This is a genomic window from Herbaspirillum sp. GW822-FHT03A08, assembly GCF_058801885.1.
Window position 1 is genome coordinate 453,799 of the sequence record NZ_JBXANR010000005.1, and the last position, 57,671, is coordinate 511,469.

The following is a 57,671-nucleotide window of genomic DNA, read 5'->3' on the forward strand; positions in this document are numbered from 1 at the left end:
AGCACGACCGACTGGTTATAGTGGCTGCGGTGTTGTCCCGCCTGCTCCAAGAACCACGCCTGGATCGGCGTCGTTGGCACATCATCGCCATCGTCCGATTCTTGCAGTGCGCTGCCGCATATCGTCTGCCCACGCGCTTCCAGCGCACGCATCAGATCACGCACCGTCTGGAAGCGGAAAATGTCACGCACCGTCAGGTTCAGCTGCAACTGCCGGGCACGCGACACAAGCTGCAGGCTGCGGATGGAGTCGATGCCCAGTTCGAAGAAATTGTCGCAAGGTCCGACCGTGGGCCGGTCCAGCACTTCGGCAAACAGCGCCGCCAACGGCGCCTCAGTTGCAGTCGCGGCGGCGACTGCAGGCGCGTCATGCTGAGCCGGCGCTTCACGCGCGATATCCATCGCCAGCAATGCCCGCCGGTCGGTCTTGCCCGATGCCGTGCGCGGCAACTGCGGCAAGGTGACGCACAGCGCCGGCACCATGTAGACCGGCAGGCGTTCCGCCAGCCACGCACGCAGCATCCCGGGCTCCAGTTCCGCGTCGCAGCCGGCGACGGCCAGCAATTGACTCGATCCTACGCTGTCCTCCCGCATCAGCACCATTGCCTCGCGCACCTGCGGGTGCTGCATCAGCGCCGATTCGATTTCCGCCAGTTCAATCCGATAGCCCCGCACCTTGGCCTGCTGGTCTTTGCGTCCGATAAATTCCAGCGTGCCGTCGATGCGGCGACGTCCCAGATCGCCGCTGCGGTAGCTGCGCAACACAGGCGCTGCCGGATGCGGCTGGAAAACGGCGGCAGTTTGCCCCGGCTGCCCGATGTAACCCTGCGCCACGCCGGCGCCGCTGATCATGATTTCACCGATGACGCCGGGCGGCACGGCCCGGCCGCGGCCATCGACGACTTCCAGTGCGGCGTTGGTGATCGCCCGGCCGAGCGGCAAGACTTCGGCGGCCGGCGGCAACGGCTGTTCGGCAGGATTGAAAAAGGAAGAGGTAATGGTCGCCTCAGTCGGGCCGTAACCACTGCGAAATGCAACCGGATGCGCACATAGCGCCTGCCATTCGCGCCAGCGGCGGGCAAACACCCGGTCGCTGCCGGTCACCACCAGACGCAGGCAAGCCGGCGGTGCACGGCGCGTCTGACCGAGCGCGCGGACCCACTCATGCCAGAACGCCGCCGGCAAGTTCAGCACGCTCAAGCCTGCTTGCTCCACGTGTTCCTGGAACGCGTCGATGCTGTCGGTAACGTTCTCTGCACGAATCACCACGCAAGCGCCGGATGCCAGCGTGGGGAAAATTTCTTCGGCGGCGACATCAAAATCGGCGGCGGCGAATTGCATGACACGGTCGCTGTTGCGCAAGCCAAAATCCTGCGCCACTGCGCGCGCATGATTGGCGAGATTGGCGTGCGTCACGGCCACGCCCTTTGGCGTACCCGATGAGCCGGAGGTAAAGCAGACATAGGCCAGCGCCTGCGGTTGCGGTTGCGCAAACTCGGCGCCGACGCTGCCGCTGCCGTTCCCTACCGTGAATGAAGAATCCGACACGGATGCCCGCAAATCCGACAACAAAACCGGCACCGGCCAGCCGCTCTCATCGGCCTTGGTTGTCACTACCAGCGTAATACCGGCAGCGGCGATCATCTGTGCGCGCCGCGCTGCCGGCTGCTGCGGACTCAGTACCGCATAACCCGCGCCGGCACGCCACGCGGCCAGCATCGCCACCACCAGCGACGCCGAGGAAGAAAATCCGAGGCCGACCACGGCGCCTGGCTGCACGCCTGCGTCGGCCAGACCTTGCGCCAGCAATTCCGCCCTGAATCCCAATTCCCGATACGTCAGGCGAATTGCGCCCTCTTCCACGGCAATCCGGTCAGCGTGGCGCAGCGTACTGTCGGCGATCATCTGCGGCAGCAATGGCGCCGCTGCATGCACCGGCAACACCGGTGCGGATGGAGGCGCAAGTTGAACGCAGGATAATGGCGTGGACGCCTCGATGCTTGCTTGCTGCAGCACGTAGGCGTATTGATTGCAAAATTCGGCAATGCTGGCCTGGTCGAACAAATCGGCGTCGTACTCCATCACGCAGAGATACTCGTCGCCGTCGAGATGCACGAAAAAGTTGAGATCCAGTTCGGGAGCGCCTGCTGCCGGCGGGACCGCTTCCACCTGCAATCCGGCGAGGACCAGTTGCGCACCGGCATCGCTTTGCTGCATGAACATGGTCTGAAACAGCGGCGCCTTGTTCAGCGCGCGTTCCGGACGCACTGCCTGGACGATGCGCTCGAACGGCGCCTGCTGGTGTTCGAATGCCTCCAGGCAGATAGTCCTTATGCGGCCGATCAGCTCGGCAAGATCAGGGTCGCCATGCAAGCTGATCCGCAGCGGCATGGTGTCCACGAAGAATCCCACCAGTCCATGGGTTTCGCTGCGGTCGCGATTGCCGACCGGGCATCCGATCACCACTTCGTCTTGCCCCGACCAGCGCGACAAGACCTGCGCATACACCGCCAGCAGCACCATGAACGGTGTCGCGCCGGCGCGCAAACCCAAGGCCTGCACCTTTTGCACGCAGCCGTGCGCCAGGCGCAACTGATGCGTGGCGCCGGCATTACCGCGTTCGGCAGGACGCGGCCGGTCCAGCGGCAATGCCAGCTCAGTGACGACGCCGGCCAGCTGTTCGCGCCAATAGCGCAGATGGGGCTTCAGCCGTTCTTCGCTGAACATGGCGCGCTGCCACACGGCATAGTCGGAATACTGAATCGCCAGTTCGCCCGGCCGGACCGATGATGCGCCGGTTTCCAGTGCGTACAGCATGCCCAGTTCCTGGATCAGCACGCCCATGGACCAGTGATCGGAAACGATGTGATGCATCGCCAGCGCCAGCACATGGCTATGCGGCTCCAGTTGCAACAGGCTGATGCGCAAGGGCGGCGCGGCAGTCAGGTCGAAAGGCAAGGCCGCTTCGCGCGCCAGCAGTGCCTGCTCAGCCGAGGCGTGGCTGGTTCCGGCAGCCGGTGTTTCGACCGCCAGCGCAAACGGCGTAACCGGGAGAATATGCAGTTCCGGCTCCACGCCTTCATCGCGGATCACGCTGCGCAGCAATTCATGGCGCGCCGTGAGCGCACTCACTGCGCGCTCCAGCGCGGCACAGTCGAGCGTCCCCTTCAGCCGCCATCCGGCCATGATGACAAAGGCGCTGCCACCGCCTTCAAGACGATCCAGAAACCACAAACGGCGCTGATTGAACGACAGCGGCGCCGTCGCCCGCTGCACCGGGCTGCGTGCCAACTCGGGGACAGACACTGTCAGGGGCGACTCGGATAACGCCTGCAAATGCGCAATCAGCTCGGCCTTGCGCGCACCGAGCTCTGCACGCAGCGCCGGCGACAAGGCGCCGGCCGGGCCGCGTACGCGCAGATCGCTGCCGGAGCAAGTCAGCGTGACGCCGAGCTCCGCCAATTGCGCCATCAAATGTTCAACACCGTTCAAATCGTAAACTCCTCGATGCCGTCGTCTCCGGAACGGCATTGATCAATATGGCCGGCCAGCGCGGCCAGCGTGGCATGTTCGAACACGGCGGTGATGTTCAGATCGACGCCGAAGCTCTCGCGCACGAACGCCAGCAAGCGCATGCCGATCAGCGAATGCCCGCCCAGTTCAAAGAAATTTGCTTCGCGCGTGATGTCCGCAACACCCAGGATGCTGCGCCAGGTGGCAGCCAGTTTTGCTTCCGTATCTGTCATACCGCTCATGCCGCTCATGCTGCTGGTCTCCGCCAACGCCGGCATGCCGGCGCCGGCCGGGGATAGCGGCACCGGCGTGGACAGTTTGTCCAGCAACAAATCGGTACGCGCCATCAGGCCAGGCAAGTCGCGTATCGATACCGCAACGCGCGCGTGCGGCGACGCCAGCACCCTGCGCAAGACCTCGATGCCTTCCTGCGACCGCATCGCTTCCTTGCTGTCGGGCGCGGTCTGGCCATGACGCCGGTAAGCGGCGACGGTCATGCCGGCCTCGCTCCAGTCGTCCCAGTTGAGCACGGTGGTAAACCCGCTTCCGCGCGCATTGCGCTCATGCGCGAACAGATCCAGGAATTCGTTGGCGGCGGCATACGCGGCCTGGCCGAACTTGGCCTGCGGCAGCAAGCTGCCCAGCGTCGAGCACAGCACCATGAAATCCAGCGCATCGCCTTCCAGCAAGCGATCCAGCAATACCGTGCCCTGCACTTTCGCGGCCATCACCTGCTGCATCGATGCGACGCTGCGGTTCTGGATGATGCCGCCGAGATCGGCCACGCCGGCGCAATGGAACACGCCATGGATAACGCCGAAACGCGCATGCGCCGATGCAATCGCCGGCGTCAGCGAAGCGGCGTCGGCAACATCGCAGGCGCTTGCGAGTACCTCGATTCCCTCTCTTTCGAGTTCGGCGACGAGCGCGCGGTCGACATGGCGTCCCAGCAAAACGAGGCGTGCGCGGTAACGCGCGGCGAGATCGCGCGCAATGCTCGCCCCCATGCCGCCGAAGGCGCCGGTGATCAGGTAGCAGCCCTGCCGGCGCAGGCGATCATCGCCCGCTTCGGGCGCGGCAATCCTTATTGGCTGCAACTGCGGCACCCAGCGATGGCGGCGGCGCAGCGCAACCTGCGGCTCTGCTTTTGTGTGCCGGAGTTCGCTCAGCAGCATGGCTGAAGAGCCCTCTGCCTCGATATCGATGAGACGGCAGGTCAGACTGCGATATTCCACCGGCAGGATTCTGGCCAGACCCAGCAGTGTGCCGAGCGACGCCGCCAGCGGCTCGTCGCCGCTGACATCTGCGGCACCGCATGTGACGATGTCGAGTTGCAGCGTGCGCGCCTGCGAGCCCGCGCCGATGGCCTGCGCCAACAGCATCACGCTGGCAAAGCCGCGTTCCAGCATCGTTTCGAACGGCTGCATGACACTGGTCCAGAGATGCACAATACGGGTCGGCGTGACGCTGTCCAACAGCCGGCGATAGTCGTTTTCGCTGGCGGGATCGATGGCGTAGTTCTGCGATGAGAGCGCCTCGAATGCAGTTCCCGCTCTGACTTCAACAAGCTGTTGGCCGATTGCGCGCAAGCCAGCCGCCAAAGCGCGGCCAGCATGGGTTTCAGCACCCAATAGCAGCCAGACGTCTTGCGCGGCTGAGGGCGCCGCTGATGTTGTAATCGCCGATAGCTGCGGTGCGCGTTCCCATCCCGGCAGATAGAACCAGTCTGCGATATCGGCGCGGCGCTCCTGGGAATTCACTGTCGCGGCGATAGCCGGTTGCGGCGCAGGCCAGTGGCGCGTGCGTTCAAACACATAGCCGGGCAGCGCGACGCGCAATGGCGTGCTGGCATCCCCACTCTCCTGCCGGCTTGCCTTGCCTTTGCGCCAGTCGATCAATGCGCCGCGCGTCCACAGTTGCGCCACGATATCGTCCAACGCAGATGCCTGCTGCGGCGCTTGTCGGTTCATGCCCAGCGCAATCAGTTGCGCTGCAGACCAGCCCCCTGTGCGCGCCAGTTTTTGCAAGGCGCTGCCGGGCCCGACTTCGAGCAGCAGGTCGACGCCGTCGCGCTGCAAGCTGTCGAGACCGTCGCCGAAACGCACAGCCTGACGCAAATGGCGCGTCCAATAGGCAGGGTCGACGGCATCCGCGTCGCTGATCCAGGTGCCGGTGACGTTCGAAATGAAGCGGCGTTGCGGCAGCTTCAGGATGATACGGTCGAACTGAGCAACAAAAGCCGGCAGTACCGGATCCATGGCCGCCGAGTGGAAGGCGTGCGAGGTATCGAGGCGCACGGCCGGCACACTGATTTCCTTCAGCCGCGCTTGCAATGCATCAATGGCATCCGTCGCGCCGGACAACACGCACTGTCCGGGACCGTTGACTGCAGCAAGGCTGATCGCGTCGCCGCAACCACGCATCAGCGTGCGCGCCTGTGTTTCGTCTGCCTGCACTGCCAGCATCGCGCCGCCTGGCAAGGCCTGCATCAGTCGGCCGCGCATGGCAACCAGCGCCAGGGCGTCATCCAGTTCGAACACGCCGGCCAGACATGCCGCGACGTATTCGCCGAGGCTGTGTCCCAGCATGGCGACGGCTTCAACGCCGCGCGCCTCCAGGCTGCGCGCCAGCGCGTACATCACCGAAAACAGCACCGGCTGCGCCAGCGCGGTCTGCGTGAGTGCCGCGACAGCAACCGGATCGTCGGCCGCAACGCCGTACAGCACGATGCGGATATCTTGCTCCGCATGCGGCAACAGCGCGACGGCGCAGCGGTCGAACCAGAACCGATAGCCGGCGTCGCTCTCATACAGCGACTGCGCCATGCGCGGATATTGGCTGCCCTGTCCCGGGAACAGGAAGGCAAGCCGCGCCGCTGCCTTGATCGTGGCCGCCGGCTCGTTGCCGGACTGTTCTGCGGCCAGACGCAGCGCGGCCATCGCTTCTTCGTTGCCGGATGCGACCAGGGCGTAACGGCAGCCGAAGGCGGCGCGCCCCTGTTGCAAGGTGAAGGCGATGTCGCGCAAGGCCAACTGCGGCTGGCTTTGCAAGACATTGGCGAGCGCCAGCATGCTGCTGCGCAGGCTTGCCGGCGTGCGCGCCGAGAGCGGCAATATCTGAGTCAATACTTGCGGCGATATCGTCGTGGCGGTGTTCTGCAGACGCGCAGGCGCCTGCTCCAGCACCACGTGCACGTTGGTGCCGCCGATGCCGAAGGCGCTGACGCCGGCACGGCGCGGATGGTCGCCTTGCTGCGCGGGCCACGCCTGCACAGCGCCGACCACGCTGATCGACGCCGCGGTGAAATCAACATGCGGATTGGGCGCCGAAAAATGCAGACTCGGCGGCAGCACACCGTGCTGCAAGGCCAGAATCGTCTTGATCAGACCGGCGATGCCGGCTGCCGCGTCGGCGTGGCCGATGTTGCTCTTGACCGAACCCAGCGCCAGCGGCCGTTGCCGTCCGCCGAAGACACGCGTCAAAGCGGCGACTTCTACCGGATCACCCAGCTCGGTGCCGGTGCCGTGGGCCTCGATATAGTCGATGTCGCCCGGCTCCAGTCCGGCCTGCTTCAATGCCGAGGCAATCACCGCCGCCTGGCCGTCCACGCCGGGAGCGGCGTAACCGACCTTGCGCCCGCCATCGTTGTTGACGGCGCTGCCGCGGATCACCGCCAGCACATTGTCGCCATCGGCTTGCGCCTGCGCCAGCGGCTTGAGCAGCACCATGCCGACACCACCGCTGGGAACGGTGCCGCGCGCATCGGCCGAAAACGGTTTGCAATGCCCGTCGGGCGACAGGATCATGCCCGGCTCATGAAGATAGCCGCTGCCTTGCGGAAAGCGTATCGCCACGCCGCCCGCCAGCGCCATGCCCGCAGCGCCGCTGCGCAACGAACGGCAGGCAATGTCGAGCGCCGTCAGCGATGACGAGCACGCGGTCTGCACTGCCAGCGCCGGCCCCTTGAGGTCCAGATGGTAGGCAATCCGCGTAGCGCCGAAATCCTTGTCGTTGCCGGACATCGCGTGATAACTGTCCGCGTTTTCAGGCATCGGGCCGGCGGCAAACAACTGTCCCTGCAAATAGGTATTCACGCCGACACCCACGAAGACGCCGACGTCGACATCGTCTCGCGATTCCACCGCTGCATAGCCGCCGTGTTCAAGCGCATGCCAGGCGCATTCCAGCGCGACGCGATGTTGCGGATCCAGCGTCACGGCGTCGCGCGGGCCGAGTCCGAAAAAGTCGGCGTCGAAACAATCCGCCTGCCCGACTACGCCGCCGGCTGCAACGAAGTTCGCTTGTTGCAGCACCTCGGCAGTGCGTCCCGCCGCCGCCAGCGATGCCGGATCGTGGCGACTGATGCCTTCACGGCCTTCGACCAGCAGTTGCCAGAAGGCCTCAATGTCCGGCGCACCCGGGAAACGGCATGCCATGCCGATGACGGCGATGTCCGACTGGGCAGGCAACGGCGCGCGCGCCGGAGAGCCTGTCTCCCGGATCTCCTCATGGCCGGACAAATGCTGCGCGAGACTGCGGATGGTCGGAAAACGGAACAGGTCGCTGATCGACGCCACCCTGCCGAATTCGGCCGTCAGCAAATCGTACAAACGAACCAGCAGCAGCGAATGGCCGCCGACATCGAAAAAATTGGCGTCCGGCGCGATGTCCTTCAGGTTCAGCACCTGCCGCCACAGCCCGGCGACACGCGCCTGAAAGTCGCGATCCTCACGCCCCTCACGACTCTCGGCATTACCGGATACGAAGCGCTCTGGCTCAAAGGCCGGCAACGGCAACGCGTTCACATCGATCTTGCCGTTGCCGGTGAGCGGCATGCTATCCAGAATCGAGATGAAATCAGGCACCATGAAGGACGGCAAGCTGCGCCGCAGTTCGCTGCGCAGCATCGCGGCAGTCGTGCCGGCGCCCACAACATAGGCCACCAGGCGGCGCTCTCCGGCGCTGTCTGGACGTAGCATCGCCAATGCCTGAGTCACTCCGGCCTGCTGCGACAAGGCAGCTTCGATTTCTGCCGGTGCGATACGGAAACCGCGCAGTTTGAACTCGCGGTCGCGACGGCCGAGGAAATCCAGCGATCCGTCTTCGCGCCAGCGCGCGCGGTCGCCACTGCGATACAGGCGCGCCAGCGGATCGGCAGAATAGGGATCCGGCTGAAAACGTTCTTGCGTCAGCGCCGGATTATTGAGGTAGCCGATGCTCACCCCCGGTCCGCCGATGCACAATTCACCGGCGACGCCGATCGGCGCCGGTGCGCCCTGCTCATCCAGCACATAGATGCGCGCGTCGCCCAGCGGACGGCCGATCTGCAAAGGCGCGTCAGCGCCCGCATAGCGGCCTGCCGTCACGGTCACCGTGGTTTCGGTCGGACCGTAGGCGATGAACAGATCGCGGCCTTGCTGCCATTGCGACGCCACCGCAGCAGGACACAACTCGCCGCCGACGATCAGCGTGCGCAGGCGGGGCAACTGAGCCACCGGCATCGCTGCCAGCAGCGCCGCCGGTATTTGCAGATGCGTGATATTCATCGCGTCCAGCGTCTGCAGCAGAGGCGAGCCGGGCAGCAGGCGTTCGCGCGGCGCCAGGCACAGGCAGGCCCCGGCGGCAAGCGCAAACACGATATCGGAAACCGCCACATCGAAGCCGAAGGCGGCCAATTGCAGAATGCGGCTTTCCTGCTTTAGGGAAAATTCAGTCACGGCGCTTTGTGCAAGACGGCACAAAGCGTGATGCGCCAGCGCAACGCCTTTCGGACGGCCGGTGGAGCCGGAGGTGAAAATGATGCACGCGGTTGCGGCGAAGTCCTTGTCGAACGCGTCGTGAGAATGCTTCGATTCGTCCTGTTCAGCGGTACTAGACAAATCCTCCCATACGGGCAAGCGCATCCATTGCGCCTCGTTCCAGTCCGACGGACGATCGCCGACCACCAGCGCGACGCCGGCATCTTGTAGCATCTGCCCGATCCGTGCAGAGGGGTAGCCGGGATCAATGGGCACGAACACACAACCGGCTTTTGAAATACCCAGCAGCGCAGCGATCAGGCCGATGGAACGCTCGCCGATCAGTGCGATGCGATCTCCGGGATTGAGGCCTGCGGTACGCAGACGCCTTGCGAAGCCGCCGGATAGCCGATCCAGTTCCCGATAACTAAGCTCGCCCTCGGGCGTCGCCAGCGCCGGTGCGGCGCCGTTGCGCTGCACACCTGCGTGCAGCAAGTCGTGCAAACGCAGCGGCACGCTTGCCGGCGGCAATACAGTGTGCGCCCGGCCGAACTGCGCCAGCAAGGCGCGCGCCGGGGCATCAAGCAGCGAGTGCGACAGCGGCGGCACCTCGGGTTGCGCCAGCAAGGCGTCCAGCAGATGCACGAAGCCCGCGCCGATGCGCTCAGCCAGCTCGGGGACAATGACGTCGGCGGCATATTCCAGCTCGCCCCCGATGCCTTGCGCATCCTGATGCAAGGCCATGCTGAGATCCGTGCGCGCCAGCGGCGCCGACAAGGGTTCCGCTACCGCGTCGATGGCGTCCAGCTGCAATTGCCACTGGCGCAAATCGGCCAGCACGAACATCGCCTGCAGCAAAGGCGGCCGCTGGGGAATGCGCTCCACGCCGGCGGCTTCGACGATCCGGCTGAAAGAGATGTCCTGGTGTTGCAGTCCTTCGGCGACGCGCTGCTGCACGCGGCGGACGAACTCGGCCAGATTGGCGGCGCTGCAATCCAGGCGCATCGGCAACGTATTGGCGAGGAAGCCGACAATGCCGTCAAGCCCGCTGCGGCTGCGACCGGCGACAGGAATGCCGACCACGACTTCCTGCTCGCCGCCGAAACGCGCCAGTGTCAGTCCCCACACCCCGAGCAACAGCGCGAAGACACTCAGTCCGGCGTCATCGGCTGCCTGTTGCAGGCGTTCGCTGCGCTCCCTTCCCAGCGTGACCGGCACACGGCCAAGGCGGAAGTCGCGTTGTTCCGGCATCCGGCTCAACGCCAGGCCGAGCACGGCAGGCGCGCCGGCAAGCCGGTCGCACCAGTATTTGCGCTGGGCTTCAAAAGCGCCCTGCTCGTCGCAATGGCGCTGCCATTCGGAGAAATCGATTTGCTGCAAAGGAGCGGCAACAGCATCCGGCGCGTCGCTGTAGGCCTGCCCCAGTTCTTCGACGATCACGCGTCCGGAACCGCCGTCGAAGGCGGTGTGATGCGCCACGATCGCCAGCAGGTGTTCAGCGGGGCCGAGCCGGATCAGAGCGGCGCGCAGCGGCAGGTCTTCCGCCAGCGAAAAAAACCGTTCTGAAAATTCCTGCAGCAGCGGTGTAATCTGCTGCCGGCTGCCGTCTGCAGCGATCCTTTCCAGAGCGAAGTCAGGCGAGGCGTGGACCTCTTGCACCTCCTGCCACAGCACGCCGTCGGCAAGGACGAGCCGCGTGCGCAGCGCTTCGTGGCGTCGCATCACGCGCGTGAACGCGGCTTCCAGACGTTCGACGTCCAACTGGCCGCGCAGCCGGTAGAGCACCGTCTGGTTGTAGGCGCCGCGCTGTTGTCCGGATTGCTCGATGAGCCACAGACGCTCCTGATTGAACGAAGCGCGCGCACGCCGGTGCGGGCCGCCGGCCAACACTTCCGGCAGTCCTGCGCCACGCTGCGCGCGGCACACTTCCAATGCCATGGCGCGCAAGCTTGGCGCGTCAAAAACTGCCGTCACCGGCAGGCGCACGTCCAGGCTTTTTTCCAGCGCAGCGACCAGCCGTATAGCGCTCAGCGAATGGCCGCCCGACTGGAAGAAATTGGCTTGCGGATGTTGCGGGCGGGTGCCGATGACCTGCCGCCAGATATCCGCCAGCAAGTTTTCTTCCAGCGTCATCGCGCTTTCCGTCTCTGACGCCTGTGCCGCTGCTTCTCCGTGGGGCGCGGGCAAGGCCAGGAAATCGATTTTGCCGTTGGAGTTGAGCGGCAAGTCCGGCAGGAAGACATAACGGGACGGCTGCAAGGCCATCGGCAAGATGTCCTGGAGGCGTCGCCGCAAGGCCGGCTCCACCGATTCTTTCGCGACAACATATGCCATCAGTATCAGTTCGCTGCTGCCGTCAGTACTGACTTCGCGCGCCACGACCACGGCATCCGCCACACCGGGGCACCTGCGCAGCGCGACGCGGATTTCCTCGGGATCGATGCGCACGCCGCGAATCTTCACCTGACGATCCAGTCGCCCCAGGTAATCGATGCCGCCATCGGGACGCCAGCGCCCGAGGTCTCCCGAACGGAACGCGCGGCCGCCGGCAACGCCTGCGGGCAAGGTAACGAAGCGCGGCTCGCCGCCATTGAGACTGAGATACCCTCGCGCCAGGCCGATGCCGCCGATCATGATTTCTCCTGCCGCTCCCACCGGCAGCACGTTACCGGCCGGATCGAGAATCGCCAGCAGATTGCCGGGGATCGGTCTGCCTATCTGCACCTGCGGCCCTTCGGCGGTGTCGACGTCGTAGCAGGTCGAATCTGCCGACGCCTCCGAGGATCCGTAAAGATTGAGCAGGTGGCAATCCGGCAACAGGCTCAGGAAGCGGCGCGCCAGGTCGCCCGGAAACGCCTCGCTGCTGCAGATGCAGTGACGCAGTCCGCCCAGCACGTGGCCGACGTCGGCGACATGGTCGAGCAGCGATTTCAGCAATGATGGCACCAGCGTCAGGCGCGTAACCCGGTACTGCTGCATCGCCGATGCCAGCGCCCTGGGATCGCGCACCTGGGCTACCGACAAGATCACGGACGGTATGCCGCCTAGCAGCGGACCGAAAAGCTCCCAGACGAAATCGACGAAGGTCGGCGTAGTTTTCTGGCAATAGCGGTCGAGCGGTTCGAACGGATAGCGCTCCAGCATCCAGGCGATACGGTTCACCGCCCCCTGGTGCAAGCCCATCACCGCTTTCGGGCGACCGGTCGAACCGGAGGTGTAGAGGATGTACAAGAGGCTGTCGGGGCGATTGACATCGAGCGGCGCGGCTGCCGGCGGGAATGCCTGTGACGGATCGACCAGCGTGGGCTGCTGTGCTGCGGGAGCGCCGGCAGCAAGCCAGTCCGGCGCGCCTGTCGTCATCAACACCGTCGCACCGCTGCTGTCGAGCATGTAGCGCAGGCGCTCGGCGGGGAAATTCGGATCCATCGGGACGAAGGCGCCGCCCGCGCGCAGGGTCGCCAGAATGGCTACGGCCAGATCCACCGAGCGAGGCAGGCAGATGGCGACGGGCGTTTCGGCAGCCACGCCCAGTTGCTCCAGATGCGCGGCCAGCGCGGCGGAACGACGGTCGAGTTCGGCATAGGTGGTTTCGCCGCCGCCTTCCGCATCGATCAGCGCCACGGCGTCCGGCGTCCGTGCTGCCTGTTCGGCAAACCAGGCGCTCAGTGTGCGCGGCGCGGCTGCCGGTAATGATGGCAATGTCGGCAACGGCGGATTGAGGCGCACCAGCATCTCGCGCGCCGCTTCGCCGCGTTGAAGCGGCAGTTGCGACAACGGTAGCTGCGGATCGGCCAGCGCGGCTTCCAGCACGACTTCAATCGATGCCGCCATCGCGGCGGCGAGCTGCGGATCGATGAAGTTGCGGCGATATTCCAGTCCGCCTTCGATGTGTTGTGCGCCGGCCTCCAGTTCCAGCAGCAAGTCCGCCCGGGCGGCCGGAAGCGGCACGGATGCGGCCTGTGCGCACACCTCACCTGCCTGCGCCTGCAGCGGCGGCATCGTCTGGAACACCAGCATGGCCTGGAACAGCGGGGCAAGTCCTGTGCGGCGCTCCGGATTGATGAGCTTGACGACTTCATCGAACGGCAGTCCCTGATGACGCAAGTCCTCCAGCATGTGATCGCGCACCTGCTCGGTCAGGCTGCCGAAACTTTGGCTGCGCTCCGAACGATTGCGCGACACCATGTTCTCGCTCAGGAAACCGACAACGTCCTGTTCCTGCTGCCGCGGACGATTGACGACCGGAACGCCGATAGCGATGTCGTCCATGCCGGAATAACGCGTCAGCACGGCATGGAACGCTGCCAGGACCACCACGAAGGGCGTGGTTCCGGCGGCATCGGCAAAGCGTTTGATCGTGGCCGTCAGCGGCGCCGGCAAGACCACCGGGATACGTTCGCACAATGTCGCGCCGGCTTGTCCGCGCTGTCCTGAAAACGGCAATTCGAGTGCTACCGGCAACTGCGCCAGCCGCGTCTTCCAATAGCCGTGCAATTTTTCGCGCGCGGCGACTTGCTGCGGCTCGCGCAGCCACGTCGCATAGTCGCCGAACGGCACCGGCTCGGGTAGCGTCACCGTTTCATCGACCTGGCCGAGTTCGCGCGCATACAGCACGACCAGATCGCGCAGCAGCAGATGTCCCGACCACATATCGATGATGCTGTGATGAAAGGTCAATAGCAAGGCGCACGCCTCACTACCACCTCCGCTCCCGCTATCGTCGTCGTGCAAAAGTTGCGCCCGCAGCAACAGGTCGGCAGCGAGGTCGAAAGGCTCTGCAACAGCCTCGCGCAAGAAAGACGGCCATGACGTTGCGGGCACGGCATGCTGCGTCAGGGAGAGGCTGTCGACTTGCTTGAAGGTCTGCCCGATGGCGCCGTCATCCTGCTCGAAAAAGCCGACGCGCAAGCCCTCGTGACGTTGCAGCAGCGCCAGCAGAGCACGTTCCAGCGCGGCGACGTTGATCGGAGCATTGAAACGGATATCCATGCCCAGGTTGAATTCGCCGGTCACGCCGTCGATGCGTTCAACCGTCCACAGCCGTTGCTGGGCAGGTGTCGCCAGCACGCGCGCCGACGCCGCGCGGCGAGGGATTGCCGCCTCTTCTGAAGGCAGTTCGAAGCCGTCCTCGGCCAACAGATCGGCCAGCAGCGCTGCATCGAGTGCCGCATCCAATCCAGTCTCCATCGCCGGCATCTCAGGTATCGTCATACAGTCCTCGCAGCAACGCGTGCCGCTTTTTGTTCGGGTGTCATTTGTTCTATTTCCAGCCAGCGGCGAGAGATGGCTTCGGTGATGCCCGGCTTGCTTTCGCCGCGCCGCACGTGGGCGCAGAATCCTGCCACGGTGGGGTTTTGCAGCAGGTCGGGCATCCCCGCATCGAGACGGAGCCGTTCACGCGTGACCGCTGCGATTTGCGCTGCGCGCAGTGAATTGCCGCCCAGTGCGAAAAAGTCGTCGTGCACGCCGCATGTGGACAGCTCAAGAATCTGCTTCCACAGCTGCGCCATGTAGCGTTCGAATTCGCTGCTTGGCCGGCCCGGCTGCAAGAATCCACCGGCTATCCGAGCCAGCTGTTCACGATCAACGCCGCCCGATTCGGTGCGAGGTATTGCGTCTACCGCCAGCACAGCGACCGGCAGGCTGCGGCCCAAGTGGTCGCGCAACATCACGGGACCTTGCGAAGCGGCGCCGGTTTCAAAGACCAGCGCTTCATCCACCGCAATGGCCGCATCTTGCAATCCTGCGTGGCGCGGATGCTGCAGGTCGAGACCGATCGCCAGCACCGGCACGGAAGCCGATAGCGCAATGTCGAAGCTGGCGACGGCATATTCCGGCTCCAGCGAAAAGTACCCTGCCGCTTCCACCGTCGATACCGGCGCAGCGTCTTTGCTCATGCCGGTATGGCGCCAGGAGGAAAATCCCAGGTAACGGCAGCGCATATTGCCGGACGCAGTCAGTTGTTCCGCCATCGCCGCCTGCCAGGCGTTCGCGGCAGCATAGGCCGCGTCCTGCCGGCCCGCGACCATGCCGGCTACGGAGCCGACCAGAACCAGCCAGGCGCCGGGATGCGCTTCGGCCAGCGCCTGCAAGGCGAGACTGCCGGCAACTTTCGCATGCATCGTCTGCGCCAGCGTTGCTGCCGTTTCGCGGCTCAATTCGGTCTGCCGGCCCTCGCCCGCCAGATGCAGGACGCCGTCCAGTCCGCACTGCCAACGCCCACGCGCCTGCGCCACGGCCACATGCAAAGCTGCCATATCAGCCACGTCGGCGCTGACGTACAGCACGCGGCCGCTGCGCTCCAGTTCCTGCAGCGCCGTCGCGCGCGCGGCGTCCAGCTTTGCCGGTTCGGTACGGCCGACAATCAATAATTTTGCGTCGTGACGGTCGAGCAGATGCCGCGCCAGCAGCAGCCCCACACCGCCGAGTCCGCCGCTGATCAGATACAGGCCGCCGGAACGCAATGCTGGGCGATCCGCCTTGACCAACTCGACGTTACGCCAGCGTCGCAGGTGGCGCGCGCCGTTGATATAAGCCAGTTCGGTTTCTCGCGTGCGCTTGCGCAGGTCGTCGAGAATCATGCCGGCATCGCTGCTGAGGTCTTTGCCTGAAAACCGGATATGCATGCAATGCACGCCGTCGATCTCCGCCGCCGACGTCCGCAAAAAAGCGGCGGCTGCAGCGTACTCGGCGGCATCAGCAACATCAGCGCCGCCGCATACGATCAGCCTTCCAGGCCGGTTGCCGCGCGCGGTCGCTGCCAGCGCCTGGCATAACGACAGCAGCCGGGGCAAGCGCGCCCAGCCGGGCAATACAAGAATGGCTTCGGGCAATCCCTGCTGCGCCATCGCGTGGAAAAGACGATTCAGGGAAGCCAGCGGATCGGTTTGTTCTTCCAGCACGAACGGCTGCCAGTCGATATCGCCGGCCGCTTGCGCGAGCGCTGCCCGGGTCGCGGTATCGCCGGCGGAGGCGTCTCCCAGTACGGCGATGCGTTGTCCCTGGACAGACTCTCCTGCCGGGGCAGCTATCGGGCAAGCTTTCCAGAACGGTTCGGAGAACCAGCGGGGAATGGTGCCGGGAGCCTCCAGCAGGCAGGCGGCTTGCTTGATCTCGGTATCGAAAACCCCAGCTTCCAGCCGGCGCTTGAGCTCGAGCCGCTGGACCTTGCCGGAATTGGTGCGCGGCAGGCGATCGGCCGGCACATGGATGAAATACGCCGGCATCAGCGTCAGCTGCTTCCCCAGCCGCATGCGCATGTCTTGCATGACGCGCCTGAGAACGTCATCGCGCACAGCGGCAATATCGGAAACTCCGGAAACTTGGAAAAACAAGGCCAACTGATCCGTTCGTGCAGCCGGCGCGCGCACACCGACAGCCGCGATGCTGATGCGCTCCACGCCCTCTGTCTGCGCCGCGACTTCCTCAATTTCGCTGCTGTAGAAATTGGCGCCGTTGACGATGATCATTTCCTTGATGCGCCCGACCACGAAGAGCTCGTCATTGCGGATGATGCCCATGTCGCCGGAGCGGAACCAGTCGCCGTGCATTACTTCGGCCGTCAGGTCGTCGCGGCCGAAATATCCCATGAACAGGGAGTCGCCGGACAGCTCGACGGCGCCGATGACGCCTTCCGGGACCACTTCGCCATGCTGATCGACGATGCGATATGCGGCGCCGCAGATCGGCAGACCGAGAGAAACCACCTCGCCGTTGCCCGGCGCCCACTGCGACATGGAAAATCCGCTGACGGTTTCCGTCATGCCGAACGACGGCCAGATCGCGCCAGCGGGTAATTTGTTCTCTGCGAAACGCGCAGAAAAAGCCGTCAGCACACTATCGGAAACAGCCTCGCCGCCGTTGAGGATCATGCGCAGGTTCGACAGATCCCAATCGCATCCCGTGCCGGGCGCAGAAGCCGCTTGCTGCAACAGCTCGAACGCAAAGTTGGGCGTCCAGACCATGCAGACGCGATGCCGGTGCGCCAGATCCAGCCAGCGTACGGGCGCTTCCAGCACCGTGGCGGTGTCGACCTGTATCTGGTTCATGCCGAGCACCAGCGGCAAGATCGACAAGAAGCCCAGGCCGCCGACATGATCGAGCGGCATCCAGTTCATGGTCGTCGCGCCGGGTGTCAGCGCGGCGCCGCGTTCGGCTGCGCCGCCGATCATCGCCAGTACATTCGCCTGGCTCAGCATGACACCCTTGGGAAGACCGGTGCTGCCCGAGGTCATGAACACCATGGACAAGGCCTGCAGATCGCTTGCCGGCGCAGGGATTGCGCTTTCGGCGCAGCAAAGTTCAGACGTATCGAGCAAGGTCATTCCGCTCAGCGCATCCGCGCCCAGCGGCGCCAGCGCTTGCAAGCTGGCCGGATCGGCGGCAATGACAGGTCGCCCCAGCACTTCCCAGGAATCGCGCAGGCGTTTGAGCGACGCGCCGCCCGCTGCCGCAGCAGCAAGCTTGAACGGCGCCGGCACCATGGCGCCGAGTATGCAGGCCCAGAACAGCGGCAGCAGGCTACGGCTGTTTGTTGCGTCGACAAGAACTACATCGCGGCTGCGAACGCCGTGCGTGCGCAAGCCGCCCAGTATCCGCCGCGCCTGATCGAACAGTTCGGTATAACTGACCCGGGTTTCACTCATATCGGCGGCGACATGGACGATGCCGAGTTCAGGATGCTGCGCGGCGCGCTCCAATGCTTCGGCCAGATTGGCGGGCATGTGCAGCTGTGCAGGAAGCGGTCTGAGACGGGACACCGCCGGCTTGCCGGCCGCACCGCTCGCCGGCGTCCGGGAAAGCAGTGTTTCCTGCAAAGCGGGAGCCAGCAAAGGATGATCCGGAAGGAGATCCGCCAGATGGATGCGCTGCCGCAACGGCACAATCGGCCGATAGACGGCAGTCGGCGGCAACGAGGCCTCGACCCAGGCCGGCAATGCGGCCAAGGCATGGTCATCCACGCAGCCGTCGGGCCGCAGCGGCAAAGCATGCACGCGCACCAGCGCTACCGGCCCCGGATACCCCGAGTCCGCGATGGCGGCATCCAAAGCCCTGCGTTGACCGCCAACGGCATAGGCGACCAGGCCGACACCCGCCTCCGCTTCCTCCTTCGCCGCCGCAACGGCGAGATGGACGGCCGAGACCGTCGGCACTGCCAGCAGCCGCGTTCTGAGCGCGGCAATGATAGTGTTCTCCGACACAATACGTTCCAGCATCCCGCTCCCCCTGAGCATTTCCGACCTAACATCGGCAAGCTTGTTTATTTCAGCAAACTATCCGCTTAACAAGCAGAGCCCCGTCCTGCAAGGGTGATTTAATCTTGCCTTTATTTTTACGACGCAATGAACTGTCGTCCCGCACTCATCATAAGGCGTGCCGCCATCGTTGATGTGCGTAAGTTTATCCTCGCAAAATGAGGATATTTTTCTGCACGCAATATTGCCACTGAATTGCCACAAGAGTTGACTTCCTGTCTCATTTTTTTTAAAAATATCCCGACAAATCAGAGGTTTCCCGCATGGCGCACCGCAATAAAATGCATATCCATTCGGTAGGCCGTATCGCAGCAGTGGGAACAACTCGAAACATTCCCGCAGGGCAATTTCATTAATTTCGGCCCGCATGCCTGCATCGTTGCGTCCCCCCTCTCAGGAGCGGCTGGAAATACCAGGCTTAATGTGTGCGGGAGATATGGCAAACGTCCTGGGGAAGGGCCTACGTGACCTCCCGGTGCGATGCGAAACGAACTGAAAAACGATGCCCGCTTTGACGGCTTCCGCCAGTGTTTAAGGAATGATCTCGCGTCCGATTACGGCAGCATCGGATGTAAATTTTTCGTGGGCTCGCGTGGTTGCGCCCGCGGTGATCGACTTTCGAAGTGGTGCACGTAGAGCTTAGGACCACTTGGGATCTGCAGGACAGTAGAAGATTGAAAACTTAATGACTCTTGAATAGTTGAACTATGAGATTTTGACATTGGAGATTCGTCAAATAACATATACAGATAGTTGACCACCATTGAACCCACATCCAATAACGATCCCCCTGAAAAACATCTGCACTGCTTACCCCCAGCCTGAGCTTGGGGGTTTTCCTCCGTCGCCCGGTCGGCTTATTGCTCCGTCTGCAGCCCCGCATAAACCATCCGGGTAAATTGATCTCCGTTAAAAACGAAATTTCCCCATTTGGCATCGAAAGCAGCTGTCGGCCTGGCGGCAAGAATTTCGTCGAGTGACTTCCCCTGTTGTTTCAGCTGGGCGACGTTGTTGCGCACGGTGACCAGCATGTCGCGGAATTCGATCAGCTGGCTGCGTGTACCGACTGCACCGTGGCCGGGAATCACAATGGTGTGGTCTGTCGTCCGCGCGACGGCCAGGTTCGCCCACTTGATCGCTCCGTCGATACTGCCGCCGTCCTCGTTATCGATATACGGATAGATACCGTTCCAGAATGTGTCTCCCAAGGCCAGCACATCCGCCGCCGTGAAATAGACCCACAAGTCGCCATCGGTATGGCCGCCGCCGAAATTCTCAACATTCACCCCGGTTTCTGCGAAGGTGAAGGTTTTCTCCCTATCGATCAGCAGCGTCGGACGCGCCGCTGCCGGCACCGGATCGAAAGTCCAGTTCCAGGCGTCCACATGCGTGGTTTCCGTCAAATGCTTGAAGGTGTTTTGATGAGCGATGATGGTGGCGCCAGCCGTGTGCATCCATGCGTTGCCGTCCGTGTGGTCCCAATGCCAATGGGTGTTGACGACATATTTCAGAGGCGCGGCGCTGATCTGATTAAGAACGGTCTGTAGTTTGTCCTGGGATTTGCTGATGCCTGCATCGACCAGGAACTTCCCTTCCCTCCCCGAATAGACGGTGATGTTGCCACCCGACCCCATCAGCACGGTGATATTCCCACGCAAGGATTGCACCACGAGATCTGAATCGGCGCGCTTCAGATAGCGGGAGCCGGCGCCGGTGTGGAAGTAGTCGTCTTGCGCAGCTTGAGCGGGTTGGCCGGCCGCAACGGCACAAGCCATGGTGGATGCCAGCAACGCTCCTGAGGCAACCGAAATCAGCGCCCGCAGGTTTGATGAAAAGTGCTTGTTTTGTGGATGAATAGTCATTTTACTTTCTCGGTGAAGTGCATGGAATGGTCGCAGCGCCAGGGCGAGTGCAAGATGATGCTGCAGAGATTCGCCCGCTGAAAATGAGGATCGTTGAATGCCAGAAAATCGTCATTGAAGGTGCCGAATGTACTGCCCGGCCGATGCTTCAGTCCTTGATAAAAGGTCTCTATGACCTGCGGCCCGAAGTCGTGGCCGCGGGGACAGGCAGCCGTCACCGCCTCGCGCTCATCGCTTGTGAAGTCTTCATAGTTGCGGCCTGCCATATCCATGCCGGCGCCGGCTTGCACCAGGCTGATTTCGGGATGCATATGTTCCGGGATGCCAGGCGTCGTGTGGAGTGCGATCGCAAGCCAGACTTTCTCGATATCGTTTTCGGCGATGCCATGACTGCGGAGAAAGTCCCGCGCCGCGTTTGCACCGTCCACTTCGAAGCGGAGCTGGCTGTCGTGGTACTGCGGGGTGATGCCGATGTCATGGAACATTGCGGCGGCATAGAACAGTTCCTGATCGAACCTCAGTCCCTTGCGCTGTCCGATCAGGGCGCCCCAAAAATAAACGCGGCGGGAATGCTGGAACAGCAGGTCGCTTTCCGTATCGCGGATGAGCTGAGTTATTTCTCTGGCGATGCGGCTGTCCGGGATCTTCACGCCCAGGATTTCAGGGTTGTTCATCATGTCCTTGTTCACTCATGCTGGTTTGCCCATCCGTGCACCGGACTGGGACGACAGGCAGAAACTGCCTCCATGACGAACATTGTCAGCTTATCCCGCCTACCCGGACAGCGGCCCAAAGGACAATATTCGATATAATCGGGCCATGCGTAAATCAACCTCTCCGCTCCAACGCGTGAAGATCGCCGTCATTGCCTTCGACGGCATCATTCCGTTTCACTTATCGGTGCCCTGCCTAATTTTCAATGGCAATTCGCTTGATCCGGGGATATCGATTTTTGACGTGATGGTCTGTTCGGAGGACCGGGGGCCATTGCGCACGACGGCGGGCTTTACTATCGACACGCCCTTCGACCTGGCCGCCCTGGACTCTGCAGATATTGTGATCATGCCTTCGTGGCACGACGATTGCCGCGAAGCACCGGTTGCATTGATTGAGGCGCTGCAGCGGGCTCACCATGCAGGCGCACGCATAGTGGGCTTGTGCGTGGGCGCTTTTCCTCTGGCTCAGGCTGGTCTGCTGGATGGAAGAACCGCCACCACGCACTGGGAATGCGTTGATACGCTGGCAGAACGATATCCAAAAGTGAAAGTGGATCCGGATGTCTTGTATGTCGACGAGGGCGACGTGCTCACCTCAGCCGGTGTCGCTGCAGGCATCGACTGCTGCCTGCATTTATTGCGCCGGATTTCCGGCGCCGAGGTCGCAAATCGCCGCGCCAAAAGGCTGCTGGTCGCCCCACATCGGCAGGGAGGCCAGGCGCAGTTTATCGAACGACCGATGCCGGTTACCAGTAGCGACAGCCGCTTGTCCCAGATACTTGAATGGGTGGCGGCACATTTGGAGCACGCGCACACCATTGAATCGCTGGCCCGGCGCGCAGCGATGAGCCGACGCAACTTCACGCGCCACTTTCGCCATGCGACCGGCACGTCGTTTAAGCAATGGATATTGAGCCAGCGATTGGCGCATGCTCAACGCATGCTTGAAAGCAGCGCGGCATCGATAGAAGTCATCGCCCAGGAAGCCGGCTTTGGCACCAGCCTGTCCCTGAGACAACATTTCCAGGCCGCCTTGCATCTGTCTCCATCGGCTTACCGCAAGCAATTCCAGTCGAGTCCGCAGGCTGCAACACCTGCCGGCATCAACTGAACAGCCACTTCTGCGCCAGCCGCGTGTAGCGCGGCATGATCACGTAGGTCATCAAGCCGACGATGATCGCCGCTGCAATCAGCTTGCCGATTAACTGATGCTGCAAAGCCGGTACCGCTCCAAATACCGGGCCAAGTAACCACGGCAAGACCAGCGTCAACGGATAAATCACCGACAACGTCAGTAAAAACTGCTTCCAGGGCTTCGCACGCTTCTGCGGCTGGCCGGCCGGCGGCGTGAACCAGAACTCCAGGCCGGTGATGGTATCGACCGTCTCCTGCTGTTCCATCAACGGCGCCGCCTCTTTAATCAAATCGCGCCGGGCCGGTGACGCCAGCCATTGTCGCGCGTGTTCCAGCGTTTCAAACCGGATGGTGACCGTATAGCGGTTTGTGCCGGCCGGCGGCTTGATTACGGTGACGCCTCGATGACCGGGTGCTTCGGCCGCGACAGGCAAGATGCGTTTGAGCCATTGCTCATAATCGGACTGGGAGCCGGTGCGGATATCGTGCTGGATGACGATAGTCACCATGTCAGGTTTCTGGTCGCGGTTCATGCAGGGCTTTCTCAGTGTGAGTTCTTATTGTGTTGATGCCACCCATCCGGCATCAAAACGCCTACGATGTCGCATGCCTGCGCTGGTGTCAATCCGATTGAAGCGCCCTGCCTGTTCATTACCGCCACGGGCATAAAAAAACGCCCGATACATGCGCATCGGGCGTCGAGGTCAAAAGTGAGAATATTGCTTTTCTCTTTCTTCCGTTTTTTAAGCCAGGACCAGGCGATACGCCTGTTCCGGTTGCTCTGGCCTTTATTTTCACAGCAAATTGCCAGGAGACTTGACCGCCTGTCTCACATTTTGAAAATTTATTACTTTCTGCATACAGTCCCATCTGCCACCATGGAGCTCTTCCCGGCAGGTCAGCGATCGCCCAGTAAGAAATTTCGGGCCGGGGCGCTATCTATCCCGGTAGCTGCGTCACTCTCATCCTTCAACGCCACGCCGGTCAATTGACGGCGGCGTGCTTCTGACATCAGGTAGTCCAGCTTGAATGCCGCCTCTTCGTAGCTCAACCCTTCAGGCCGGACATTGGAAATGCAGTTGCGCTCCGCATCTGTCATACCGAGACGCGGCATCCAGCTCAGGTACAAGCCCATGCTGTCGGGCGAACTCAGCCCGGGACGTTCGCCGATCAGCACGGCCACCAGCTTCGCCTGCAGCAGGCTGCCGATTTCGTCGCCGACCGCCACCCGGCCCTGCCGCACGATAGTGAGCGGCGCCTGCTTCCAGCCGTGTCCGGCAATGCGTTCCTGCAAGGCGGCCAGAAAAGGGAGGGCATTCTTTGTAATCGCCAGCGAGGACAGCCCGTCTGCAATGACGATAGCAAGGTCATGACGGCGACTGCCGCCCGGCTCCTGCTCCGGCATTGTCGACGCCAGTTCGCTGCGCGACGCAGCACTCAGCCGCCGCCCCAGATCCGGGCGCTGCAGATACGTCAGCCGGTCGCCGGCGGCACTGTCGAGGATGAGGCTCGCCTCAGCGCCTGCAATGCCGGCGCCGAGCAATTGCTGACGCAACTTCCCGGCATCCAGCGCCAGGTGCACGGCATCGCGCGCCTGCGCATGCGCCAGTTGGAAAGCCAGTTGCGGCGACGTCGGCAGGCTGACGCCGGCACGTCCCAGCGCTATGCGCGCGGCGGTGAACCGGCGCAGCATCTGCCAGGGATTATCGATGACCGGGGATTTGTCGTTTGCCATGTCAGCGATATCAAGACAAGCGCTGCAAGGCGTCGCGGAAAGTCGGCGGCAAGCCGTCGCCGAGACGGAATTGCTCATCGGTACTGAATATCTGCATACGTTGCAGCCACGCCTCGAATTCCGGCGCCGGCCTGAGGCCAAGCACCCGCCGTATATACAGCGCATCGTGGAAAGACGTGGTCTGATAATTCAGCATGATGTCGTCCGAACCCGGTATGCCCATGACGAAATTGCACCCTGCGGCGGCCAGCAAGGTCAGCAGGTTGTCCATATCGTTCTGATCGGCCTCGGCGTGATTGGTGTAGCAGACATCGCAGCCCATCGGCAGGCCGAGCAGCTTGGCGCAGAAATGGTCTTCCAGGCCGGCACGGATGATCTGTTTGCCGTCGTACAGATATTCCGGACCGATGAAGCCGACCACCGTGTTCACCAGCAGCGGTTTGAACTTGCGCGCCACGGCATAGGCGCGCGCCTCACAGGTCTGCTGGTCGACGCCGTGATGCGCACCGGCGGAGAGTGCGCTGCCCTGCCCGGTTTCAAAATACATGACGTTATCGCCGGACGTGCCACGCCCCAGCGACAAGGCAGCGCTGCGCGCCTCCGCCAGCAAGGCCAGATCGATGCCGAAGCCGCGGTTGGCGGCCTCGGTGCCGGCGATCGACTGAAACACCAGATCGACCGGCGCGCCGCGCCCGATCGCGGCAATCGTATTGGTCACATGTGTCAGTACGCAGGACTGCGTGGGAATCTCATAGCGCGCGATGATCTCGTCCATCATCGTAACCAGCCGGATCACCTGCGGCACGTTGTCGGTGGCAGGATTGATGCCGAATACGGCGTCGCCGCTGCCATACAGGAGTCCGTCCAGCAGACTGGCGGCGATCCCGGTGGCGTCGTCGGTCGGATGATTCGGTTGCAGGCGAGTGGACAGCCGTCCCGGCAAACCGATGGTGTTGCGAAAGGCGGTGACGACGCTGCATTTCTTCGCAACCAGAATCAGATCCTGATTGCGCATGATCTTGCTGACTGCCGCAGCCATCTCCGGCGTGATACCGGGCGCAACGGCGCGCAACGTTTCGCTGTCGACATCATCGCCAAGCAGCCAGTTGCGAAAGTCGCCGACCGTCAGATGACTGATCGCAGCGAATGCCGCGGGGTCATGATCGTCGAAAATCAGGCGCGTGACTTCGTCCTCTTCGTAAGGCACCAGCGCCTGTTCCAGAAATATCCGCAACGGCAGCGCCGCCAATGCCATCTGCGCCACCACGCGTTGCTCCGCGCTCTCCGCGGCCACGCCGGCCAGCATGTCGCCGGAACGCAGCGGCGTCGCCTTGGCCATCAGATCCGCAAGATCGCGAAACTGATAGGTCATGGGACCGGCCGTATGGGTGAATTGATACAGAGGCATGGCTGACCTTTATCGGTGTCAGCGACCAATATAGCAAAGGAGCATCACCTGCGGAACATAAATTGGAGCGCCGCAATAAATTGCAGTGCGGTGCAGCGCAATTCAGCACATGGGTATCGAAGACATGTCCGTACCGGCGCAACGCACGAACATCTTTGGTGAAAAGTGAATCTGTCGGGCTACGCCTGCACCAGCCTGGCGCAGCCCGAGTCAGCCTGCCGGCCCAGGCTTGCTCTTAAACGCCGACCAGTTTCTTGAAGGTTGCCAGCACCGCATCGCCCTTGAACGGTTTGACGATCCAGCCCTTGATGCCTGCTGCCTTGCCGCGTTCTTTCATGATCGGCGAATTTTCCGTGGTCAGCATGATGATGTTGACGCTGGCGTTGCCGAGTTCGCTGCGAATCTTCTCGGCCATCGTGAGGCCGTCCATGTTGGGCATGTTGACGTCGGATACCACCAGCTTGATGGACGGATCGCCCTTGAGCTTGGTCAGGCCGTCGCGTCCGTCCACAGCCAGGGCGACGTCCAGGCCGTTCTTCTTGAGGAAATCGCCCACTTCGGCGCGAACGGTGCTTGAGTCATCAACTACCAGGATTTGTGCCATGAGATTTTCTTTTGATAAGGGAAAAAGTTAAAACAGCTCGAGCTCGCCGGTATCGCTTCCCAGCTCTTCGGCCGAGACGCTGAAGTCGATATCGGCATACGCAGACACGCACAGGCTCACATGGAAACGCGGAGATCCATCCATATCGACGGCGAAATGCTGGATATGCTGGCTGTTGAGTTTTTGCAGGTAGGCCGCGCAGTTCTTGTCGATGACGTTGGGCGTCGACATGCCGATATGCGGAAAGAAATTACCCAGATCACGATTGAGAATGCCGCAGCACAGATTGCCGCTCTCGGCGATGGCGTCCATGAAGGTCTGTTCGCTCATCTCTTCTTCGTCGATATTATTGAGGCGTGCAAAATGGCCGCGTGTCGCTGCATCGGGAGAAAAGTAGAACATCACCATCAGGCGAAACAGATAGGACGACACCGTCAACACCACCATCTGCTTTTCCGGAAAATCGCCGGAGTCCGGCAAGGTCGAAATCTGCGCCCCGGCGCCCGAGGGCACAAGGCTGTTCTTCAGCGACTGCGTCAGCAGCAGGTCAAAACCGTCTTTGGCGGATTGGCTCAACATGATTGTCCTTCCTTACGCTGCCAGCGCTTCTTTGGTTTTCTTGTTGATCAGGTCGAGGCCGATGATGGCGCCGATGATCATCTTGCCGCCGGCCTGCAGATCCTGGAAGGTGGTTGTCGTGATCAGGTCATTCTGGTACAGGTTGGCGCGGTAGCTCTTGGACAGCTTCTCAGCGCGCTGCGCCAGGTCGCGTACTTCCGACGCCACCACCGCAAAGCCGCGGCCATGCGCACCGGCGCGGGCAGCTTCGATCGAGGCGTTGAGCGCGACGATGATGACCTGGTTGACGATCAGCGCGAACTCGTCGTTCTTGCGGTGCATTTCACGGTTATGCGTGATCAGCACGTTCATGTCGTCATGCCAGCGCTCGAAGGTGCGCATCAGGCCGAGCAGATTGCCGATAGTCTCTTGCGAGGCATCGCAATTTTCCAGCACGCGCGCCATGCTTTCCGAATTGCGCGAGCTGAGCTGGGCGACGACCTGTTCGGTCTCACGCCGGGTGTGCACCAGGCGCAGATCGTTGTCGCGGCGCTGCGCTTCCAGTTCCTGCTGATGGGCATCGATGTTGGCTTGTTGCTCCTGCAGCGTGGCCTCGACATTCTGCTTGAGGACTTCGACCTGCTCCAGATCAACCATGCGCTTCATGCGCGCGTTCTGGCGTTTGAACAGCAGAGCCAGCGGCACGCCGGACAGCAGCATTCCCAGCACAACAAAAAGAATCGAATTCAACATCATGAAACACATCCTTGCAATGGAACTACACAACTGACCTGCACTGCTACCTTCATCAACTGTCTCAATTGCCTCAATTGCAGCCTGATTACGCGACCTGCGGATCGTTTCCTGCGGTCAGCGTGCCGGCCGGCAGAATCTGATCGTGCTCAGGCACCGGATAAGCCACGTCGATGCCATCGACTTCCACGGCGACGTTTTCCGGCAGCAGCACATTGACCTGGAACTGACGGAAATCGGCGCCTTCAGCCTGATCCAGGAACTGGATCTCGATGCTGCCGTGTTCGCGGGTAACAAAGTCCAGCACCGCATCCATGCCTACGCCGCGTCCCGACACATCAGTGACTTCGCTACGCGTCGAGAATCCCGGACGCATGATCAGTTGCGCCAGTTCAGCATCGGTCATGGCCTGGTCGGCGCTTATCAGATTCTTCTCGATGCCGGTGCGGCGGATATGCGCCAGCGCCAGGCCGCGGCCGTCATCCGACAGCGCCATGTGCAGCATGTTGTTCATCACGCCCATTTGCAGGCGGATTGCGCCGACCTCTTGCTTGCCCTTGGCAAGACGCTCTTCCGGTGTTTCCAGACCGTGGTCGACGGCGTTGCGAATCAGATGCATGAAGACGTTTTTCAGCAGCGCCGACGAATGCGCATGGATGACGTAGCCGTTGTCCTCGATCTCGACGACCGGTGCGGCCTTGCCCAGATCGGCAGCGAGCGCCGGCAGCGAATCGGTCACGCTGGCGAGCACTTCGGCTATCGTTTCCGTACCCAGCAGCCGCAAGGTCTTGCGCACGGCGTTGCGTACCGCGACCAGTTCGTGCAGGTTGGCGGTGTTGACTGTTTCCAGACGGTGCAGGCTTTCCAGGATGTGCTTGCGGTCGATGGTCATGATGTGACGCTCGACGGCGGCAGCCTGTTCCGGTGCGGCCTGGCGACCCAGCGTGACTTCGTTGATGCGGGCGTAACGGTCGATGGTGACGCGCACCTTGGCCAGATCCTGCAGCAGGTATTCCTGATCCCAGACGGCGCCGGTTTCCGGATGGCGCAGGTCGTCGTAATGTTCTTCCACGCTGTGCACCACGTTGCTCAGGTGCAGCAGGCCGTATGTACGGCCGTTACCCTTGATGGTGTGCATGTTGCGGAACAGCTTGGCGATGGCGAATGCGGTGGCTTCCGGATTCTGATGCACCAGTTGTTCGTTCTCGTCGAGGAAGCGGCGCGACGTCACGATGAATTCCTGGAACTTCGGCGCACTCACAGCCAGGATTTCACCGATGATTTCCAGCTCGTTCTTTTGTTCGTTGGCTTCGGCTGCCAGCTTGCGCAGCTCGGTCACGTCGCGTACGCACAGCATCAGGCGGATCACCTGATCGGCGTCGTCGGTGATCGGCGACCAGCTCAGATCGAGAATCTTGACGCGGCCGTCAGCCATCTTCTTCTCGACTTCGCCAACCATCAGATGCTCGTTGAATTCGAAGTTCATCACGTCTTCGCCGATGCAGGCGCCGCCGATAGCTTCGATCTGCGACAGCGTATCCGCGCCCAGGGTCGTGCCGGTGAAGACCAGATCCATCAGGTCGCGGCCGGCGATATCGGTGGTTTCAAACACGGTTTCGAGGAAGGCAGAATATTCCGGATGAACCTTGTTGCCATCAACGATGGTCAGAATGCCTTGCGGGATGTTTTGCAGCATCGCCTGCATGTCGGCGGTCTTTTGCCTGACCTGAGCCGAGGCTTCCTGGATTTTCTCGATCATGCCGTTGAAGGCGACGATGGAGTGGCCGACTTCATCCATGCTGTGCACCGGCAGACGGCGCGTAAAATCCTGATTGACGGCGATCTCGGTCATCATGGTCTGCATGCGGCTGATCGGGCCGGTGATCTGGCGATACAACAGGAAGCCGATCAGCGTCAGCACCACGACGGCAACCGCGGTCACAATGGAAATCATGGTGGCCGTCGACGCCAGATTGGCATTCAGCGCGGCGATGGCGGTGTCCTTGCTGCGGTTCTTTTCGATGCGCAAGGTATCGACGACGCCTTCCAGCTCAGCCTGGTATTGCACCACGCCGCCGAAGAACGAGGCCTGCGCCAGAGAATCCTTGCCGGCCAGCTTGAATTTGGCAGTGCTGTCGATGGCGCCGAAGTAATTGTCGAGGCTTTCCTTGGCTTGTTCGATCAGGCCTTTTTGCGCCTGGCTCACGGCCTGGCTGGCCTGGAATTCAAGGGCCTTTTCCAGCGTCGCCTTCTTGGCCGCCAGCTTTTCGTTTTCCTGGCCGACCAGATTATTGTCGGTCTCAGTCACCATGACCATGGCGGCCAGTTGCACATCTTTCAGTTGTCCGACCAGATCGGACGATGCCAGCACGCTCGGCACCACGCCTTCGGTAACCGACTTCACTTCCACCGCACTGCCGCGGGACTGAAACACCGCATAACCGCCGATGGCGGAAATCGCGATGAACGTAAGAATGACGAGCAAGGTAATGCGCAGACGGATAGTCATGAGGAGTTTTCCCTGGTGGCGGTAGGCATTCGCGTGGTCTTGTCGTTACGCAGCTATTGCGCTGGTCAACCACTCTCGACGCCGCAGCATTCTTGCATTCAAGTATTACTTCCGCATGACAACAAAATGCAAAGAAGAAATAAGAGGCGCAAATTCACCTCATCAGTGCCGATGAAAAAAGCACACACTGGATTAAATAATTCCACATGGAAATATTTAATCCAATGCGCCACATCCTGTCTCGCAGAAATCATCGCCAGTTGCCCTCGCCGACAGAAAAAACGAAACCACGCTACCATGTCCCATCCGTCCCCACCGTCACATCAAGGCCGAGGACAACAACCCAGCAAGCCGAGAGCACATATCGCCCGGCCAGGAGACACGCATGCAAGCATCCTCAGTACTGCCGGCCACCCAGCCCTTTGCCCGTAGCGCCCGCCATCCCGGCTCGCCAGATCCGGTTCGCATCGTCAGCCTTGCCGGCGATGCCGCCACTGCCAGCTTTACTCTGCAAGCAGGCATGAATTTGCGCGATGCCATCAGCGGGCCGCTGGCTGCGGCGGGTATCAGCGGAGCAACGGTACGATTCGAGAATCTGCGGGTGTCGCCGCACCATTTCCTGATGCCGGCCTTGTCGCATGACGGCAAGCACGCAGCGTTTTACAGTGCGCCGCATGAAGTCGAAGGCGGCGTTGTCATCGAGCTGGCCTGTGCCACCTACGGCCGCCGCGACGGTGCACCGTTCGTGCATTGCCACGCCATCTGGCGCGACGCCGGCGGCAAGCGCCAGGGTGGTCACATGCTCATGGATCAGACCATCGTCGCCGAAGCTGCCACCGCCCATGCCTGGGGCTTGCACAACGCCACGATGGAAACCCGCTTCGACCCGGAAACCAATTTCACGCTGTTCCACCCTGCCGTGGTCGATCTGGGAGCGGCCGGCAAGCACGCCGGCGGCAAGAGCGAAGGTCCGCGCACGGTGCTGGCGCGCATTCGTCCCGACGAAGACCTGAACATGGCGATTGAAGATGTCTGCCGCACGCACGGTATCCGCCACGCCAAGGTGCGCGGCAGCGTGGGCAGCATCATCGGGGCCGAGTTTGAGGATGGGCGTGTGGTGGAAGATCTCGCGACCGAGATCCTGGTGCGCAACGGCGAGGTGCAACCGACCGCAGACGGCCTGCGCTGCCATCTGGACATCGCGCTGATCGACCCGCGCGGCAACGTCTGTGAAGGCGTTCTGGCGCGCGGACGTAATCCGGTGCTGATCTGCTTTGAGCTGGTACTCGAAGAACAACCGCACGGCTAAGAGCCGCTGATAAAACGCTGCTGGCGGCGTTGCTTCTCCTTGCCGTACATCTTTTAAGCCACCATTGCCTCGCAGCTCTCAGCGCAGACACGGCAGGCTTGCGCGCAATCATCTCCGATTTCGGTACCCATGCACTGATGCTCGCACTCGCGGCAGGCATCGGCGCAAATCTCGCACACCCTCTGGCTGTAAGGCGATTGTTCCAGCTGCAGGCTGGCCGACAAGGCGCACAGGTCGCTGCATTCCAGCAACACCTGCATGCTCGGCTCTACTTGCAGTCCGCCGCGGCTGCGGCTGAGCGCAGCCAGTACGCGCCGGCATGCCTGATGGCACTCAGTGCAGGCATCGATGCAGCTTTGCATCTGTTCATTCATGCCGCCGTTGCTGTCTTTGGCCTGATTGGCCGCAAGCAGGCGATGGATTTCACGTTGATCTGCGGTCAGTGCGCAGGGAGTGGATGTCATCATTTGCAAATGTCCTCCGTGGTGAATACCAGACGTATACCCAAACGTTAGCGCCGGCCAAATCGTCGCCGCGTTGTTGACGGATGAAAGATGCGCAGGCCGGCTAAGCCCGGATGCTCCTGGATGATTTGCTGCCGCTCTTGTTGCCTGCGGTATCGGCGCGATGACTATGGCGACCGTTGTGACGATCGGCGCGCCTCAGGGCCAAGGCCATGGCGATTGCGGTGCGCCAGGCCTTCTTGCGTTTGGAAAAGATTTTTACCGCATTCGCGGCCATGCCGAGCGGCGGAACGCGGTCGATGTATTCCTCGACGTAACAAGCGAATTTGCGCTTGTCGAGCTTGAGTACGCAGGGTACAAATTGGACCGGCTGCGCAGCGATTTTCACGGCTGTCTTTCTCATGCTTCCTCCTGGACGAGAATGCACAAACAGTCACAAACACAGTAAGAGCAAAGTAAAAGCAAAAAAACCGCCGTCAGGAGCGTTTCAATGGGGAACCGCGTCCTGACGGCAGAGGGGGAACCGGTGAACGGGGTCCCGTTATTGTTATGCGTGCTGCTTTGGCTTACTGCTTAATTCGTTGTCAGCTTCCTGATGGTCTTATTTCTTCGCATCCAGCTTGGCCTTGAGAGCGTTAGCCATTTCCAGGTGATGCTCCAGATTCGGCAAGGTCTTGGCAGCAAAGTCCTTCACGTCCGGGTCCTTGGCGTCGGTGGCGTTCTTGCGGAACAGCTTGACGGCGTCCTTGTGCGCCGCCACGCCGATCATGCGCACGTATTGCTTGTCGAACGTATCGCCGTCCAGCTTTTCCAGCACCGCGATCTTGGCGCGCTGCGCCATGCTCGGTTCGGTGGGCGCTTCGACGTTCTTGCTGGCAGCCAGCTTCTTGAGGTTGTCGCCGACGGTGGTGTGCTCGTCGACCATCAGGGTCGCGAAATCCTTGACGTCAGGATTGGAGGTCTTTTCCAGTGCAATCTTGCTGGCCTTGACTTCGGCATTGCCGGCTTCGGCCGCGCTATTGATGAAGCTCTTGTCGCCGCGCGGCAAATCGTCGGCACGCGCATGGTTGATCGCCAGCGCCAGGCCCGCAACGCTGATGGCGGTCAGGCCCAGGATCTTGAACATGGTGCCGGAACGGCGTGCCGATTGCATGCGTAACTGTGGGCGAAATTGCGGCTGCGACATGGTGATTCTCCTTATTTGGATGAAAGTGGGTCTGCACGTGTGTCCGCTAACACCCTGCATACCGGACATCGTGGCAAACAACATGGTGACAATGTAGTGCCACCACGGCCATGGCGAAATCGGACAGTACCGCTGCTGCTTGTAAGAATTGAGGAATGTCGGCGAATGCCCACATCCTTACAGCGCCACGGCAAGACGGTCAGCGCCATCGATTCCTACAGCGATTTACCGCACTCGCCGATAGAGATTGCCGATATGCAGGCCTATGCTGAATGACAGTTCTCAGCGCCCCGTCGCTCAACCTGCCCTGCGCCACCGCCCGTTCATTTGCCAACAAAGGATTCCCATGTCAACCACCGTAGCCGAGATGCTCGTCGACACCTTGCACCGCATCGGCGTACGCCAGATCTTCGGCGTCGTCGGCGATGCGCTTAATCCCCTCACCGAAGCCGTACGCAAGGACCGGCGCATCAAATGGATAGGCGTACGCCACGAAGAAGGCGCCGCGCTCGCCGCCGCCGGGCAAGCCAAACTCACCGGCAAACTGGCGGTCTGCTGCGGCACCACCGGCCCGGGCGCCAACCATCTGGTCGCCGGTTTGTACGAAGCGCGCAAGGACCATGCGCCGGTGCTGGCGATTTCCGGCGGCGTACCAGCCAGCCGGCGTGGCATCGACTACCTGCAGGAAAACGTACCGGACCTGCTGTTTCGCGACGTCGCTGCCTATACGCAAACCATCATCAACCCGGCGCAAGCGGTGCAAGTCGTGCATCAGGCCATCGCGCAGGCTTACCACCAGCGCGGTGTCGCGCACATCAGCATTCCGGCCGATGTGATCGGCGGCAAGATCACCGCCGCCGCATCGGTATCGAGCATCAACACCTTGCGCCCGCAACCGGAGGTCATGCCTCCCGCAAGCGAAATCGGCCAGGCGGCGCGCCTGATCGATGCCGCCAGATCGGTTGCCATCTTCGTCGGCAACGGCGGCCGTTCCAGCATCGATGAGATCGCCGCCCTCGCGGAAAAATTGCAGGCACCGATCATTCACACCTTCCGTGGCAAAGACATGCTGCCCTACGATCACCCGCACTGGATAGGCGGGGTCGGTCTGATCGGCGGCGCGCCCGGTATGGACGCGATGCGCGACGCCGAGCTGCTGCTGATGCTGGGCACCGATTACCCGTATTCGGAATTCCTGCCGACCCGCACCCAGACCATCCAGATCGACGAACGCGGTTTTGTGCTCGGCCGCCGCATGCCGGTCGATCTCGGCATCACAGGTTCGGTCGGACCCGCGGTGGCGCAATTGCTGCAACAGGTGCACGGCAAGACAGATGCGGCCTTCCTCAACAAGGTCGGCGATCATCGCCACAACTGGAACATGACGCTGGACAAGCACGCCGCCCCGCCGGCCAATCCCGAAAAAGGCCCGATCAAGCCGCAATATCTCGCGCGGCGGCTGAGCGATCGCGCCAATGAAGACGCCGTCTTCGTCGTCGACACCGGCGTCGTCACGCTATGGTGCGGCAACTGGATCCGCCAGACCGGCAAGCAGCGCATCCTGGCCTCGTTCAACAACGCTGCCGTCGGCACCTCGCTGGGGCAAGGCAACGGCATTCAGGCGCTCGACCGTGACCGTCAGGTGATCGTGGCGGTCGGCGATGGCGGTTTTACCATGCTGCTGGGCGAATTCATGACCGCGGTTGAACACAAGCTGCCGGTCAAGGTGGTGGTGTTCAACAACCGCGAATGGGGGCTGGTGCATCTGGAAATGGAAGAAGCCGGCCTGCCCGCCTTTGAAGGATCGAACTTCCCCAACCTCGATTTCGCCATGTTTGCCACCGCCTGCGGCGCCAGCGGCTACACCGCAAAGACGGCGGCAGAACTGGAAGAAGCCATGGGGCCCTTCCTCGCGACACCAGGACCGGCCGTGCTCAACGTCTTCATCGATCCGTCCGAACTGCCGGTCATGCCGCACATCAAGCTCGACCAGATCTGGCACTTCGGCATGGCCAAGATCAAGGAAGCGATGATCTCCATGGGCGGCGCCTGAGGTTAGACTAAGCCTGTTCCAACCTTCGCATGAAACCTTAGTACGAGGAAAGCATGAAACTCAAAGGCTCCTGCCACTGCGGCGCCGTGACCTTCTCGCTCAACAGCGACACGCCCTACCCGTATCAGCGCTGCTATTGCTCGATCTGCCGCAAGACTCAGGGTGGCGGCGGATATGCGGTCAATCTCGGCGGCGACTTTCACAGTCTCAAGGTCAAGGGCGCCGACGACGTCAGCGTCTATCACGCGCGCCTCAAGCGCAAAGGTGAAAAGCGTATTCACACCAGCACGGCCCAGCGCCACTTTTGCCGTCGCTGCGGCAGCGCCTTATGGCTATACGACCCGACCTGGCCGGATCTGGTGCATCCCTTCGCCTCGGCCATCGACACACCCCTGCCGGCGCCGCCTGAATACACGCACCTGCTGCTGGACTACAAGGCGCCGTGGGTGGAGGTCAAGGCCGGCCGCAAGGACAAGCAGTTCGGGCAATTCCCGAAGGAGTCGCTGCTGGAATGGCATCAGCGGCTGGGCTTCGCCGACGACGATTGAATCTCAGACCTGCACGCCGTCGCCGCTCCGGTGCCGCTGCTGCATCTGCTGCATCTGCTGAAAGCGGCCTGCAGTTTGCGGCTTGATGAACAGCACCACGACTTCCGGATGCTTGCCGCGGATGCGCGTCTCCATGTCGATCACCAGGGCTTCGATCTGCGGCGTCTTCAGGTCGTCTTCAAATTCCACGCTCAATGCCGCGAGAATCTGATGCGGCGCCAGATGCACCGTCAGCACACCGTTAGCGCCGACCACCCCGTCAAGCGCCGTAACGGTGGCCAGGATCGAATCGAGGATGTCCTGGTGTGCGCGCTCACCGATGAGCAGCCCCTTGGTTTCCTGCCCCAGGATGGCGGCAGTCACCGCAAGGATCACGCCGATGACGATGGAGGCGATGCCGTCATACATCGGCTCGTTCAGATATTGCGACAGCCAGATCCCGGCGAATGCAGCGGCAATGCCGAGTATCGCGGCAGTGTCTTCCAGCAGTACGATGAAGGTCGGAGGATCCTTGCTGCGCAGGACTTCTTCCGGCAGCTCGGCATACGATTTGGCGCCCTTGAACTTGTGCAGCGTCAGCAGCCATGAGCCGCCTTCAAAAATCGCGGCCGCCAGCAGCACCAGATAGCTGGCGGTGGCATTTTCTATCGGTTTGGGATCGAGGATGTGGCGGATGCCTTCGTAAATCGACAGGCCGGCGCCGAGCGTGAAGATCAGCACCGCCACCACAAAACTCCAGAAGTAGACCTCCCGGCCGTAACCGAACGGATGGTCGCGGTCAGGCCGCTGCCCGGCGCGATGCAGGCCGTACAGCAACAGCAACTCGTTGCCCATGTCGACGACAGAGTGGATGCTTTCGCTGAGCATGGCTGAACTGCCGGTCCAGATGGCCGCCCATAGTTTGGTCAAGGCCACCATGAAATTGCCGGCCAGCGCGGCGTAGATGATCAGCCGCGAGGACTTCTCCGGCTGCAGCAAACGATGGATGAGCCGGCTGGCGCTGCGTGGCATGTGGGTACCCTTTTGTTGTCAGCGCCGCCGTCCTGTCCTACAAGGCAATCAGTTCCTGTCCGATGCCTGTGCAGACGCGACAGCGTTAGGCTGCGCTAACTCTTTACTCTTTCTTCATCATTCAGGAGCTGACAATGGACACCCATCCGAACGAACCGCTGGCGCGCGAACAGTATGCCGACGAACTGATGCGCCGCTATCGCGAACTGCGCCGCTGGGTGGTGGAAAACTGGCCGAATACCGAGCAGCCCTTGCAGCAATCGGATTTCATCGCCAGCGACCGCGAAGTCGCGTTGTTGCTGGGAGCACGCCTGCATGCCGGAGCAAAACAAGCCGGTCCGGCTAATGCGCACAATGCGCAGTACGAAGACGTCACGCCAATGCCCTGGCCGTAAATGCCTCTGCGCTCTTCAGCGTTCAGATGCGGCCTGTATAGGAGCGATTCCCCTGTAGATCGACATAGCGCGGCGGCGCCAGAGGATCGAAATCGTCCCAGTCGCCGTGCTCGATGTGGCCTTCGCTGCGTTCAATATCGGCGGCTTTGAGCGAGTGCAGCAAAGCGATCGCCTCGTTCTCTTGTGGCTGGCCGTCTACGGCGACCGCCACCCGCATGCCGGCTTTGCGGACTTCCACTTCCTGCGCATGGCGATTGCTGGTGTCGGTGTCATCGGTGGCATTGAGCGAACCGACCAGCGAACCGAGATGCGCACCCACCAGACCGCCCAGCGCCGGGCCGGCGGCTCCGGTCACCGGCGCCGTGGCGGAACCTATGGTTGCCCCCACAATGGCCCCGGTCGCCGCACCTGCCGCTACGCCGGCGTCGGTGTCTTTGGCGCCGGGTGATTTGTCACGGTCACCGCCGACCGGATACAGATCGTGCTGGCCGGCCGGATTGAGATAAAAGGTGGTAATGGCGTCGCGCGGATAGCCGGCCTGCACCAGTTCGTCCACGGCGTATTCGGTTTCATCCTGCAGTTGAAATCTGCCGACAATGATAGAGGACATGACAGAACTCCTTCCCGTTAAGTGTCGTCGAGACTCCGTTGAGCCTTGTTCAAAAGCCTATCCCGGTATCGTCATGGCGACGATAGGTGCGCCACGCATTCGACTGTAGGAATTGACGTTAAAAAATACCGGCCGGCATCACCGCGACAGCACCAGCACATCCACCGGAAAGCTGCGCAAAACGTCAGCCGCTGCGATGTATTGTTGCCGGATCGCGCCTTGCGTTCCCGTCAGGATGCTTTGCCATTCGCCGTTGCTCCACGCCAGCGGCAGATGTACTGCCGTATCCGCCCAGTGCTGCGGCGGGATCAGCGGTGCGGCGGATTGCAGCGATTGCGACGAATGGCCCGAAGCGATAAGCCGCGCGGCATGACGGCTGCACAGGACAATCACGGTGACGTCGCCGGCACTCCTGGCGAACGCCAGCAGATGGTCCGACAGTTCGCCTTCGACCGTCAGCGGTACATAGTCGCCAGTCGTGAACAGCCCCTCCCGTCCGCTACGGAAATGCAGCAGCGTGCTGATCATCTGCTGCTTGCAGGCGCCGCTGCGCCAGTCATCCAGCGTCAGCGCCTGCAGGCGGTTGGTCGCCATCAACTCCTGCCGCAACGCATAGTCGACGGGACGGCGGTTGTCCGGATCGACCAGACTGAAATCCCAGAGGTCGCAACCCTGATACAGATCGGGAATGCCCGGCACGGTCAGCCGCAACATGGTGTGGCTCAGGCTGTTGAGCGCGCCGGCCGCGGATATCTCCTGTATGAACGCACGCAAGGCCGGCAAGAAGAGATTATCGGGATCCGGTCGCAGGATACGCTGCAGGAAAGCTTCGCAGTGTCCTTCATAAACGGAATCCGGAGCGTTCCAGTCGGTGCGGCGCTTGGCTTCACGCAAGGCCTTGCGCTGCCATTCGGAGACGCGCCGGACCAGCTCCTCCAGTTCCTCCGTCCGGGCCTCTCCGGGCTGCGCCAGCGGCCATACGCCGACCAGTGTCTGATACAGCATCAGTTCGTCGACGGCATCAATGGGGGCCTGCACCCGTGCAGCCATATTGAGCGCGCGCCAGCGTTGCAATGCCTGTTGCCAGTGCGCCGGAATTTCACTCAGCACCGCCAGCCGCATGCGGGCGTCTTCGCCGCGCTTGTGATCGTGGGTCGCCGTCGCCAGCATGCTGCGCGGAAAATCGCGCTGCCGCCGCAGGACGTCCCGGTGAAAATCCTCCACCGGCAAAGCCAGCTGGGCCGGATCGGAACCGACTTCGTTGCGCGACAACAGACGGCCGTAGCGATAAAAAGCCGTGTCTTCGGTCGACTTCGCCGTCAGTGGCGGCGTGAGCTGCTGAAACCGCGTGAGCGCGCGCCAGTGCAGCTTGCTGTAATTGGCGACGGGCTCGTCTTGCATCGGCAGTTTCGGCGGCTGCGGCGCATCGGCCAGCCAGCCGCTGATGGCATCGAGCGTGGTCAGATCCTGCTTGCGCAAGTAATCGCGTACGCGCGCCGCAGTCGTCCTGATCAGGAAAGCATCGCGGCTGTCGCAGCCGTCACGGTCGCCGTAGCTGCGATACACAGGAAAATACGCCAGCAGCTCCAGCATGCAGTGCCGTATCGACATCAGCGAGATGTCGCGGGTGGCGATGGTTGAGCGCGCCAGCGCGTGCAAGGTCGACGTCAGCGCATTGAATTCGCTGGCGAAGTTCTGGCTCAGCAGGCGCCGCCGCGTCGCCAGCACCACATAGTCGAATCCGTCAGGATCGGCACGGTATTCCTTCCAGATCGCATCGAGCGCCGCAGCGCCCTCGCCGTTGTGCAGCACGGCGCCGGCCTGGTCCATGAAGTCGTAGCCGGTGGTGCCGTCGAGGCCCCATTTGTTGCGCAGGTTTTCGTCGGGCGCGAGGATTTTTTCGGCGATGATGTACGGCGCCGTATCGCGCCGGATGCCTTGCAAGCGCGCGCGCAGACGTTGCACGTAGGCGCCGGGATCGGCCAGTCCGTCGATGTGGTCGATACGCACGCCGTCAATCAGGCCATCTTCATACAGACGGAACAAGGCAGCATGCGTTGCTTCGAAAACCTCTTCCAGCTCCACCCGCATGCCGATCAGGTCGCCGATTTCAAAGAAGCGCCGCCAGTTGATTTCGTCGCCGGCATTGCGCCAGTCGGACAGACGGTAGTGCTGGCGCTCCAGCAGTGCATGCAGGGCGTGTGCGCCGTGCGGCGTCGCGGCGCTGAAGCTCGCCAACGCCACATGCAATGATGACATGCTCTCCGCGTCGGCAACTGCGGCCGCCAGTTCGCGCCAGGCATGCTCGGCCTGCGTCTGGCGCTCTTCCTGCACCGCCGCCTCCAGCACACGCTCGAAAGCGGCCGCAGCTTGTTTCAGCCGGGGCGAATCCGCCACCGACAGAATCTCGACGTAATCCTCGGGCGCCACCGGCAGGCGATGACCCGGGATGGACACATGCAGGCGCGCCGATTCCGGGTCAAAGTCCAGGCCGATCTCGCCGTCGCGCAACAGTTCGCCATATGGCTTGCCCAGCACCGGCAACAGCACTTTGCCGTGCAGCGCCGGATCGGCGCCCAGCCATTCAATGTCGAACCAGCATGCATGGCGGCTGTGCTGCCCCCATAGCAAGACATCGCACCACCAGGGATTCTGTCCGCCCACGGCCATGTGATTGGGCACGATATCGACGATCAAGCCCATCTGCCGCGCATGCAGACCCAGCACCAGGCGCAGCAAACCTTCTTCGCCGCCCAGCTCCGGATTGACGCGCCCCGGATCGACCACGTCGTAGCCATGCGTCGACCCGGTGCGCGCCGTGAATATCGGCGATGCATACAGATGGCTGACGCCAAGACCCGCGTAATAGTCGCACTGCGCCAGTGCGTCGTCGAAGGTGAAGCCCCGGTGAAACTGCACGCGCAAGGTCGCTTGCAACGGGCGTGGATGCTGCTGAGAATGAGAGATCGGCATGTTTACTTTCGCGGGTCGATGCGTTGCAGCAGACGCATGCGCCGACGGCATGGCGCCTGCTCGAGCAAGGTCGATGCGTCGCCCGGCAGACGCCGCTGCCAGTTGGGATGTACGGCGACGGTGCCAGGCAGGTTCGGTTGTTCTTCCAGCCCCAGCAGGTCCTCCATCGGCAACAGAGCCAGCGGCGCCGGCGTCCGGGCAATGTAGGCGGCCGCGCCGTCGACCACGGCTTCCGGCTGATCGTCGGCCGGTTGTCCGCCGCTCACACAATCGGCGTCGAGCAAGGCTTGCCACAGGGAACTCCGGTCTTGCCTGCGGTCGTCCAGCGCCTGCGCTGCCGTGTCGCCCGGCATCAGCAGGTCGAGTTCGGCGCGCCATTCGATGTCGCGGCCGCGCCACCAGCCTGCCACGGTCGGCAGATCGTGTGTAGACGTGGTTGCGATGGCATGCGCCGGCCACGACTTCGGCGCCAGAAAACGCCTTTGCTCCCGCTCAAACCAGAGCACGCCGATGCCAAGCAATCCGCTGTCCTTCAACTGCGTATCAAAACCCTCAGGCACGGTGCCGAGATCTTCGCCGATCACGATGGCGCGGTGCCGCCATGACTCCAGCGCAATCAACCGCAGCAAATCCTGCGCCGGGTAGCGCAGATAAGCGCCGTCATTGGCATCGGCGCCTTCCGGCGTCAGCCACAGGCGCGTCAGTCCCATCACATGATCGATGCGCACGCCGCCGGCATGGGCAAACACGGAGCGCAGCATTGCGATGTACGAACGGAATCCCTCAGCGCGCATGGCCAGCGGCGAAAATGCGCCGATACCCCAGTTTTGTCCGCGGGTATTGAGCAAATCGGGCGGCGCGCCCACCGACAAGCCGGCAATCATTTCTTCACTGTGACTCCAAGCCTGGCTGCCGCCGTTGTCGGCACCGACCGCCAGGTCGGCGATCAGGCCGACCGCCATGCCGCTGTCGCGCGCGGTTTGCTGTGCTCGCTGCAAGCTGCGCGCGGCCTGCCATTGCAGAAAGATGTGAAAGTCGATCTCGCCGCCCTGCTCTTGTGCGAAGCGACGCATCTCCGCCGAATCGGGATGATGGTAGCGTTCCGGCCAGTGCCGCCAGTCGCTCGCGATGCCCGGCGTCCTGGCAGCCAGCGTGTGATGCAGCGCCTCAAACAATGCGTGGTCGTTCAGCGCCTGTCCGCCTTGCAAACGAAACGCGGCGAATTCAGCAGAAGGCGTGCTCTGCATGCGGAACATGCCATACAAGCGCCGCAACAGTTGCAGGCGATGGCGCCCTGCTTCCGGCCAGTTGACCTGCGACGCCTGCTCAAGACGCAGTTGCAGCGCCGTGGCTTCCGGGCCGGCTTCCTGCAATACCTGAAGCATTGCATCGCGTCCCAGGATACTTGCAGGGTCAACATGCAGCACGTTAAGAAACAGGCGGCTCGATGGCGAATACGGACTGAAGCGATGCGTGTCGGCCGCAAACATCGCGTGCACCGGCGAGATCGCCAGCGCGGTTGCGCCTTCCTTGCCGGCCTTCGCCGCCAGTTGCGCCAGTCCGCCAAAGCTGCCGATGCCGCCGTCGTGTTCACTGCGCAATCCATAGAGTTGCAGCGCCAGCCCCCAACCGCGCCGGCTGGCGTCGCCCTTGTCGAGAAAGGCGTCCGCCACGCCGTAGCAACGCGGGGGCGCCACTGCCAGCGTGACTTCGATGCCTGCCACCTGCAGCCGGTGATAGCCGTAACGGTCGAGGGCGGCAATGGTCGGCGCGTTGCCGTCGTTGCCGGATATCTTGCGCGCCACGTGTTCGCCGGACTCCAGAACAATCAGGCAGGATTGTCCGTGCAGACCGCATTGGGCCGGCAAGACGATATCCCTGCCGATTTCTGCAGTGATCAGCGGCGGCAGCGCGGCCGAGCGGTTGATTTCCTGCAGACGCGCGCGGCTTTCGTCGGCCTGCCGATGGCTGTCGCACGGCAGACCGAGCGTTGCCAGGATGGTGCGCAACGATGCCGGCGATACCGTTTGCGGCTGGTCGTAGGCGTCGATCCAGTTGACTGCGATGCCGGCCAGCGCCGCCAGGTTATAGACGGCCTGGTCGTAGTCGCTGGGCGTGTGCCCGGCTGGTTCAGCTGGTTCGGCAGATTCCGGCAGGCCGTTCATCTTGCTGCCTCGCGAATGACCAATATGGAATGCGGCGGCAATACGCCTCCGGCCAATCTATCAAGTACGCCGCCGCTGTCGAACAGAACATCGGCGCCGGCCAGCGTGGCAAGCGTATCCAGCATCGCGTCCGATGAATCCTGTACGGCCTGCTTGTCCAGATTGATAGTGATGCACAGCACCGTGCCGTTATTCAGCCGCCAGCGCGCATAGACCGCCGCAGGTCCGATAGCTTTCGCGTCCAGCGCAACGGCGCCCGGCAGATAAGGCGTAATTGCCTCGCGCCGGATCAGCAGCAGGCGATAGCACCACCCCATCCACTGGCCGGCGCTGGCGTCTTCTTCCGGCGCGACAGGTTCTGGAATCGACGCCATGAAGGTGGAAAAACTGTTGGGGTCCGGCAAGGCGTCAAGCGCCGCCGGGTCCGAGAATTCCGGAAAGCGTGAAAACTCCTTGCGCCGCCCTGTGCGCACGGCATCGGCCAGCTTCTCGTCGGCATGGCTGGTGAAGTAATAGAACGGCTGCGTTGCGCCATACTCTTCTCCCATGAACAGCATCGGGATCTGCGGCGACAACAGCAGCAAGGCCTGCGCTGCGCGCAAGGCGGCGGGGTCCGCCAGCGCCGTGAGCCGTTCGCCGTGGGCGCGGTTGCCGATCTGATCATGATTCTGGAGAAACAGCACGAAGGCCGTCGGGGGCAGCTCGACGCTGCTCTCGCCGCGTGTCTCGTTGCCGCGGTAAGGAGATGGTTCGCCCTGATAGACGAATCCTTCGCGCAGGCAACGCGCCAGTTTTTCAGCGGGCTGGATCGCGTAGTCAGCATAGTAGCCGCCGGTTTCGCCGGTCAGCAGAACGTGCAGGACATGATGGCCGTCGTCGTTCCATTGCGCCTCATACTTGCCATACTTGCCGCTTCCATCCCCTCCGCCGACACCGCCATCCAGCAGCGACGCCGCATTGCCATCGTGTTCCAGCACCAGATGAACATGCCGCTTGCCGAGGCCGATTTCCTCGTCTTCCAGTGCGATCGCCGTGCGCACCTTCGCCGCAAGCGCACGCAGCCAGCTCTGATCGCCGATGGCATGCACGGCATCCAGACGCAGACCGTCGAAGCGGTACTCCTGCAACCAGTACAAGGCATTCTGCGCAAAGAAATCCGCCACCTCGGGCCGGTGAAAATCGATGCTCTGTCCCCACGGCGTATCTGTATCGTTGCGGAAGAACGGCGAGTAGCTGGCGAGGTAGTTGCCGTCCGGCCCGAAGTGGTTGTACACCACGTCGAGGAACACCATCATGCCCAGGCTGTGCGCGGTATCGATGAGCTGCTTGAGCTGCTCCGGCGTGCCGTAACTGGCATCGGGCGCATACGGCAGTACGCCGTCGTAGCCCCAGTTGTAGGCGCCGGGAAACTCCGACACCGGCATCAGCTCGACCGCTGTGATGCCGAGTTCCGCGAGTTCAGGCAGGCGTTGCATGACGCCGGCAAAACCGCCCAGCGCGCCGACGTGCAACTCATACAGCACCGTTTCGTGCCACGGACGGCCGCGCCAGTCGAGCGTCTGCCACTCATAAGCGGAAGCGTCGATGACCACGCTGTCGGCATGCACGTCGCCGGCCTGGCAGCGCGAGGCAGGATCGGGGACGCTGATCTCGCCGTCGATCTGCGACATCAGCACGTAGTGATACTGGGTCAGCGCTTCGCAATCGGTCTCGACTTCAAACCAGCCTTCGTCGGAGGAAGTCAATGACGGCGACATCGGGACGCGACGCTGGCCATCCAGTTCGACCGCAGCCGTTTTGGCCAGCGGCGCCCAGATGCGAAACCGTGTGCGACCGTTACCCAGGTACTCGGCGCCGAAGGGCAGCTTGTAGTGGAAACGAACGTTGTTGGGATGGAGCGGAACGAGACTGTTCATGATTTTTCCCGGCATGGGCGATTGGCGAATACCTGCACGCTATGAGCCGCGACTTCGACGCTGGTCCCGCTATACGCATCTCTGGATGCGGCACCGTCGGCAATATTGCTGTCGATCAGCAGATAGTGCGCATCGTCGGGACGCGGGAAGGTGAATTCAATGGCTTCGTGCCCGGCATTGAAAAACATCAGCACGATATCGGGCGGCGGCGGCGCGTCTTCCTCCGCTTGCTCCTCGGGCAGATTGCCCGTGCCGGCGCATTGCAACGTCAGCGCGCGCGCCACCGGATTTTGCCAGTCCTCGACCGAGATCGGTGTGGCGCGCTCGTCAAACCAGGCGACATCGTGCAAGCCCTTGCGAATCTCGCGATGGCCATGCAGGAAGTGGTCGCCTTGCAATACCGGAAAATCGCGGCGGATCGCCGTCAATCGGCCGACGTAAGTGGTCAGCGCCACCGCAGCGTCGCTGCCGGCGGCATTCCAGTCCACCCATGAGATTTCGTTATCCTGGCAATAGGCATTGTTGTTGCCGTTCTGGCTGCGATGGAATTCGTCGCCGGCCAGCAGCATCGGCGTTCCCTGTGCGAAGAAGACGCAAGTCAGCATGGAACGCTGCACCGTTTCGCGCAACTGCAGGATGGCGGCATCGTCAGTTTCGCCTTCCACGCCCCAGTTGGCGCTGTAGTTGTCGTTGTGGCCGTCATTGCCGTTTTCACCGTTGGCTTCGTTGTGCTTGGTCTCATAACTGACGAGGTCGCGTAAGGTGAAGCCGTCATGTGAAGCGATGAAATTGACCGATGCCCACGGTTTGCGATGGTGGTGATCGAACAGATCCGACGAGCCGAGCATGCGTCCGGCAAACTCGCCGCGCAGACCCTCGCCGCCGGCCCAGAAATGGCGCACGCCGTCGCGGAACTTGTCGTTCCATTCCGCAAAGCGCGGTGGATGATTGCCTAGCTGATAGCCGCCCGGGCCGATATCCCATGGCTCCGCGATCAGCTTCAGCTGCGACAGGACGGGATCCTGCATCAGGGCATCGAAGAAACCGCTATGCGGGTCGAATCCCGTCGGCTCGCGCCCCAGCGTCGAGCACAAGTCGAAACGGAAGCCGTCGATATTGAAGGCCTGCGCCCAGTAGCGCAGCGAATCCAGCACCATCTGGATCACGCGCGGATGCGACATGTTGATGGTATTGCCGCAACCGGTGTCGTTGATGTAATAACGTTCCTGCCCGGGGATCAGGCGGTAATAGCTGGCGTTGTCGAGACCGCGGAAACTCAGCGTCGGCCCCAGCTCGCTGCCCGAACAGGTATGGTTGTAGACCACATCGAGGATCACCTCGATGCCTGCCGCATGGAAATGCCGCACCGCCATGCGCACTTCGTTGAGGTCGCCGGTCGACAGATAGCTGGGTTCGGGAGCAAAGAATCCCAGCGTGCTGTAACCCCAGTAATTGCGCAGATCGCGTTGCAGCAGGAAATTTTCCTGCAGGAAGGAATGCACCGGCATCAGCTCCAGCGTGGTGACGCCCAGTTTTTGCAGATGCGCGATGAAATCGGGATGGCCCAGCGCTGCGAAAGTACCGCGCTCATGCGGCATGACGCCTGGGCGCTGCATGGAGATGCCCCGGACATGGGCTTCGTAGATCACGGTTTTCGACCATGGCACACGCGGTCGCGGATAGTTCTGGCCGACCGGCATCTCTTCGATCACCACACCCTTGGGCATGGCGGCGGCGCTGTCGCGGCGGTCATAGCTGAGATCGCCCTTGGGCGAATGCAGTCGGTAACCGAACAAGGCATCAGTCCAGCGCACCTGCCCCACCAGCTTGCGCGCATAGGGATCGAGCAGCAGCTTGTTGGGATTGAAGCGATGTCCCTTTTGCGGCTCGTACGGGCCGTATGCACGGTAGCCGTAGACCAGTCCCGGCGAAGTGTCTGGCAGATAGCCGTGCCAGACTTCGTCGGTGCATTCCGGCAGGGTGATGCGTTCGACTTCGCGCCTGCCGGTGGCATCAAAGATGCACAGCTCGATTTTGCTCGCATGGGCCGAAAATACGGCAAAATTGATCCCCAGTCCGTCAAAACGCGCACCCAGTGGATAAGGTGCTCCTGCCTGCAGTTTTCTTGGCGTGATCAGTGTCATTGTTCTTTTCTCAGTTGCGTTTTCAGTTACGTTCGCGGTTGCATTTTCAGTGTCGTTCTCAGACTATCGCCGGCGCAAAACAAGGGTCGACAGCGGCGGCAAGGTCAGCAAGACGGAAGCCGGATAACCATGCCATTGCTCCGCCTGCGCAGTCACCCCGCCGGCATTGCCCAGATTGCTGCCGCCATAGATATCGGCATCGGTGTTGAGGATTTCGTCCCATTGGTAGCTGTTGCCGGCACCCGGAGGCACGCCGATACGGTAGTTGTGGCGCGGCACCGGCGTCATGTTGACGACGGTCAGCAGCGGCGCCTCGCCATCGTTTCCGTAGCGGAAATAGGCAAACACGCTGTTGACGCTGTCGTTGCCCACCACCCACGAAAATCCCTCCGCCTGTGAGTCGTAGCGATGCAAGGCCGGGAGATCGACATAGATCCGGTTGAGGTCGCGCACCAGGCGCTGGATGCAGCGGTGGCGCGGGTCGTCCAGCAACTCCCACTGCGGCGATTTGTCGTGATCGAACTCATCGTACTGGCCGAATTCGCTGCCCATGAACAGCAGCTTCTTACCCGGATGGCTCCACATGAAGCCGAGATAGGCGCGCAGGTTGGCGAACTTCTGCCAATAGTCGCCCGACATCTTTTGCAGCAAGGTGCGTTTGCCATGGACCACTTCGTCGTGCGAGATCGGCAGCACGAAGGATTCCGAAAACGCATAGATCATGCCGAAGGTGAAATCGTGATGGTGGTAGCGGCGGTAAATGCTGTCCTGCTCGGCGTAGCGCAGCGTGTCGTGCATCCAGCCCATGTTCCACTTGTAGGAGAATCCCAGTCCGCCCTGCTCCACCGGAGCCGTCACGCCCGGCCAGGCGGTCGATTCTTCGGCGATCATCAGCGCACCGGGGCAACGCTCCTGGACTGTCTGGTTGAGTTCGCGCAGGAAGGCCACCGCCTCCAGGTTTTCGCGGCCGCCATGAATGTTCGGCACCCACTCGCCGGCATTGCGGCTGTAGTCGCGGTACAGCATCGACGCCACCGCATCCACCCGCAACCCGTCGACGTGAAAATGTTCCAGCCATTCCAACGCGCTGGCGATCAGAAAACCGCGCACCTCGTGCCGGCCGAGGTTGTAGATCAGCGTGTTCCAGTCCTGATGGAATCCCTCGCGCGGATCGCCATGCTCATACAGCGGCGTGCCGTCGAAGTGGGCCAGTCCGTGGGCATCCGACGGAAAATGCGCCGGCACCCAGTCGAGGATGACGCCGATGCCTTCGCCGTGACAGGCATCGACAAAAGCTGCGAAATCTGCCGCCGCGCCGAAACGCGCGCTGGGCGCAAACTGTGACAAAGGCTGGTAGCCCCATGAGCCGCCGAAAGGATGTTCCATCACCGGCAGCAATTCGACGTGAGTAAATCCCATGCCCTTCACGTAAGGGATCAGGCGCTCGGCCAGTTCGTTCCAGTCGAGATTGCGGCCGTCCTCTTCAAGGATGCGCATCCAGGAGGCGGCATGGACTTCATAGATGGACATCGGCGACTGCGCCGATTGCCGCTGCGCGCGTTGCTGCATCCAGCTCTCGTCGCGCCAGCGGCGGCCGTCGCGGTCATCGATGACGCGTGACGCCGTGGCCGGCGGCGCTTCCGTAGCGCGCGCCATCGGATCGGCCTTGGCCGGCAGTACGGTGCCGTCAGGTCCGACGATTTCGTATTTATACAGCGTGCCATCGCGCAAACGGGGAATGAACAACTCCCACACTCCCGCGCTCTGGCGCAGACGCATCGGATGCCGGCGGCCGTCCCATTGATTGAAATCGCCGACCACCGAGACACGCCGCGCATTCGGCGCCCAGACTGCAAAGCGCACGCCTTCGACGTCATCGATGGTCATGACCTGCGCGCCGAAGCAGCGGCCCAGCTGGCGATGGCGTCCTTCGCGGAACAGATGCAAGTCGAAGTCGCTCAGCAGCAGACCGAAGGCGTAGGGGTCTTCGGTGATCTGCACTTCTTCGCCGCCATCGGCGCACGGCCACGCAACGTGCAGCACATAGGGAATCTCGCGTCGCGCCGCATGCGCAGGCAACACCACCTCGCCATAGAAAATACCGCTGCCGGCCTCGACGCCTTCCGTTGCTTCCAGCGGCGTCAGGTTGCCCAGCAACGCGCCGTGCGGATCGATATCGTCCGCCGGCCGCGAAAATACCTGCACGGCGATCGCGCCCGGATAGTAGCAGCACAGACGCAGTCGCTGCTCGTCCTGCGCCAGCTTCGTATAGCGCGGACCGAGCAAGGCGAACGGATCGCCGAGCTGCCCTTGCTGCAGGCTGCTCGCCAGCGCCGTGCCGGGAAGGTACGACGAATCCGGCTGAATGGAATGTTCGTTATCCATGGTGCTCTTCATTTGAGGCAATGCCATCGTTACTCCCGTCGATGTTATTTTTTATCCAGTAAGCGATTTGCGATGGCATAAATGCCGTGCAACGGCACATGCATCCATGCAGGCCGGTTGGCCGCTTCGTAACAAATCTCGTAGGCTGCTTTTTCCAGGGTGAACAGATCCAGCAAGGCGTTCTGGGCGGCCAGCGGCAGGCTGTGCGCCAACGCCGGATTGCCGACGCGATAGCCTTCCAGGAACGCGGCCTGGCATTCCGGCGCAAAGCGGCGCAGAACTTGCTCCTTGCCGGCACGCGCCGCATCGTCCAGATCGCCGGGCCCCATGTTGCGGCCAAAGGCGGCGGCGTAATCGAAGGAGCGCATCAGTCCGGCGACGTCGCGCAAGGGGCTGCCCTTGGCGCGGCGCTCTTCCAGCGAGCGCGCCGGCTCCCCTTCGAAATCGATGATGAAGACGTCGTTGAACGCGATCAGGATCTGCCCCAGATGCAAGTCGCCGTGCAGTCGGATGCACAAGGATCCTTCGCCGGCCTGCGCCAGTTGCTCGATGCGTTTGAGCAGCGGTTCGCGCTGCGCCAGCAGACGGCCGACGTGGCGCGCTTCATCCACCGTGACCCAGTCGTTCTTCTTGCGCAGGATGTCGCAGGCGGCATTGAGCTGCGTCGCCGCCGACTGCGCCCACGATTGCCAGACCCCGGTGCGCACCGTCTCCGGCGAGAAAGCGGCATTGTCGCTGGGCTTGCCGAGCAAGGTATGCATTTCGCCCAGCCGCTGTCCAAGCAATCGCGCAAACGTGGCCAGCTCGGCCAGCGCGGTGTTGCTGTTATTGCGGGAGTGCTGCGCGTGGTTGGGATCGGTCAGGGTATCGCTCTGGATCGCGCGCTCCAGCGTATCCATGGTCCATTGCCAGGCATCGCCCTGATTGTCGACATAGCGTTGCAGGACGATCAGCGCATACGATGTGCCATCTTCGCCGTTGCGCGTGACTTCGCCCAGCGTGGCAGGCACATTGGGGAAGCCGTGCTCGGTGAGATAGCGCCCCATTTCGATTTCCGGATGGATGCCGGGCTTGACCAGCCGCAGCACCTTCATGACCATCGCATCGTTGATGACCACCGAGCTGTTCGATTGCTCCTGCGCGACACGCCGCAAGTGCAGCGGCGCCTTGAGGACGGCGGCGTCGAAGGCCGCAGTCGGCGCGAACAGAACATGTCCCTGCCCGGCAGGCACCTGGGCGCGCTCGGACAGCAGTTCCAGCACGGTCATGATGAAGGAATCGAGGGCGAATGCATCCGTCAGGAAGCCGACATGGCGATTGCGGCGCACGCGCGACAAGGCCAGTTGGTGCGGTAAAGCCGAGACGGTGTCTTCTTCGCGGATGAAGCCCAGCGGCAACAGATAGCGCTGTACCTGCGCGCCTGCCGTGACTTCGATTTCGCTCAGCACCACCGGCAAGGCTCCGGGCACGTTCTTTGACATTGGCAGCGTGGTGGCCGCAACCATCTCGACCTTTTCTATAGTCCGCTGCTTGGCGGCGTACCAGCGGCGTTTGAGCAGATAGTGCGGCAACACTTCCTGTTCGAGCGTGGTGCGCGCCGGCGCTTCCATGATCTCTTCGACACCGCTGCGCAACACCAGCGTGACATACTCCGGCAACGGTTCAGGTGTGGCGGCATACCACGACGGCATATTGGCTTCGGTCGCCAGCAGGAACCAATAGAAGCCGAACGGCGGCAAGGTCAGCAGGTAATTCAGCTTGCCGATCGGCGGGAACGCGGTACCGCCCATCATTTCGATAGGAATCCGTTCGGCAAAGGCCGATAACTCCAGCTCGACTGCTTGCGCCGATTGCGACAGGTTCGCCACGCACAGAATGGTCTCGGTGGCGCCGCCTTGTTTGGGGTCGCTGTATTCCCGCAGATAAGCCAGGATCTTTCGATTGCTCGGATAGATCAGCGTCAGCGTGCCGCGGCCGAAGGCCTGATGCTGCTTGCGCACGCTGAGCAGGCGGCGCATCCAGTTGAGCATGGAGTGGCGATCGTCACTCTGCGCCTCGACATTGATGGTCTGATAGCCGTATTGCGGGTCCATCAGCGGCGGCAGCACCAGCCGTGCCGGATCGGCGCGCGAGAAACCGCCGTTGCGGTCCAGCGTCCATTGCATCGGCGTACGCACGCCATCACGGTCGCCCAGATGGATGTTGTCGCCCATGCCGATCTCGTCGCCGTAGTAAATCACAGGCGTACCGGGCATCGACAGCAGGAAACTGTTGAGCAGCTGAATGCGGCGCCAGTCGCGCTCGACCAGCGGCGCAAGACGGCGGCGGATGCCAAGATTCAGACGTGCGCGGCGGTCCGGCGCATAGAAATTCCACAGGTAATCGCGCTCGGCGTCGGTGACCATTTCCAGCGTCAGCTCGTCATGGTTGCGCAGGAAAATCGCCCACTGGCATTCGGCCGGAATGTCCGGCGTCTGGCGCAGGATGTCGGTGATCGGAAAACGGTCCTGGCTGGCCAGCGCCATGTACATGCGCGGCATCAGCGGAAAATGGAAAGCCATGTGGCATTCGTCGCTGTCGCCGAAATACTGCTGCACGTCTTCCGGCCACATATTGGCTTCAGCCAGCAGCATCCGATCCGGATACTTGCGGTCCATCTCGGCGCGGATGCGTTTGAGGATGGCGTGAGTCTCCGGCAGGTTTTCGTTGCTGGTGCCTTCGCGCTCGATCAGATAAGGCACGGCATCCAGGCGCAAGCCGTCAATGCCGAGATCGAGCCAGAAGGACATGACATTGAGCACCGCCTTGAGCACTTGCGGATTGTCGAAATTGAGATCCGGCTGATGCGAATAGAAGCGATGCCAGAAATAAGCCTTGGCGACCGGATCCCAGGTCCAGTTGGATTTTTCGGTGTCGACGAAGATGATGCGGGTGCCGTCGTAGCTCTTGTCGTTGTCCGACCAGACATAGAAATTGCGCGCCACCGAGCCGGCGCGAGCTTGCCGTGCCCGCTGAAACCACGGGTGTTGATCCGAAGTGTGGTTAATGACCAGTTCGGTGATGATGCGCAAGCCATGCTCATGCGCCGCAGCGATGAAGCGGCGCACGTCGCTCATGTTGCCGTAATCGGGATGGACGCCTTTGTATTCGGCGATATCGTAGCCGTCGTCGCGGCGTGGAGACGGATAGAATGGCAGCAGCCAGATGGTGTTGACGCCCAGACCTGCGATGTAGTCCAGCTTTTTGATCAGGCCGGCGAAGTCGCCGATGCCGTCATCGTTGGCGTCGAAGTAGGATTTGACATGAATCTGATAGATGATCGCGTCCTTGTACCACAGCGGATCATCGGTGAAGCGCAAACCTGCCCTGCCCGCGCGTGTCGCCTTGGCACGCTCTGCCTTGCTCGCCTTTTGCTTGCGGCCTTTGGCGTCAGGATTATCTTTCTTGTCGCCGGAAGGCGGCTCGCGGTTACGAAGGACGGTACTGTTCGATGGGATATCCATTTCATGCCTCTCCTGCGCGGATGCGCCAGATGGCGTAGGGACGCCCATGTGAATCGAAACTCAGCGGCTGCCGTTTGCCGCTCCAGGTAAAGCGGTGCTCGGTGAGCAAATCTTCGACCTGCACACGCGCATCGTCGGGCAGGCCGAAGCCGTCGAACGGTAAGTCGATCTCTCCATGCTGTGCATGGAAGGGGTCGAGATTGATTGCCACCAGCACCACGTTGTCGCCGAAACGGGTAGATTCGGACTTGCCGATGGCGGCCGAGGCGAGCCGTGTCGCTTTGACGAAATACAGGATCTTGTCATTCGACACCGGCAGGAAGCGCACGCCCAGATGCGTTTGCAACGCAGGGTTTTCGGCACGGATGTGATTCAGGCGCGTGACGTCGTCGATGATGTTGCCGGGCCGCTCCCAGTCCCAGGCGCGGATTTCGTACTTTTCGGAATCCAGATATTCTTCCTTGCCCGGCACTGCCTGCGCTTCGCACAATTCAAAGCCGCTATACACGCCCCACAAGCCCGATAAGGTTGCTGCCAAGGCGGCCCGGATCTGAAACCCTGCACGTCCGGACTTCTGCAAGAATTCGGGATTGATGTCCGGCGTATTGACGAAAAAATGCGGCCGGTAGAAATCACGCGGCTGATCGCTATCGCCCGTGTCGGCGGTCAGCTCAGTCAGATACTCGATGAATTCCTGTTTGCTGTGACGCCACGTGAAATAGGTGTACGACTGCGAAAACCCCAGTTTGGCGAGCCGATACATCGGCTTGGGCCGGGTGAACGCTTCCGACAGAAAAATCACCTGTGGATAGCGGCTGCGCACTGCCGCGATCATCCACTCCCAGAATGGAAACGGCTTGGTGTGCGGATTGTCGACCCGGAATACATTCACCCCCTGCTGCACCCAGTACATCACCACGTCGCGCAAGGCCACCCACAGATCGGGAATGGCGTCGTCGGCATAAAAGTCGACGTTGACGATGTCCTGATATTTCTTCGGCGGATTTTCTGCGTAGCGCATCGAGCCGTCCGGCCGCCAGGCGAACCAGCCCGGATGCTCGCGCAGCCAGGGATGATCGGGCGAGCATTGAATGGCGAAGTCCAGCGCCAGCTCCAGTCCATGGTCGGCTGCCGCGTCGCGCAGGCGCAGGAAGTCGTCCAGCGTGCCAAGCTGGGTGTGGATCGCATCATGTCCGCCTTCTTCGCTGCCGATGGCGTAGGGACTGCCGGGGTCGTCCGCCTCCGGCGTCAGGCTGTTGTTCTTGCCCTTGCGGTTGGTTTGTCCGATGGGATGGATGGGCGGAAAGTACAGCGTATCGAATCCCATCGCGCGTATCGCCGGCAGGCGTGCAATCACGTCGTCGAAGGTACCGTGCACGTCGGCATGGCCGCTCTGCGAACGCGGGAAGAGTTCATACCAGCTGGCGTAGCTTGCTGCAGCGCGCTCGGCTTCCAGTGGATATTCGACCGCGCTGCGTGCGAGAAAAGCGCGCGCGCCGGCCAGTGCGGTGAGTTGTTCGACCAATTGCGCGGTGTCGTCGGCGCTCAGCAAGGCCAGTCGTTCTGCATAGATCCGGTCGGATTCGGGCGCATTGTCAACGTCGCCCGCGCGCTTTTCAAATTTTTCCTTCTTTGCATTTTTAACGGCGTCACGCTTGCCGGCAGTGGCCGGCGTCAGGGCTTTGAGCAAGGCCGCGCTGCGTTCCAGCACGATGCCGTCGATACCATTTTCCAGACCTTGCTCTACGAGCCTGGCGATGAGCAGACGCCCTTCTTCCAGTTCCAGATGCACATCTACGCCAGCGCCGGCTTTCTTCCGCAGGCCGTCGCGGAAGGTTTCGTAGACATCGCTCCAGGCTTCGATGCAGAAATAGTGGCGCCCCAGGCGCGACAGGGACAGCGTCGCCTGCCAGCGGTCGTTGTCGTGATGGTGCATGGCAATGCGATGCCATTGTTTTTCATCCGCAGCGCGCACCAGCACCGAAGCGGCCAGGTGATCATGGCCGTCCATGAAGATGTCCGCGCTGACGATAAAACGTTCACCGACCGTATGTTTGACTGCAAAGCGACCGTCATCCACGGCAGGTGCGACATGTTCAATGGCGATGCGCGTTGAGCGGACTTTGTCCGGCACCGGCTTCTTGCGGCGGTTAGGGTCGCTGCCGACGGCGGGCGGGGTTTCCAGATCGAGTGTGCGAACCGCGCCGGGCGGCACCTGGCGTCCTTCGCCGTGCCATTGCACAGTGCTGCCGCCCAGACGCTGCTGCCAGTCGCTTTCGCCGATGCGGGCGCTGGCGTCGAGTTGCGGGTTGACGGTGATCAGCTGGCTGGCGTTTGCGGCCCGCCGTTCGATAAGCAACAGCGGCGCATCCGGCGAACTGAGCGGACGCAGATGCGGATTACCGCCGTCAACGCGCCGCTTCGCCATGTCCTGATTGGCGGCAAGGACGTCCTTACTGAGATCGAACTCGGCGTCGGCGCAAGCCTGCGCATAGGACTGTGGATTGACAAGCCGATTGGCGCTGCCGGCATGATGCGCGACGCTCAGAGCGTCAGTGAGGCCGAATTCGAAACCCATCGTCATCAGCCAGCCGGCGCCGCTGATGGTGGCGAAATGCAGTGCCCGCAAGGCACCCAGCCGTCTAGTCTGCTTGTCGCGAAAGCCATGAATGCGCGCCAGCCGCGGACCGAAAGGATCTTCCGGGAAAGCAAGCACCGGAGCAATTGCCGCCAGCTTGTCGTACTCTCGGAAATACCAGGGCGCGCGGAAGTCCCACCAGGCGCCGGAAGAAAATACCGCGTCAAAACCGCAACCCACCATCTCATCGAGTTGTCGATGCGTGCAACCTGGCGTCCAGGCGAGAAAATGCGTGCAGGAGCGTTGCTCGCGAGTGAGCGCAATGAGGCGGCACCAGAAATCCGCAGGAAAACTGGCGGGCTCGCGGCAGCAGAATCCAGCCACACCCGCATCGATCAGGATCGCCAGACGCGCATGCCACCAGGCCAGCATGGCATCGGCGACATCCGGTATGTCGAGGCGCGGCATATGGGGTTGCGATCGCACGCCAGGATAACGGGGATCCGGCAACACATCGCGGCCCGGCACGCTGGCGGCTGCCGATGTTCCGGCAGCACAGAACCAGTCCGGATGATGCTGCAGCGTTTCATCGTTGGCATTGACTCTCGTCAACGAGAGATCCAGCAGCAACCGCAGGCGGTATTCCGTGCAGAGATGAGCTAGGTCTTCCAGCTGTGCCAGGCTGCACATCCCGTAATCCGCCAGGGGATTGGCGGATGCGGCTTGCGCTTGTCCCTCGTTGTGTTCAGGCGTAGCGTCGCCGCCCGCGAACAGATCCGCTACCAGCGTATCGCCGCACAAGAGAATGTGATCGAAGTCCATGGCGGCACAGCGTTCGAGCAGATCGGTCCAGCCGGCTCGGGCCACCAGCGTGGGATCGATGCAATAGATACGCGGCGAAAACTCCGCTGTGACATGGTTTTCCAATGATCATTCTCACTTGTCTCAAGTCTAGGCGGACTGCATGGAAGCGGTAGCCGCTGCAGGCAACACTGTGCGGAACGCGGCCTTGGCCTCGCCTGCGGCAATCTCTTTGTAAGCGTCGATATACGCGGCGGCGGCGGTCTGCCAGTCGAAATTGGTTTGCATGGCGTTACGCTGCATGCCTTGCCATTGGTCGCGACTGCGGTAAAGATCAAAAGCGCGCTCGACGGCGGCTTCCAGATCTTGCGCACGCTCGCCGTCGAACAGCACGCCGCTGGCGCCTGCTGCGGCAGCGCCCTGCATGCCGGCGTCGGCAATGGTATCGGTCAGCCCGCCCACGCGCGAAGCGATCGGGATGGTGCCGTAGCGCATTGCATATAAAGGCGTCAGGCCGAAGGGTTCAAAACGGCTTGGATGCAGCAGCATGTCGCTGCCGGCATGCAGCGCATGGGCGCGGCGTTCGTCGTAGCCGATATGCACGCCGACACGGCCGGGATAACGGCTGGCCAGATCGAGGAAACCTTCTTCATAGCTGCGTTCGCCGCAGCCGAGAACGACCAGCTGCATGCGCTCATGGCGATTCAGGATGGCCGGCAAGGCGTCCAGCACGACGTCGGCCATCTTCTGGTGCGACATGCGGCTGCCGATGCCGACGATAGGCGCGAACGGATCGACCGGCAGCAGCCCGAACATGGTTTGCAGATCGCACTTGCACAGCGTCTTGCCGCGCATCTTGCCGATCTCGAAGGACGACGTGGTCATCGGATCATTTTTCGGATCCCAGACCTCGCTGTCGATGCCGTTGGGGATTGCCCGCAATACGTGGCGGCGCGCATTGAGCACGCCTTCCATGCCGTAGCCGAAACGCGGTGTGAGGATTTCGGCGGCATAGGTTTCGCTCACCGTGGTGACGCAATCGGCGTGCTGGATGCCGGCTTTGAGATAGCTGATCTTGCCCCAGTACTCCAGGCTCGCCATGCTGTCGCCCGGCAGATTCGCCAGCCCCAGCTGGGCTGCGAGGTCGAAGGAATAGTTACCCTGGAAAGCCAGATTGTGAATGGTCAGCATGGAGCCGATGTGATGCAGTCCTGCTGTCTTGAGCAGGAAAGGAATCAGGCCGGCATGCCAGTCGTTGGCGTGCACCACGTGCGGCGCCGGCAGGCTGGTCTCGCCGGCGCAGATCGCGACGGCGGCATGCGCCAGATCAGCGAAGCAAATGGCGTTGTCGCAAAACTCCTGCCCGCTCTGGTCGATATAGGGATTGGCGCGGCGCTGGCCGAAGCGCTCGGTGTCCAGCATCAGGACCGGCACATCGGTGCCGGGCATGGTCCCTTGCAGCAAACGCGCCGGGCCACCCGGCAATGGCCGCGGCAAAGCGATTGGCGTCAACGGCTGGGTAGCCGCATTCGCTGCATTGACGATAGCCGCGGCATAGCCGGGCATCAGAATGGAAGCATCGATGTTGCACTGGCGCAGGCTGACGGCCAGCGCGGTGATGACATCGGCAAGGCCGCCCGTTTTTACCAGGGGAACGGCTTCAGAACTGACTAAGAGGACACGTGCTTGCAATTGACCACCCCGTTATTGATTGTCTGCATGGATTAAAAATTCATCTTCAGAAAAGCAAAGCGCGATATTAAAAAAAGCGCTAACGCGCCAGATATCGGCGTCCGGGTTGTGGTTATTTTTTGCAGACCTTGCCTTTCTCTACAGGCCCTACGTTA

30 protein-coding genes (1 of these 30 running past the window's edge) are annotated in these 57,671 nt (G+C 62.0%); 5 read left to right on the plus strand and 25 right to left on the minus strand.

The features are described 5' to 3' along the window. The 5 genes from AC1RN6_RS18265 to AC1RN6_RS18285 all read right to left on the minus strand — a co-directional run. Positions 1-3,491, minus strand: partial view of an amino acid adenylation domain-containing protein gene (locus tag AC1RN6_RS18265; protein ID WP_493006873.1) — the start only. The gene continues 7,117 nt to the left of window position 1, outside the view; the window shows 3,491 of its 10,608 coding nt (coding positions 1-3,491); it begins with the start codon at positions 3,489-3,491; its stop codon lies beyond the left edge, outside the window. Next, on the minus strand, positions 3,488-14,461 hold the full coding sequence (locus tag AC1RN6_RS18270; protein ID WP_493006874.1) for an amino acid adenylation domain-containing protein: 10,974 nt from the start codon (positions 14,459-14,461) through the stop codon (positions 3,488-3,490). Before AC1RN6_RS18270 ends, AC1RN6_RS18265 begins: the two co-directional genes overlap by 4 nt. Continuing rightward, positions 14,458-18,465, minus strand: a complete 4,008-nt coding sequence (locus AC1RN6_RS18275) for an SDR family NAD(P)-dependent oxidoreductase (protein ID WP_493006875.1) — start codon at positions 18,463-18,465, stop codon at positions 14,458-14,460. Before AC1RN6_RS18275 ends, AC1RN6_RS18270 begins: the two co-directional genes overlap by 4 nt. An 896-nt stretch (positions 18,466-19,361) precedes the next feature. Continuing rightward, positions 19,362-20,366, minus strand: a complete 1,005-nt coding sequence (locus AC1RN6_RS18280; protein WP_493006876.1) for an MBL fold metallo-hydrolase — start codon at positions 20,364-20,366, stop codon at positions 19,362-19,364. After that, on the minus strand, positions 20,363-21,040 hold the full coding sequence (locus AC1RN6_RS18285; RefSeq protein ID WP_493006938.1) for an HD domain-containing protein: 678 nt from the start codon (positions 21,038-21,040) through the stop codon (positions 20,363-20,365). The genes AC1RN6_RS18280 and AC1RN6_RS18285 overlap by 4 nt, the downstream gene beginning before the upstream one ends. A gap of 145 nt (positions 21,041-21,185) precedes the next feature. Between AC1RN6_RS18285 and AC1RN6_RS18290 the strand changes: the two genes are divergently transcribed. Next, positions 21,186-22,193, plus strand: coding sequence for a GlxA family transcriptional regulator (locus AC1RN6_RS18290; protein ID WP_493006877.1), 1,008 nt, complete (start codon positions 21,186-21,188; stop codon positions 22,191-22,193). Here AC1RN6_RS18290 and AC1RN6_RS18295 read toward each other — a convergent pair. From AC1RN6_RS18295 to AC1RN6_RS18325, 7 genes are all read right to left on the minus strand, one after another. Then, complete coding sequence (locus AC1RN6_RS18295; protein ID WP_493006878.1) at positions 22,186-22,749, minus strand: antibiotic biosynthesis monooxygenase; 564 nt, start codon at positions 22,747-22,749, stop codon at positions 22,186-22,188. The two genes, AC1RN6_RS18290 and AC1RN6_RS18295, sit on opposite strands and share 8 nt — an antisense overlap. 365 nt (positions 22,750-23,114) lie before the next feature. Then, the gene (eutC, locus tag AC1RN6_RS18300) at positions 23,115-23,951 is read right to left on the minus strand and encodes an ethanolamine ammonia-lyase subunit EutC (RefSeq protein ID WP_493006879.1); all 837 of its coding nucleotides are present in this window, start codon (positions 23,949-23,951) and stop codon (positions 23,115-23,117) included. Between the two features lie 10 nt (positions 23,952-23,961). Next, entirely contained in the window at positions 23,962-25,359 is a 1,398-nt protein-coding gene (locus AC1RN6_RS18305; protein WP_493006880.1) for an ethanolamine ammonia-lyase subunit EutB, read from the minus strand. Positions 25,360-25,594: 235 nt separating this feature from the next. Next, a complete protein-coding gene (locus AC1RN6_RS18310; protein WP_493006881.1) occupies positions 25,595-25,963 on the minus strand; it encodes a response regulator in 369 nt (122 codons plus the stop codon). A 27-nt stretch (positions 25,964-25,990) separates the two neighbouring features. After that, on the minus strand, positions 25,991-26,542 hold the full coding sequence (locus tag AC1RN6_RS18315) for a hypothetical protein (protein ID WP_493006882.1): 552 nt from the start codon (positions 26,540-26,542) through the stop codon (positions 25,991-25,993). A gap of 12 nt (positions 26,543-26,554) precedes the next feature. Then, positions 26,555-27,274 carry a methyl-accepting chemotaxis protein gene (locus AC1RN6_RS18320; protein WP_493006939.1) on the minus strand — a complete coding sequence of 240 codons (720 nt, stop codon included), beginning with the start codon at positions 27,272-27,274 and terminating at the stop codon, positions 26,555-26,557. An 88-nt stretch (positions 27,275-27,362) separates the two neighbouring features. Further along, positions 27,363-29,783, minus strand: coding sequence for a HAMP domain-containing protein (locus AC1RN6_RS18325; protein WP_493006883.1), 2,421 nt, complete (start codon positions 29,781-29,783; stop codon positions 27,363-27,365). Positions 29,784-30,168: 385 nt separating this feature from the next. On the opposite strand from AC1RN6_RS18325, the gene AC1RN6_RS18330 reads away from it, so the two are divergent. Continuing rightward, complete coding sequence (locus AC1RN6_RS18330) at positions 30,169-31,092, plus strand: PCC domain-containing protein (protein WP_493006884.1); 924 nt, start codon at positions 30,169-30,171, stop codon at positions 31,090-31,092. A gap of 53 nt (positions 31,093-31,145) precedes the next feature. On the opposite strand, the gene AC1RN6_RS18335 is transcribed toward AC1RN6_RS18330, so the two are convergent. The 3 genes from AC1RN6_RS18335 to AC1RN6_RS18345 form a co-directional block, all read right to left on the minus strand. Beyond that, on the minus strand, positions 31,146-31,559 hold the full coding sequence (locus AC1RN6_RS18335; protein ID WP_493006885.1) for a four-helix bundle copper-binding protein: 414 nt from the start codon (positions 31,557-31,559) through the stop codon (positions 31,146-31,148). A 100-nt stretch (positions 31,560-31,659) separates the two neighbouring features. Next, on the minus strand, positions 31,660-31,959 hold the full coding sequence (locus tag AC1RN6_RS18340; RefSeq protein WP_493006886.1) for a hypothetical protein: 300 nt from the start codon (positions 31,957-31,959) through the stop codon (positions 31,660-31,662). A 198-nt stretch (positions 31,960-32,157) separates the two neighbouring features. Next, positions 32,158-32,742, minus strand: coding sequence for a DUF4142 domain-containing protein (locus tag AC1RN6_RS18345; RefSeq protein WP_493006887.1), 585 nt, complete (start codon positions 32,740-32,742; stop codon positions 32,158-32,160). A gap of 346 nt (positions 32,743-33,088) precedes the next feature. Between AC1RN6_RS18345 and AC1RN6_RS18350 the strand changes: the two genes are divergently transcribed. Beyond that, complete coding sequence (locus AC1RN6_RS18350) at positions 33,089-34,795, plus strand: thiamine pyrophosphate-binding protein (protein ID WP_493006888.1); 1,707 nt, start codon at positions 33,089-33,091, stop codon at positions 34,793-34,795. Positions 34,796-34,848: 53 nt separating this feature from the next. Beyond that, positions 34,849-35,343 carry a GFA family protein gene (locus tag AC1RN6_RS18355; protein WP_493006889.1) on the plus strand — a complete coding sequence of 165 codons (495 nt, stop codon included), beginning with the start codon at positions 34,849-34,851 and terminating at the stop codon, positions 35,341-35,343. Between the two features lie 3 nt (positions 35,344-35,346). Here AC1RN6_RS18355 and AC1RN6_RS18360 read toward each other — a convergent pair whose 3' ends face one another. Beyond that, positions 35,347-36,354 (minus strand): cation diffusion facilitator family transporter, encoded by a 1,008-nt coding sequence (locus tag AC1RN6_RS18360; protein ID WP_493006890.1) that lies wholly within the window; start codon positions 36,352-36,354, stop codon positions 35,347-35,349. Between the two features lie 134 nt (positions 36,355-36,488). Here AC1RN6_RS18360 and AC1RN6_RS18365 point away from each other — a divergent pair, with 134 nt between their 5' ends. Then, positions 36,489-36,749 (plus strand): hypothetical protein, encoded by a 261-nt coding sequence (locus AC1RN6_RS18365; protein WP_493006891.1) that lies wholly within the window; start codon positions 36,489-36,491, stop codon positions 36,747-36,749. Between the two features lie 22 nt (positions 36,750-36,771). Here the strand turns inward: AC1RN6_RS18365 and AC1RN6_RS18370 are convergent, their stop codons facing one another. The 9 genes from AC1RN6_RS18370 to glgA form a co-directional block, all read right to left on the minus strand. Then, on the minus strand, positions 36,772-37,359 hold the full coding sequence (locus AC1RN6_RS18370) for a hypothetical protein (RefSeq protein WP_493006892.1): 588 nt from the start codon (positions 37,357-37,359) through the stop codon (positions 36,772-36,774). A gap of 138 nt (positions 37,360-37,497) precedes the next feature. Next, positions 37,498-40,332: a malto-oligosyltrehalose synthase gene (gene treY / locus AC1RN6_RS18375; protein ID WP_493006893.1), complete on the minus strand. Its 2,835-nt coding sequence runs from the start codon at positions 40,330-40,332 to the stop codon at positions 37,498-37,500. 2 nt (positions 40,333-40,334) lie between these two features. After that, complete coding sequence (malQ, locus tag AC1RN6_RS18380; protein ID WP_493006894.1) at positions 40,335-42,497, minus strand: 4-alpha-glucanotransferase; 2,163 nt, start codon at positions 42,495-42,497, stop codon at positions 40,335-40,337. Then, positions 42,494-44,413, minus strand: coding sequence for a malto-oligosyltrehalose trehalohydrolase (treZ, locus tag AC1RN6_RS18385; RefSeq protein WP_493006896.1), 1,920 nt, complete (start codon positions 44,411-44,413; stop codon positions 42,494-42,496). The genes malQ and treZ overlap by 4 nt, the downstream gene beginning before the upstream one ends. After that, positions 44,410-46,557, minus strand: coding sequence for a glycogen debranching protein GlgX (gene glgX, locus AC1RN6_RS18390; protein WP_493006897.1), 2,148 nt, complete (start codon positions 46,555-46,557; stop codon positions 44,410-44,412). The genes treZ and glgX overlap by 4 nt, the downstream gene beginning before the upstream one ends. 63 nt (positions 46,558-46,620) lie before the next feature. Continuing rightward, positions 46,621-48,942 (minus strand): 1,4-alpha-glucan branching protein GlgB, encoded by a 2,322-nt coding sequence (gene glgB, locus AC1RN6_RS18395; RefSeq protein WP_493006940.1) that lies wholly within the window; start codon positions 48,940-48,942, stop codon positions 46,621-46,623. A gap of 44 nt (positions 48,943-48,986) precedes the next feature. After that, complete coding sequence (treS, locus tag AC1RN6_RS18400; RefSeq protein ID WP_493006898.1) at positions 48,987-52,445, minus strand: maltose alpha-D-glucosyltransferase; 3,459 nt, start codon at positions 52,443-52,445, stop codon at positions 48,987-48,989. Position 52,446: 1 nt separating this feature from the next. Beyond that, a complete protein-coding gene (locus AC1RN6_RS18405; RefSeq protein ID WP_493006899.1) occupies positions 52,447-55,950 on the minus strand; it encodes an alpha-1,4-glucan--maltose-1-phosphate maltosyltransferase in 3,504 nt (1,167 codons plus the stop codon). A 24-nt stretch (positions 55,951-55,974) separates the two neighbouring features. After that, positions 55,975-57,516 carry a glycogen synthase GlgA gene (gene glgA, locus AC1RN6_RS18410; protein ID WP_493006900.1) on the minus strand — a complete coding sequence of 514 codons (1,542 nt, stop codon included), beginning with the start codon at positions 57,514-57,516 and terminating at the stop codon, positions 55,975-55,977. Positions 57,517-57,671: the final 155 nt, after the last annotated feature.

What these genes read in the sequence shown, in the direction of transcription:
- AC1RN6_RS18365 (WP_493006891.1), top strand. Translation starts at nt 36,489, where the DNA reads ATGGACACCCATCCGAACGAACCGCTGGCGCGCGAACAGTATGCCGAC.
- AC1RN6_RS18320 (WP_493006939.1), bottom strand. Translation starts at nt 27,274, where the DNA reads ATGTTGAATTCGATTCTTTTTGTTGTGCTGGGAATGCTGCTGTCCGGC.
- treZ (WP_493006896.1), bottom strand. Translation starts at nt 44,413, where the DNA reads ATGAACAGTCTCGTTCCGCTCCATCCCAACAACGTTCGTTTCCACTAC.
- AC1RN6_RS18335 (WP_493006885.1), bottom strand. Translation starts at nt 31,559, where the DNA reads ATGATGACATCCACTCCCTGCGCACTGACCGCAGATCAACGTGAAATC.
- AC1RN6_RS18370 (WP_493006892.1), bottom strand. Translation starts at nt 37,359, where the DNA reads ATGTCCTCTATCATTGTCGGCAGATTTCAACTGCAGGATGAAACCGAA.
- AC1RN6_RS18290 (WP_493006877.1), top strand. Translation starts at nt 21,186, where the DNA reads ATGCGTAAATCAACCTCTCCGCTCCAACGCGTGAAGATCGCCGTCATT.
- AC1RN6_RS18295 (WP_493006878.1), bottom strand. Translation starts at nt 22,749, where the DNA reads ATGAACCGCGACCAGAAACCTGACATGGTGACTATCGTCATCCAGCAC.
- AC1RN6_RS18355 (WP_493006889.1), top strand. Translation starts at nt 34,849, where the DNA reads ATGAAACTCAAAGGCTCCTGCCACTGCGGCGCCGTGACCTTCTCGCTC.
- treS (WP_493006898.1), bottom strand. Translation starts at nt 52,445, where the DNA reads ATGGATATCCCATCGAACAGTACCGTCCTTCGTAACCGCGAGCCGCCT.
- glgX (WP_493006897.1), bottom strand. Translation starts at nt 46,557, where the DNA reads ATGACACTGATCACGCCAAGAAAACTGCAGGCAGGAGCACCTTATCCA.
- AC1RN6_RS18325 (WP_493006883.1), bottom strand. Translation starts at nt 29,783, where the DNA reads ATGACTATCCGTCTGCGCATTACCTTGCTCGTCATTCTTACGTTCATC.
- AC1RN6_RS18315 (WP_493006882.1), bottom strand. Translation starts at nt 26,542, where the DNA reads ATGTTGAGCCAATCCGCCAAAGACGGTTTTGACCTGCTGCTGACGCAG.
- AC1RN6_RS18270 (WP_493006874.1), bottom strand. Translation starts at nt 14,461, where the DNA reads ATGACGATACCTGAGATGCCGGCGATGGAGACTGGATTGGATGCGGCA.
- glgB (WP_493006940.1), bottom strand. Translation starts at nt 48,942, where the DNA reads ATGGATAACGAACATTCCATTCAGCCGGATTCGTCGTACCTTCCCGGC.
- AC1RN6_RS18350 (WP_493006888.1), top strand. Translation starts at nt 33,089, where the DNA reads ATGTCAACCACCGTAGCCGAGATGCTCGTCGACACCTTGCACCGCATC.
- AC1RN6_RS18310 (WP_493006881.1), bottom strand. Translation starts at nt 25,963, where the DNA reads ATGGCACAAATCCTGGTAGTTGATGACTCAAGCACCGTTCGCGCCGAA.
- AC1RN6_RS18305 (WP_493006880.1), bottom strand. Translation starts at nt 25,359, where the DNA reads ATGCCTCTGTATCAATTCACCCATACGGCCGGTCCCATGACCTATCAG.
- AC1RN6_RS18340 (WP_493006886.1), bottom strand. Translation starts at nt 31,959, where the DNA reads ATGAGAAAGACAGCCGTGAAAATCGCTGCGCAGCCGGTCCAATTTGTA.
- AC1RN6_RS18285 (WP_493006938.1), bottom strand. Translation starts at nt 21,040, where the DNA reads ATGAACAACCCTGAAATCCTGGGCGTGAAGATCCCGGACAGCCGCATC.
- malQ (WP_493006894.1), bottom strand. Translation starts at nt 42,497, where the DNA reads ATGAACGGCCTGCCGGAATCTGCCGAACCAGCTGAACCAGCCGGGCAC.
- eutC (WP_493006879.1), bottom strand. Translation starts at nt 23,951, where the DNA reads ATGGCAAACGACAAATCCCCGGTCATCGATAATCCCTGGCAGATGCTG.
- AC1RN6_RS18345 (WP_493006887.1), bottom strand. Translation starts at nt 32,742, where the DNA reads ATGTCGCAGCCGCAATTTCGCCCACAGTTACGCATGCAATCGGCACGC.
- AC1RN6_RS18330 (WP_493006884.1), top strand. Translation starts at nt 30,169, where the DNA reads ATGCAAGCATCCTCAGTACTGCCGGCCACCCAGCCCTTTGCCCGTAGC.
- AC1RN6_RS18275 (WP_493006875.1), bottom strand. Translation starts at nt 18,465, where the DNA reads ATGCTGGAACGTATTGTGTCGGAGAACACTATCATTGCCGCGCTCAGA.
- AC1RN6_RS18280 (WP_493006876.1), bottom strand. Translation starts at nt 20,366, where the DNA reads ATGACTATTCATCCACAAAACAAGCACTTTTCATCAAACCTGCGGGCG.
- AC1RN6_RS18360 (WP_493006890.1), bottom strand. Translation starts at nt 36,354, where the DNA reads ATGCCACGCAGCGCCAGCCGGCTCATCCATCGTTTGCTGCAGCCGGAG.
- treY (WP_493006893.1), bottom strand. Translation starts at nt 40,332, where the DNA reads ATGCCGATCTCTCATTCTCAGCAGCATCCACGCCCGTTGCAAGCGACC.